Raw genomic sequence first — 56,088 nt, 5'->3', positions numbered from 1 at the left:
ATCGACCTCAAGCTGAGTAGCCCGCAAGAACTTCAGAAATGGACGGTTACTGAGATGGATCGCTGGGCGAAGGTGATCAAGGAAAACGGGATTAAGCCGGATTAATTTGTCATACGCTTGAAATGTATCGGTCGCATGCTATGGAGACATGCAAAAAAAAATCCAACTTATTTACTTCAATGCGGGTGGCGGCCATCGTGCCGCTGCGCTTGCACTTAAAGAAGTCATTGCGACCGAACATTCTGATTGGGAGGTCAGTCTTGTCAATCTCTTTGAGGTGATTGACACAGAACGTTATTTTCAAAAGCTAACGGGCTTTGCACCCGAAGACCTCTACAATTTGAGACTGAAGAAGGGCTGGACGCTTGGCTTGGCAACAGAACTTAAGGTTTTGCAGGCGCTTATTCGCTTGAGTCACGCAAAGCTTAAGCGAAAGTTACAGCAGCACTGGAGAGCGACACGGCCCGATATGGTTGTGTCGCTAGTGCCGAATTTCAATAAAGTGATGTGGGATGCTCTTTATCAAGAGTGTCCGACCGTGCCCTATGTGACCGTGATGACAGATATTGCTGACCATCCTCCCCATTTCTGGATAGAAGCAGGGCAAGAGCAACATTTAGTTTGCGGATCAGCCCGCGCAATGACGCAGGCGAGGGCGGCCGGGTACCAAAGTCATCAGCTTACCCAAACATCAGGCATGATTTTGCGCCCAGGTTTTTATCAAACCGCCAAGTTGGATCGAGCTCAAGAGTGCGCACGGCTTGGTCTGGATTCGACGAAGCCGATAGGTCTGGTGATGTTCGGTGGCAATGGCTCGAATCAGATGGTGCGCATCGCGAAAGATCTTTCGGAGACACAACTCATTTTGGTTTGCGGCCACAATGATCTCTTAGCGAAAAAAATAGAAGCATTGACGCCTTCGGTCAAACATGTCGTGTTAGGTTTCACGAGCGATATGGCTCAGGTCATGCGTTTGAGCGACTTCCTGATCGGTAAGCCTGGTCCAGGTAGTTTGAGCGAGGCCGTTCACATGGGTTTGCCAGTCTTGACCTTTAGAAACTCATTAACCATGCCTCAAGAGCGTTATAACGCAACCTGGATACGTGAGAATCAGTTTGGGATCGTGGTCTCGCAAGTGCGCGAGATAAAGGGTGCGACCCAAGAGCTCTTAGCTAAGCTGCCGGTGTTTCAAGAAGCGGTGGGCCGTGTGCAGAATCGAGCAGTGTTTGAGGTAGTGACTGCGCTTGAAAAAATTATTGATTCAAACCAGAATGCGTAACGCAAACGGATCTTGCGATCTGTAGGAAGTGATCTAGAGCGGGGGTTTGACGATTGGGTGTTTTGGCAAGATCATCCCAGCGCCTCAGTGCCATGGCATCATCGGCATAAGGCATAGCTAAAAATTTCTCGAGCTCACGGGTGCTCAGAGGGCCGCCCTGAAGAGCCATGCTGCGCTTGGAGTCTGGGGATAGTGAGCCGTAGTACTCGACTTCGATTGCACAGAGGGCACGTTTACCCAGCACGTGAAGGTGCACGGGAGCAACAACATCCTGTCGGAATAGCGACTTTAGCTGATGGCTCGCGATGAACTGATGTTGATCATCGATGCCTCGTGCCGAAGGTGTATCGCCTTTGGGGTTAAGCATGTGTCCGATGTCATGTAGGAAGGCTGCCGTAATCAGCGAGGCGCTAGCGCCTGCTTGCTCTGCGAGTTGACCGCACTGCAGCGCGTGTTCGAGTTGATTGATTCCCTCGCCAGCGTAAGCAACGTGACCTGCATCAAGAAATAATTGCTCGATATCTTCAATGGAGTGAATCTTCATTTTCTCTGATTCAGCAGTTGTTGAATTTTCTGCAAGGTCTGGGGTAAGTCAGCCACGGTATCGATCAGGAAATCTGGATGCCCAGCTGCTAGGCGTTTCGCCACGCGCTCCCTTAAGGTTACCTTTTCAGCCTCTGAGAGACTCTTCCATTGAGAATGGGTGAGACCGGCTTCATTGCCGCTTGCAATGACGCCCACTGTCCAGCAGTCACTGTGATAACCCTCAAGTAGGCCAGGTACCGTGTCATCTACTTTCACCACCGACCTGCTCGGCCACACATCAAGATCTAAAAAGCACTTGTACATCCCCATCGGAGTTGGGCGCGACGTCGGGAGATCATCGGCGCAAACTAGATTATCGGGAACAAAGCCTTGGGCTTTCACGAGAGGAAGCACCACGTTCATAATCTGGCGGTTGTAGCCAGTCGTCGTGCCGATTTTGATCCCAGTTGCACGCAAGTCAGAAGCTAGTTCCAAGAAGCCCGGAATGAGCGCTGCATGTTCTACAACCGACGCGGCGTTCATGGGTGTAAAAATATCGTACAAGCGGTCAGTGTCGCGTTCAGAAAACAGACGCCCGAATTTAGCTAGCCATTGCGCCTGAATATGCTCCAGTTGGCCAAGGGTGTGAATATGATCCCACTTTGGCATACCCATCGGACCGCGGGCGTCTTCAATCGAGATGCGAATGCCTTCCTGCTCAAATAATTTAACAAAAGCACCCATCGGTGCGTGACTACCAAAGTCAAAGATGGTGCCTGCCCAGTCAAACACGACTGCTCGAATTGAGTTACTGCCCTCGTCAAACATCAGCACGTTAGATTCCCCAGGATTGCATAACTTCTTCGGCCAGTGCAAAGGAAGTGCTAGCGCCGGTCCCACTTGTGACACTTACGACGCGGACATCAGCGTGTGGTGCCAGGATTAGCGCATCTTGATCGCCGGCTCCAACAGGATAGCGACCGGTCCAGCGATGCGTGACGTCGTAGTTGGTGAGTAAGAGCGCTTCTTCAAGGTGCTTCAAAATTAAGTCATCCACCGATTCGATTGCATAGGGTTCGAATAGATTGGCAGGATGATGTGAGTCGCCAACGACAAGGCTGCCGTCTTCGCTTTGAACAACGATCAGATGGATACCGGCTGCAAGTGAATCAGGTGTCTCTTTCTCAAGTCGCTGCAATAATTCCTGATGACAGCCAAGCCCCGTGTACCCGGCATAGCGCACAAAGCTTAAGTCGCTCATGACGGCGGAGCTAAGTTTGAAGTTGGCCGGAGGCTTGACTCGGAGCATTTGTAACTGCGTCAGGGTGAGTTGATAGTCTTGAAGATAGCGTTTTGCAATGCCATTGAGTTCGGTGCCCGGACACAAGACGATACGCTGGGCCAGCAGAGTGCCTGACGACGTTTGAATTTGCGGCAATGCAAAATCTAGGACTTCGCAGTTATACAAAAACTCAACATTGTGCGTTTTCGCAAGCCACGCGGCAATTTGGGGAATGGCATCGCGTGACTCGACGCGAAGTTCGTGTGGGCTGTACATACCCCCTACACAGGACTCGTTGCGCACAGCGCCGCATGTTTTTGCCAACATGTCTTGTGTGAGTAACGAGCACTCCTCGCCCATTTGTGTGTCTTTGAAGGCTTCTAGCAAGGCTAAGGCCTCTGGCCGCTGCGCCACAAGGGTAAGCCCGTTGTGGCAAATCGGGATCGCTGCGGCTCGTGCAAGTTCTTGCCATAAATCGCGTGAGCGTCTTGCCCGACGCCAAGTGTCGCCGTCTCGTTGCCCTGTCACCGTGATGAAGCCAAAGTTTCGGATGGAGGCGCCTACACAGCGCGGATCCTTGTCCAAGACCACAACGCTTAGGCCTGACTTGGCGGCCATCCAAGCGTGCGCTAGACCGACGATTCCTGCGCCAACAACGGCGAGATCATACTTTTTGAAGTGCATGTTGTGGGGATAATTCAATGAAGTTACGTCCACGCTTTGTGTGTAAAGCGCAGGCAATACGGCGTTCGGTCTCGATGCTGTGATCATCGAGGGAGACAGTCGGGCAACCAAGAGCATTGACCCAAGCCTCCAACTGGTACTCATCAGAAATCACAGGTTGCATTGCCGCGCGTAAGAAGATCTCCATTTCCTCGGAGCTTTGACTGGCTAGTTGGTAGACCTTGGGCAACCAGCGGCCGCAAGCTTGTCCGTGCGACAACCCGAGCCCGGTCGTATCGTCATACGAAAGCGCGTGAACGAGGGCAGTTTCAGTTAGCGCCATCGCCTGACCTGCCCAGAGCGCTGCGCTAGCCATCTCGAAGCGATACGAAACATCCTCGGGGTTATCTATAATCCGCGGCAATACTTTTACGATCTGTTGCGCTGCAGACATCGCGTAAGCGAATGCCTTTGGCACACGGTTACGATTCCAAATCGTTTCAAGCGCATGAGATAGGGCATCGATGCCGCTGTCTCGCGTCACTAGCCAGGGTGAGGTCAAGGCAAGCTCTGGGTCAATGACTGCCCAGTCGGCCACGACGGCAGGACCAAAAAGAGAGTGCTTGGTTCTATTCTCGATATCCCAAATGGTAGCGGTTGAGGATACCTCACTGCCCGTGCCTGCCGTGGTTGGCATCAGGATCATTGAGCAGCTCTCGAATTCACCGACTTCGATTTTGCGATCGAGAACCGAGGTGATCGAGGCTGGGTGGGGTATGTTCAGCCGAAGTGATTTAGCTAGATCGAGCGTACTGCCTCCGCCGATTGCAACGATGATCGGTAAGTCGCGTCTAGTGTGTATGCCCCAAAAGTCTCGTCTCAGGCTATCCGCAAGCTCGACGGTCGGCAGTCCGTCAGGACAACGGATAACCTTCAAGAGGTTTGGTCCAAGAAGGGTTTGTAGCTCATCGACTAGCGTCTCCGAAGCATGATGATAAATCAACGCAACGACAGGATGTTGCTTTACGAGTTGAGGCAACTTATGCCGTGCCCCAGTGGAGATGATGATCTCTGGTTTGGTTAGCATCAAGTAACCTGTTTGCGAAGATACGCCGAGATGACATCGATAACAGTGACCGAGGCGATCAGAATTAATAAGACAGCGCAAGTTTGCGCGTATTGAAAACTACGAATAACCTCATACAAAATGACACCAATACCGCCTGCGCCAACCATACCAACCACCGAGGCTGAACGCACATTGGACTCGAAGCGATAAAGACAGAAGGAAATCCACATTGGCAGAACTTGGGGAACGATGCCAAACACGATTTCCGCTAAGCGAGAGCCCCCAGCCGCCCGGATTCCTTCAACAGGTCGTGGATCAATGGCTTCAACCGCTTCAGAAAAAAGCTTGGTGAGCGTGCCAGTCGTATGAACAAAAAGTGCGAGGACGCCTGCAAACGGGCCGAGCCCAACCGCCACGATAAAGAGGAGGGCGAATACCATCTCATTGACGGCTCGCAACGCATCCATCAGTCTGCGGGTCGGTTGATATATAACAGGGCTGACGACGTTGGAGGCGCACAAAAATCCGAGAGGGATAGATGCAACAATCGCTAAAAGCGTCCCCCATAATGCAATATGGATCGTCACAATCATCTCTTTGATGTAGATGCGCCAATCCATAAAATTCGGTGGGAAAAAGTCACGTCCAAGCGTGACGATGTTTCCCGAATGCTGTACCAAATCCAAGGGGCGAATTTCTGCCCCCTGCCACGCCCAGCCTGCAACAAGGATTGCAATGACCCAGCCGGCATAATACATTGGGCCACGGCGATTAGACTGCGCGTGCGCTCGAATGCGTTCGAGCGCGTCGATTTGGTATGTTGAGGCCATTAGTTAAGCTTTGCGAGCGCCTGATCAATTTCAGCAAGCTTTGCTGCACGCTCGGCGTCACTGAGGCCCTGTGCCGTTTCAAACTTCACGCGATCTTTGAACAGTTCGAGCTGGCGAATTGGCTTGAGTTGGTCATTTGTCGAAGCCCGGAAGCCACCATAGTTATAGATGTTCTTTAAGATCAGTTTTTCCGCCTCGTCTGTCTTGGCGTAGTTCAAAACAAATGTACGAATCTTCTCTTTGATGGCGGGGTCCAGATCCTTGCGCCACACAAACGGATCGCTAGGGATTAATGGGCTCTTCCAGATAATACGCAGCTGATCGTACAAATCAGGGCGGGTAGTCTGTAAGCGACCCATATCTTCTGTGTTGTTTGTAGCAACGTCGAGTTGCTTGGCAAGGATCGCTTGAATGTTGTTGCCATGGCTGCCGTTGCGGACAGTTTTAAAGATGGCACGTGGATCGACCTTGCGTGCTGCGAACACGTAGTAAGTCGGCACCAAGAATCCCGATGTTGAGTTTGGATCACCGATGCCGAAATTCACAGCCTTCGGATTCTTGAACACATCGTCTAAAGTTTTGTAGGGCGAGTCTTTGTGTGTAATTAAAAGTGCCTCGTAGCCAAAGCTTCCGTCGGCGTACATCAGCTGCGCGAAGATTTCACCATTTGCGCGATCTACCGCTTCCATCGCAGCTTTATTGCCGTACCAAGCAACTTGGACCTTATTGAAGCGCATCGCTTCAATCACGCCGGCATAGTCTGTTGCGTAAAAGGACTTGATCTTCAAACCAGTCTTCTTCTCCATATCTTTGAAGAATGGTTCCCATTTTTCACGTTGTGCAGAGGCTGAGTCCGTTGCGATAATACCGAATGACACCTCTTGCGCGAAGGCAATCGCACTGCTGACGGCTAGGCAAGCACCCAGCACCAAATGTTTAAGCTTCATGTAATTCTCCAGTTAAATGATTTAAGCGCTGACAAGTGAATGGCTTTGACTTTCGTTGACGTGCAGTACGGCAGGGGGCTCGTTCATCAAAAGTTCTTGGGCATCAGCCCCGTACAACTGATTCAGACGTTGTTCCGTGAGATCTGCAATGGGTCCGTCAAACACAAGGCGACCACGACTCATCCCTAAGGCCCGCTGGCAATAGGTTCTAGCAATTGAGATTTGATGCAAACTCACTACAAGCGTCATACCCAATTCTTTTGTCAGTCCAAAAAGTACATCCATGACTTTTCGTGCCGACTCTGGATCCAGAGATGCGACAGGCTCATCCGCTAACAGGACTTTCGCTCCCTTGAGCAGTGCTCTGGCCACGGCGACGCGTTGCTGCTGACCGCCTGAAAGTGTTGAGGCGCGCTGATAGGCTTGCGGACCAAGTCCTACCATGTCGAGACATTCAAGCGCCTGGACACGTTCAGCTTCTGTAAATCGACGGAACAACACATCGAAAGTGCTTTTTGTGTGCAGGCAACCAACCAATACGTTGGTTAACACATCAAGTTGACCGACAAGATTGAACTGCTGGAAGATAACTCCAGTTATCTTGCGCGTTTGAGCGATCTCGTCACTAAATCGATTACCTTGAAGCGCAAGCTTTGAGCCGATTGCAATATGACCGCTACCCGCATCCATTCGGGCTAAGCCGCACATCATTCGAATCAGAGTAGATTTACCGGATCCGGATGCGCCCAGAAGTGCGACGCATTCCCCTGCCGCAATCGAGAATGAAATCCTATCGAGCGCTTTGAAGTGACTTTGCTGGCCGTGGGCTAATGCAGGGAATGTTTTAGACACATTCTCTGCAACAATCATTGGGTGCGCAGACTGCGTTGGAATTATGTCGGATGGAATCATGCAAAGAACTGTAAATGCCGATTGTTACAAGTCGATGAATCCCTGAAATAAAATTTGCTCGTCGCTAAACAGCAACGACTGGATCGTGCGACTCGGCCTCTTGCGCAGCGCCGCGATAGGGCCAGTGAATGACTCTTAGCTCGCCGGTGTAGGTTTCTACTATGGCCGAGAGGCTCTCAACCCAATCACCGTCATTGCAGTACAAGATTCCATTGATTTCGCGTATCTCGGGACGATGGATATGCCCGCAAAGCACGCCGTCATAGCCGCGACGTCTGGCTTCGTCTGTTATGACCGTTTCGAACTCAGTAATAAACGAGACTGCGTTCTTGACCTTGTGCTTCAGGTATTGGGATAGTGACCAGTACGAAAGCCCAAGCTTGTGACGTGCGTGGTTGAAGGAATTGTTTAGTCTAAGAACGAGGGAGTAGAGGGAGTCTCCCAGGTAAGCCAGCCATTTGGCGTGCTGGATGATCCCGTCAAAGAGGTCTCCGTGTGTGATCCAGAGACGACGTCCATCCATAAGTTCGTGCGTGGCTTCGTCTAGTATTTCGATATCACCGAAGGCCATACCGAGGAACTGACGAAGCACCTCGTCATGATTTCCAGCAATGTAGGTCACGCGCGTACCTTTTCGAGATTTGCGTAGGATCTTCTGTACAACATCGTTGTGACTTTGACGCCAGTACCACCCCTTTTTTAATTGCCAGCCGTCAATAATGTCGCCGACTAAGTAAAGTTGCTCGGACTCATTCCACTTTAAGAAATCTAGCAGGTACTCTGCCTTACAGCCGGGCGTTCCAAGATGAATATCCGAAATCCAAATCGCGCGATATTTCTCTGGACGCTGCTCTGGGATGAAATACTCGGGAGGAGGCATAGGAATCGATTTCCTCAAACGGCTAGGATTGTTTGGAGTTGTTGAGCGTTACGAGCGAGCGAAAAATTTCTTCAGTGCGAGACAAAATGATGTTCCAGCTATTGTTTTGTGCGGTCTGTCTTGCTTGCAGACGAATTTCGTTACGATGGATCGCATTGTTTGTGACCGCCTGCGTAGCAGCGATAAATCCTTCTTCGTCATTCGGTGTCAAAAGGAGTCCATTCTTCTCTGAGACGATGAGCTGGCCGGCTGCGGCATGATCGTAGGCCACCACGCAAAGGCCGCTGGCCATTGCCTCGAGCGTTACGTTACCGAAGGTCTCTGTCAAACTAGGAAACACAAACAAATCGGCGCTCGCATAGTGCTCCGCTAGTTCCTGCCCACGTCTCGTGCCTGCGAAGATTGCATCTGGGCAGAGTCTTTGCAGTGTGTTTGCTTCTGGACCATCGCCTACGAAGACGAGTTTTGCCTTAGCACCTGCGTGTATTAGTCGAGTGTAGGTGTTGATTACAAGGCTAAGATTCTTCTCAACTGCAAGGCGACCAACCGAGAGTAAAACAGTCGTTTTGGGGTCGGCGCCCCAAGTTTCGCGTAACTGGTTATTTCGGTAATCTGGCGAAAACTTTTCTGTGTCTACGCCTCGTGGCACAACGATAAGCCGCTCAAAGCCACCAATGACTAACTCGTCCTTCAAGCGTTGTGTGGGCACCATTGTGCAACGGGCAGCGTTATGGAACTTGCGCAGATAGGACACGATGGTGCTCTTTAGCCAGCCCAATCCATAAAGCTGGCTGTAAGCGTGAAAATTTGTTCTGAAGTCCGAACTGACAGGGATACCAAGCTTGTGTGCCGCGCGGGCGGCGGACCATCCGAGTGGCCCTTGCGTCGCGATATGTACAAGATCAGGGCGGTTCGCCGTCCAGAGCTTACGTAAGCTGCCTAAGGCGGGCAACCCCATTCTGAGCTGCTTGTACATAGGGATTGGGGCGCCCCGCACGAGCAGTTCATCAGGCATCGCGCTATGTATCGGCTCTTCCTGGCGACGTGGACGAATGAGCGTAATTTCATGCCCACGCTCGCGTAGTCCCTTAACGATAATCGAAATGGTGTGCGCAACGCCGTTAACATCTGGAGGGTATGTCTCTGTCACCACAGCCATGCGTAGGCTGGGCTTGTCTGGAACAATGCGCTCTACTTCTATCGAAAGCGGCTCTTTCATTGCCGACCTATTTTGACAGGATGCACGCAATGTACTGAATCAATATAACGATTCGATGACAGGAAACATTCCTTCTGACATGAAAACTTAATATCACTGTCACACAATATTCATCATTCCGTAGCCGTCATCTGAAATAATCCGCTCACTAGATCAATGACTCTGATCACACAATTTTGAACAAAGGATCAAAGATGAAAGAGCTTCTGAAAACGTTAAGCGTACAGAGATGGGATGACCATCGCTATTACCACCATAGTCGTATCAATCAAAGTCTTCACTTTGTCAGTGCGATTTCATTTTTGGTCTCCTATGTCTTGTTGTTTATCAATCCGGTCGCGGCCTCCTTTGTTGCGTGGTTGATCGCTATGACGACACGACAGTCAGGGCACTTTTTCTTTGAACCCAAGGGTTATGATCATGTAAACCAAGCGACGCATGCGCATAAGGAAGAGATCAAGGTTGGTTACAACTTGCACCGCAAGATTGTGTTGCTTGCTATTTGGGCGATGATTCCGGTTGTCGCGTACTTTGCGCCGCAGTACGTGACTTGGATGGTGCCACAGGCTTATGAAGATACGTTTTTGCGACTTGTTGGGATGTCTTGGTTGATGCTTGGAGTCGCAGGGCTAGTGTTTCGTGTGGGACAGTTGTGCATCATTGATAGCGCCCAAGCCGCCTTCGCCTGGGCGATCAAGATCATTACGGATCCGTTTCATGACATCAAACTGTATTACCGCTCGCCGATATATCTGCTGCGCGGCGAGCTGATTGACCCGATGCCCCACATCCAGCACTCCAAGTAAGCAATCAGTTCGGTGAGAGTCTGTGTGTAATCAGTTCCCTCAATAGTTGACGCTGGATGGTCTGATTTGTTTGCCCATCCGGTGTCCACCACCAAGCGTCTTTATGCATTTTCTGAGCGGCCCGCACAAAGCGCATAGCGAAAGATTCAAAATCATCGTCGCTAAAGTTCAAACTAAAAATCATTCTTCCTGTACCGACCCAGCTCAGCGCGATGCCCTCTTGCCTAAGGTAGAACTGGAGCATCCAGTTATACCGACTCGGGCAGTGATAGAGAACGGTCCACACAGTAGACATTGCTTCGACCCGAACGGGCAGATTCGCTTCAGAAAGTTGCGTGTTGAGTTGGATCGCCCTCGCGCTCCATGTGTCATTCAAACGTTCATACAACTTACGCACGGGCTCGGTTTCGATGCGATGGAGAAAAGCATTCATCGCTCCCATCACGTAGGGGTTTGCGTTGAATGTGCCTCGGGCAAAACAAAGGTCTGCAGGTCTCGCCTCTTTGTATCGCTTCATCAGTGCATGCGAGCCACACACGACGCCAATCGGAAGGCCTCCTCCCAGCGTCTTACCGTAGGTCACAAGGTCTGCTTTTATATCGAAGTACTCTTGCGCACCTCCGTGTGCAAGCCTAAAGCCAAGAAACACCTCGTCCAGAATCAGGACAATCCCACGCTCGGTGCATACGCTTCGCAACTCGTGAAGCCATGTCGTATAGGCGACTCGGTCAAAGTGGGCGCGGCGACTACCACTCAGCAAAGTCGAATCAGTGGGTGCACTCTGATTCGGATGCATCGCCTGGATCGGATTCACCAGCACGCAAGCGATATCCTTTCTGTTGCGCAGTACTCGCAAGGTGTTGGCATGCATCTCATGAAGTGTCAGGGTGTGGGGCGAGGGTGGCATCGGGTTGCCAGGTCCAGGCTGTACATCATCCCACCAGCCGTGGTAGGCAGAGGTGAAGCGCACCAGTTTGGTTTTTCCGGTGCTGTAGCGTGCGACTCGCACGGCCTGCATGACGGCTTCGGTCCCAGACATATGAAAGGAGACTTCGTCCTTGTCGGCTATTTTGCACAGACGCTCTACGTTATCGAGCACGCAGGGATGATACGAGCCCAGCACGGGCCCCAGGTCTCTGACCATGGCAATACCCTCGTCGATGCACGACTTGTAAAAGTCTTGACCGAAAAGATTGACGCCATAGGACCCGGTAACGTCGATGAATGCATTGCCATCAAGATCGGTCAGATGCACCCCTTGGCTTTCACTCCAAAAGCTACCCAGCACGAGATGCTCTTGGAGGAAGGATCGAAACTGAAAGGGAACGCGGTATTGGCTGATCAACTGAAGATCCGAGATCATCGGTTTGACTTGCACAGTGTGCGCGAGGGTTTGGGGCGAGTGGTTCTTGAGGTTGTTGCTGAGTGCAATCAGCGCAGTCGAGCGACGCGCTACGACCTCTGGTGGCGCGTTATCACAGGCAAGCCATTTATCTCGGTTGTAGGAATAGCCGGGTATCAAACGAGTGATGCGTTTTGCCCATCGCAGATGTCCTCCGAGAGAGGGAGATTTCGCAAGAGACAGTTGAAGTCGTTGCCAAAGTTTTTTGGCGATCACCCAGAGCGCGACGAGTATGAGAACGTACTGCGCAATTTGTAATGTATCTAGAGGATATTCGTTCATGGAGCCTCACCGTAAAAGCTCCTTTTTATGAAAATTGGATGACTAAATGATGACTTTTAGTAAACAAGTTAGAAACATTGTCTTGAACGAGGATATCAACTTCCTTCTGACGAACCGGATCCCACGCAAAGCCGTTACGCACTTTATGGGGTGGTTCAGCAAGCTGCGTAATCGGTGGGTCTCCAGGCTGTCGATCTCGGTCTGGCGTGTATTTACCGACCTGGATTTGTCCGACGCAAAAAAGCAACAGTTTGATAGTCTTCACGAGTGCTTCACCCGAGAGCTTCGAGACGGTGCGCGAGTCATTGACCGGAATCCAGAGGTATTCGTCAGCCCCTGTGATGCAATTGTCGGTGAATGCGGCTACGTGGTTGATGGTCAGGTATTTCAGGCTAAGGGATTCCCTTACGCGATAGAAGAGCTCTTTGGTCGATCAGAGGACGTTAGCGCGTGGAGGGATGGTTGCTATGTAACCTTGAGACTGACCTCTGCCATGTATCACCGTTTTCATGCCCCTCACGATGGCGTGTTGCGTCGAGTGGTCTACATGTCAGGGGATACCTGGAACGTCAATCCGATCGCACTTAAACGTGTAGAGAAGCTCTTTTGTAAAAATGAGCGAGCCATGCTCGCTATGAACGTCGGAGCTGGGGAGTATGCCGTCGCACTCGTTCCCGTCGCGGCGATTCTGGTGGCGAGTATTCGTTTGCATGCGCTCGATACGATCTTCGGTGCGAGCTATCAGGGCGAGACGACAATGCTGTGTGAGCATAGGTTCGAGAAGGGACAAGAGCTCGGCTGGTTTGAGCATGGCTCAACGATCATCGTATTTGCGCCAAAGGGTTTCTCGCTGAGCCCTGGGATTATGTCTGGTGCACGACTACGCATGGGGCAGCCGTTAATGAACATGCCGCAAGAGGGTATAGCGCACCACAACGGCGCCATGTCCGCTCAAGGAGGGCTCTGATGACCCGCGGTTTTTATTACGTCATTGGGGCACAAACGTTTTCCGCCCTCGCGGACAATGCGCTTTTTATTGCAGCGATTGCACTGATTCAACAGCTTTCAGGCCCAGACTGGATGGCATCTATTATGAAGTGGTGGGTCGCCGTCGGCTATGTTGTTCTGGCCGCTTACGTCGGTGCATTTGCAGACACCTATCCCAAAGGACGGGTCATGTTGTGGACAAACTCGCTCAAAGTGTGTGGTTGTGTCCTGATGTATTTTCATAGTGCATTCCACTTAAGTGGCGAGGGTCAGATCGCTTTAGTCTGCGCGGCTTTTGCAATTGTCGGTGTCGGTGCAGCGGCGTACTCCCCAGCGAAGTACGGCATTATTACTGAGATGCTTGCGCCGGAAGACCTTGTCAAAGGTAACAGTTGGATAGAAGGAATGACGGTCCTCTCCATCATTCTTGGAGCCGTATTAGGTGGTCTATTGGTATCGCCCACCGTTGCTTCCTGGCTCCTTTTACAGCCAGCCATTGGGGCGCTTGCCACAACGCCAGCAGAGGCCGCAATTGTTGTGATCGCATTTCTCTATGCAATCGCTGCGTGGTTGAATTTTCGCATTCCCGATACGGGCGTGCGCTATCCTCGGCAGTCGAACAACCTTATGACCTTAAACCGTGTTTTTTTTCGGTACGTATCGGTGTTGTGGCGTGACAAGCTCGGGCAGATATCGTTGGCGGTCACAACGCTATTTTGGGGAGCCGGCGCGACATTGCAGCTCGTGGTGATTGAATGGGGACGGGTTCAGCTTAACTACCGCCTAGATCAAGCGAGCATTTTGATGGGTGTTGCAGCACTTGGCACTATATTCGGTGCGATTGCAGCCTCCAAGGTCACTATTCAGCGATCCCTCTCGGTGCTGCCGGTTGGCGTCGGTATGGGGCTAGTTGTACTGGCGATGCCTCTTGTGCAGTCAACGCTGTCTGTGTATGCCTTATTGCTGTTAATTGGCGGATTATCTGGCTATTTTGTGGTGCCGATGAACGCGTTGTTGCAGCATCGAGGGCATGTGTTGCTGTCGGCGGGACACTCAATCGCTGTCCAGAATTTTAACGAGCAACTTAACATTCTGGCAATGGTGTCTCTTTATACAGTCATGCTCTGGTTAGAGATACCGATTAACGTCATCATCGTCGCATTTGGCGTGATGGTTGCAGCACTTATGACGCTAATTATTCGATGGAATAATGTGAATCACAAACAGAACCCTGCGCTGCCTCAACAGATTGGCGATTCAGGGCACGGGCGGTCTTTGTGAGTCTGTTTGCCGAGGGTTATTTTTCGAAGCCAAAGTGACGCCGATACCTCGCGCCCATGTTGGAGATAGATAAGAGCATGGGAAAGTCTGCGGTATTGAAATCTGGATCCCAGGCTGGCTGGCCACAGATCTGCGCGCCAAGCTTTTGGTAGCCGGCCAGCAAGGCTGGCGCTTTGGCAGGAAGGGAGCTGTCGAGACGTTCAACGGGGTAGCGGTTGTGCGGCGTGACACGCAGAGTATCGGGTTGTATGACTGCATCGCGTACGTCACGCCAGACTTTTGCAGCCGTTACGCCGTCATCGCGCAAGCTCACACTCGCGCAACCAAATACATATTGATGGTTGCCTCTCTTCAAAATTTCAGCTAAGCCGGACCAGAGCATCATGAGCGCTCCGCCTTGCCTGTAGGATTCATGTATGCAAGCTCGTCCAAACTCGACAAGCTCGAGGCGGAGATCCCCTAGGCCAGAGAGATCAAATTCGGATTCGGAATAGTAACCACCGGCCCGTGACGCATTTTGTGGAGTGAGTACACGGTAGGTTCCGACGACTTCATCTGTTTCCAGATCCCTCACCATCAAGTGCTCGCACCAGCGATCAAACGCATCGCTATCTAATCCGGGAGTATTGGGGTTGAATTCAGCGCCATACTCGCTTTTAAAAGTGTCGTAACGTAATCGCTGGATGAGGTCTAGTTCTTGAGTGGTTTGAGCGAGACCGACCACCAAGCCACTGCGGGTTGTTGACGTGCTCGGAGGATTGATAAAACTTGGGGCGTTGTGTACAAGTTCAAGCATCTAGACAGTCTCCTGAGATGCCCGTCATTGTGCGAAAGAGATATTTCAAAAAAGTGACGATTTGATGAAATATTTGTGATTCATATCCTTGTATGTTGTGGTTATATTTGTCATTCAGTTGTCATGTGATTTTGCTGCAATCGTGGCTTCAAAAGGGAGCTGCTATGTCACATGATTTAGATGACCAAAATGTAAATCTTTCCGGTAATGCTAGTTTTCAGGACGTGTTGTCCTTGGCGGTACAAAATCGTGGTCGCCGAAATATCATTAAAGGCGGACTCGGTTTGGCGACGCTTGCTGCGTTGCCTGGTCTAGCGCATGCTTCTAGGGCCGTTCCCCAAGCGTTACCATCCTCTCTTACCTTTCCGTCAGTTGCAAAAAGTGTGTTTGACCAGGTGGTGCTACCTCCTGGTTATAGCTTTAGTATTCTGCATGCAGCAGGTGATCCGATTGATACTACCGTTCCCGCGTACACAAACGCCGGCTTGGAAAAGGACGACTGGTCTCATCGCATCGGTGATCATCATGACGGGATGGAACTCTATTACATCGACGATGCTGGACGCTATTCAACGACCGCGACGTCTAGAGCGGTGCTTTGCGTCAATCACGAGAGTTCGGCTGACTCTCATTTCCTGCACCCTGAGGGACAGACTTCAAATGGGCAGTCTCGCAAAAAGTTTGATCAGTTTGGTTTTTGGGACTTAGGCGTGCGTCCTGAGCTCGAGGTGTTGAAAGAAATTAACTTGCATGGCGTGTCAGTGGTTGAATTGCAGCAGACCGGCAGAGAGTTTTCTTATAAAATTGACTCGACATTGAATCGTCGTATCACGCCAGAGACGCCGATGCGGATTGCGGGCCCCCGCGACCAACTAGCCGATATCCAAAAAATGATGCGCACGGCCTTTGATGCCACTGGTGCGACCTCGCGGGGCACACTCAACAATTGCGGACACGGGATGACCCCCTGGGGGACTTACCTGGCATGTGAGGAAAACTGGGCACGGTATTTTCAGATCGCTCCTGGTGCGAATCCTGGCGACGTCAATCACGTGGCTTCGCTTAAGCGCTACGGCGTTGCTTCTGCGCCCTTAGATCCAAAGGCTCCTCGGGCCTCTAGCCAAGGTTGGCATACCGTATCGAGCTCCGACAGCCGTTTTTCTCGATGGAATCTTGCCGTCTTGGCCGCTGAGCCAACGGCCGATTTCCGTAATGAAGCCTATACCTTTGGCTACAACGTAGAAATTGATCCGCTCAATCCCCGCTCTACACCGGTCAAGCGCGTCACCATGGGGCGCTTCGCCCATGAAGCTGCTGTTTGCGGCATTCCGGTGGCAGGCAAGCCTTTGGCTTTCTATATGGGTTGCGATTCAGTCAACGAATATATTTACAAGTTCGTGAGTAAGGAACTTTGGGATCCGAAGGATGTTGGTGGAGGGTTGGCAGCCGGCGATAAATACTTAAACGAGGGCGCTTTGTATGTCGCGCGATTTGATGCCGATGGCACAGGGCGCTGGTTGGAACTGACGTTTAAAAACCCAGCGATCGCAAATTTTGCAACCTATCGTTTCGCTAATCAGGCGGACGTGTGGGTCAACGCCCGTTTGGCTGCTGACGCGGTGGGCGCCACGCCAATGGATCGCCCCGAGTGGGGGGCTGTGAATCATGTGAATGGAGAAATATATTTTGCTCTAACAAATAACAACGTGACACACCGCACACCGGCAAAAGTCAATGCTGTTAATCCACGCAGTTACGCGGATCCGGATGGCCGTAAGTCAATGGGTAATCCCAATGGTCATATCATTCGTTTTCGCGAAGACGGTGGGCTATCCACTGCGGCCAACTTCGCTTGGGATATCTTTCTGTTTGGTGCCGAAGATGATGCTGGACCCGCGAATCTATCTGGGTTGACTGCCGCGAATGACTTCTCTTCGCCCGACGGCCTTTGGTTCAGTAAGGCAACTGGAATTTGCTGGATCCAAACTGACGATGGTGCGATGACGGATGAGACGAATTGCATGATGCTCGCCGCCATTCCCGGTAAAGTCGGGGACGGAGGTAAGCGCACGATCGAGAACAAGCTCACGATCGCCGGTGTCGAGCAAACCGGGACTCAGGAGACCTTTGTGGGTGCGGTTCTCGGCGAGGGGCGTTTGAAGCGGTTTTTGGTGGCGCCCAAGGGCGCCGAGGTAACTGGCGTGACAGAGACGCCGGACGGCAAGACGCTGTTTGTGAATATCCAACATCCTGGGGAGAAAACGCCCGCATTAGGGGTCGCGGAGGGGTTTAAACTGGAAAGCAGTTGGCCGGGGAATATGGGCTATGGAAAGCCGGGCCGTCCGCGATCTGCGACGATCGTCATCACTCGGGACGATGGTGGTTTAATCGGACTGTAGAGAGGATCGGCCCCGCCGTGCCTGGCGGGGTCGTAATCAAAATGAAATATTTGCTAGTTAAGGTAGCGCCTTAGTGTAGATATGATGTTGTATCGTCTACCGATTAAGCTGGTCTATAGGAATTAATATGCCTGATAAACACATCTCGTCGCAGTTCGACCTTGAGTTGAACGCTCTTTGTAGTAGCTTGCTTGAAATGGGTGGGCTCGTAGAGTCGCAGACGCAAGAGGCGATGGCTGCGTTTACCGAAATGGATCTGGAGCGTTGCGAGGCTGTGATCGCTCGAGAAAAAATCATCAACGCAAAAGAGATCGAAATTGACTCGGGCTGCACTGAGATTATTGCAAAGCGGCAGCCCACTGCACGCGATCTGCGTCTGATTATGGCGATCTCCAAAGCCAATACAAACCTAGAGCGTGCGGGCGACGAAGCCGAGAAGGTTGCGAAACGCACGAGAAAGATTATCCGCAAAGGTGTTGAGAACAATATCAACGTTGCAGAGATAATCATCTCGGGACAAATGGCCCTTAAACAGCTGCGTCAAAGCCTAGATGCCTTTGCAAGGCAAGACGCTGCGGCAGCTGCCGCGATCGTTCTGGATGATAAACAGATTGACGAAGAGTTTCGTGCCTTTGTGCGTAAGCTGACGTCCTATCTTGCTGAAGATCCGCACACCATTGCGACTGGCTTGGATATTCTAACCATCGCGAAGTCTGTCGAGCGCATTGGTGATCATGCAAAGAACATTGCGGAGTTCGTTATTTATGTCGTGGGTGGTGATGATCTCAGACACACTCCCAAGAAAGAGTTAATGCAACGCGCGACGGAATAGGGATTGGATCATGAGTCAACGTATTCTGATTGTTGAAGACGAGCCCTCAATATCTGAACTGATTGCGATCAATCTACTTCACGGCGCGTATGTTGTCGATCGCGCTTTTCAGGCCGATGAGGCGACCCAGTTGATACGTCAGACCATGCCAGATCTAATCATTCTTGATTGGATGCTTCCTGGAAAGTCAGGCGTTCAGTTTGCGAAAGAGTTGCGAGCCAACGAAGCTACGGCAATGGTTCCTATTTTGATGCTCACCGCAAAGAGCGAGGAGGCAGACAAGGTGCTGGGTCTGGATTCCGGAGCGGATGACTACATGACCAAGCCCTTCTCAACGAAGGAGCTCATGGCGCGCGTCAAGGCGCTTCTGCGTCGCCATAGTCGGGCGCCATCCCAAGATGAATTGATGGTACTTGGCGCGATGCGGTTAGACCCGGTCACACATCGCGTTACAGCCGAGTGGCCTAATGCTACTCGTCGCGAAATCGTGGTTGGACCTACCGAGTTTCGTTTACTACAGTTCTTAATGAGCGCTCCAGAGCGGGTGCATTCCCGGGCTCAACTGTTAGATCAGGTGTGGGGCAATGAGGTATTCATCGAAGAGCGAACTGTCGATGTACATATTCGCAGATTAAGAGTCGCGCTCGCCGTCGCGAAATGTGATGCCTACATTGAAACCGTGCGAGGAGTCGGTTATCGTGCCACGAGAACACCGAGCCCAAATGCGGACGGTGATAAGTCTTAGATACAGTCGCTCGGAGCTTTTTGATTGATGTCGGCAGCCGCAGGGCGTTTCATGCTAATCGTACTTACCTCACTCGCTTTGGCGATATTGGGGTACGAAGTGATGGGTGTGTGGGGTACTTATCTCTTCGGTGTAGTGCCGCTGATTATCCCCTTGCTATATTCCTACTACAACTTACAACGGTTGCAGAAAAACACTGCTACAGCCGACGATTCGTCGTTACTCGCTGTTGGTCTGTGGGGTGAGGTGTTTACGCAGCGTCAGCGCATGTTGACAGAACTGCGAGCACGGATCCAAGCAATCGAACAACAACACGATCGGTTCATTCAAGGGTTTCAGGCATCGCCAAACGGTGTCATCATGCTTGATGAGAAGAACCAGGTTGAATGGTGTAATGCCAGTGCCGAGCGTTTTTTTGGTTTAGATTTTAAAAGGGATGCAAATCAGAGCATCGCACATCTTGTGCGTAATCCGGAGTTTGTGGGTTATCTGAATGCCGGAGATTTTGATAATCCCATTGTGATTGAACGCCTGGGTGTCGCGGCAAGCCTCACAGTAGTGGTGCAGGTATTTCCCTTTGCGGATGACCAGTCCTTGTTGTTAGCGCAAGATATTACCGAACTGCAGCGTACGGAAGCAATGCGTCGAGACTTTGTAGCAAACGTCTCGCACGAGATACGCACGCCGCTTACGGTGTTGATTGGTTTTTTGGAAACCATGCAATCGATTGAATTGGCTCCGGATCAGCAAAGTCGATATTTAGATTTGATGATGACACAATCGCGTCGAATGAAAAATCTTGTTGAAGATTTATTGACGCTTGCAAAGCTTGAGGCAAATTCTAAGGTCGCACCCTCCACGCCTTTTAGTGTGATGGCGGAAATGGGCGCATTGCGCTCTGACGCCGAGGCGCTTTCTAAAGGTAAACATCGTATTGATTTTTCGGTAGAGTCAGCGCATGCGTTGATGGGAGAGCAGCGTGAGTTGCAGTCTGCTTTTAGTAATCTCATATCGAACGCGATTCGCTACACGCCCGAAGGCGGCTCTATTCAAGTGAAGTGGTCGGTGGCAGAGGACGGTTACGGTGAGTTCGCCGTGACTGACACCGGACCAGGTATTGATGCAGCGCACATCGCACGCTTGACCGAGAGATTTTATCGGGTCGATGGTAGCCGCTCACGCGACACGGGTGGGACTGGCCTTGGGCTTGCCATCGTCAAGCACATTGCAAGTAGGCATCATGCCCAGTTACAAATTGTGAGTACGCTAGGGAAAGGAAGTACGTTCACCTTACGCTTCGCACCGGAGCGCTTGGACGTTGTTGGCACTTAGGTGCGTTTAGATACCGTCATGGCTCAGAAGGCAGTTAATACTTTTTAGCGAACCAGCACAGACGGTGATGCGGGGATGCTGCCGGGAATCTTATTCAACGTAATGAACTGAGACAGCAAGTCAATAACAATCCCAGAGTATCCCGCATGTGTTTTTGGGATTGAATAGCGCTCTCCATCCGCGGTAGCCTGGTATAACGGCTGTTGAGTTGTAGAATTTTTCTGGATGATAAGTAATGAGTAGGGGTTCGGCTGACTCGTATTTAGTTCGGAAAATTTGGAAATAGGAGGGACCGAAACATAATAGGGTGGCTCCTGTGTCTGCACTCTTAGCAGTTGTCCAAGAAAATCAAAAATGTTTCTAGTTGAGCGTAAGCGGATCACCAACTCCTTTTGATTATCTTGTGGCTTGATCGCAGGTAATCTTGAGGAGTCGGTTTCAATATGTTTGGCCAGAGATCCCTTGCAAAATAGCGCCTCTCCACTCACACCGGGCAATTGATAGTTTGAAAAGCGATCTTTGTTAATGCACAAGCGTGTCACTTTCTTGACTTGCGTTAGCTGATACAGATTTTGATCTAGGCTCGACACCTTCTTGGCGCGCAGTTTCAGATTTTTGACGGCGGCTAGATTATGGGTAATGCTTTTTTCAATTTCCTCACGACGCATCGGTATGCCGATTGCGACTTCCTCTTCGATTTGCTCCGTCGTAATGTCCCATCGAATGAGGTGATATAGGTGTTTCTGAAACTCTGCGTAATTTGGTAGCGTGGGGTTATTTAGAAATATCTCTTTGCGTCCCTTAGTGTCTATGATCTCGATGGAGTCAACCACGAGCGTCAGCAATATCTCTTTCGGTATGTGGTCCGCTGAAAAGTAATGGACGGCTTCGACTGGAATTTGACTCAAAAATCCAGACATAAATGATGAATTGTCTAAAGACGCTTGGGTAAAGCTAAAAGAGTTGCCGGTAGACAGACCAGCGGCAAGCCCGCCGTCGGCGAGACCTTTAGACAGTAGTGCGGCGCTAACCGTTACGGATCCAGAGCCAATGACTGTCGGAATATCCAGAAAGCTCAAGGGGCGCTGTTGGGAGGCGCGAACAATATTGACCAGGATATTATTGACTTGATACTTTTCGACTACTTCGCCATACGTTGCCGACATCTCACTAAATTCGGGTCTGAGTAACGAGCATGATGAAAGACTGATGGCTAGCAAGGAGGCAGCAACGCGAGCGGTGAGCCACTTCAGACGATGCCACGCATCTTTTGTCGAGGGCATGCTAGTCCTTGAGTTTTGCTGGCACGAGTTGCAAGCTTTGTAGGTGGTCTAGTTGCGCATAGAGGCCTTCTTTTGTATTCGCAGGCGGGCTTGCGCCGGCCTCGAGCCCCTTGAGCTCCATATACTTGTGCTCCATTTTGCGAATGGTTTCAAGGGCGTCCTTGATGACCTCGTCGTGCGGATTGGCAAGCAAGGGGTAAATGGCATAGACCAAACTGTAGACTGAGGACCCACCCGTATGGCCGGGGTTAGGGTAGCCCGTCCTGAAAAGAGTCTCTAAGGCCTTCGCGCACTCTGCATTCGTATTTGCGTTTCTAAGAAAAAAGCGTAACTCCTCAACCCTGTCTGACACATTGAATTTTGTGCTTTCGATTTGTAGGCGATTTACCGCCTTAGCAACAGACTTTGCATGCTCTCGCTGCAAAAATGTAGCCATGCCGGAAAGGATAACTGAAGACAGTAGCCAAATACCAAGATTGGAATTGAAAAACTTTATAAATCGGCGCCCAACGCTGTCGGCATCTGCAGCAAGCGTACCGATTTTTTTTATAGGTTGTATCTCTGCGCGATAAATTTCCTCTAGCGCGATTTCTGCTTTTCTTGCGTCGGTTAGTTCAGGCATATCTCTCGTCCTTGGCTAGAAACTAACCGAGCCTAGGCCTTGCGCTAAGCAGCCGTGAATTAAAAAAATTTACGTCTTGTACCTGACGGATCCGTTTAGCGCCCGCTAGCAAGCAGACGTCAAGACACGACTCCAACACAATCACACCAGCATAGGCGCTGCCAAAGCTAAGGATACTGGCCATCGTTGGGATACTTAAGCCTTGGCCGTAAACCGACCAGAAGGCCACCCAGGCGACGACTCCACCTTGAAATGCGAGTGACAGTTTAAGGGTTTGGCGATACGTCAGATCGACATACGGCGTAGACGGCGCGATGACACGCTTTGCAATAGCGCCCATCGCAAATAGCGGAAGCAGCAAGGAGGTCAGATTCATACCGAGCTGTGGCAAATCAGTCGGGGCGAAAAATACACCTTGTATGAGTAAACCAAGTGCGAGACCAAGCGCGGTTGGTGCTGCGCCAAACAAAAGAAACAGTGTGCTTCCCATAATCAGGTGCACTTCCGAGACCCCGACCGGGTGGTGCCAGAGCACTTCAAAAGAGCAAAATACCAAAAAGGTCGCAATGATCGAGCGTGTCACGAGTGCAGAAAGGCCATCAGATCGAAGCATTTCGATGGCAGCCTTGGCGGTGAGCGTAAACGCCACGCTAGCTGTACCGATGCTCAGAAGTATTTTTGCGCCGTCTACTACGCCTGGCTCGATATGCATGATGCGGACACCCAAAAGAAGTTGGAACAAGAGGTTGCGAGTTAGCAACTATAAAGTATCGCGAGGGTTGAGTCAGGTCAACTCTGTTTTCTAGACTCTGATGCAAAATCGAACCCGACTAGGTAAATTCTGGTTTAAGCTCAGGGTAAATACCGGTAATGTAACGACCACCGAACCCCTAGCATCCATTGAATTAGTTACTAAGAGTGTATTGAGTGTTAGCAAGCATCGCTCCAATTAGACGTTTTCACCTCGGCAAATGGCTTTTGCGGGCATTTGTATTCTTGGTTTACGCAATTATGTTGTGCCCCTTAGTCTTTGTGATCTGGCTAAGCTTTTTCAAGGATTCGATTCTTTATTTTCCACCCTCGGGGTATACGTTGTCCTGGTACAAGAATGCCTGGGACAATCAGTCTTTTGTTAATGGGTTTATGTTCAGTTTGCAGTTGGCCATTGTTTCGGCACTGATTGGCGTTTCGATGGGCGTTGTAGCGGCGCTAGGCTTGATTCGATATCGCTTCAGAGGTGCAAAATATGTGAATACCCTTTTGTTGTCGCCGTTATTGATGCCTGGAATTGTTGCTGGAATAGCGATTTATTTGTTTTATTTAAGGACGGAAAACTTTTTAGATCGCGATATCGTAGGCACTCTGGGTGGGTTGGTGCTGGCACATATTTGTCTGACTATTCCCTGGACGGTGCGGCTTGTTTCTGCAAGCATGCACGGCTTAGATCCCTCGATAGAGGAGGCCGCGCGCAATTTGGGTGCGAACGGACGTGTTGCTTTCTGGCGCATCACTCTGCCAATGCTACGTCCTGCAATCGTAGCCGCTGCATTGTTTAGTTTTATCGTTTCGTTCGAAAATCTCGAGGTCTCGCTGTCCCTTGTTGGACCTGGGAGCACCACACTACCTATCGCGATCATGCAATATCTCGAATTCAATCTGGACCCGACTATCGCAGCGGTATCGTCGGTTCAAATCCTTTTGCTCGGTATCATCATGTTGGTGACTGACCGTTTCGTCAAACTCAGTCAAGTGGTGTGATCTCATATGGCTAATGTTTCTCTTATTCATCTTAAAAAGCAGTTTGGGCAATCTGTCGCCGTCTCAGACTTTTCTCTCGAAATTGCGGATGGCGAATTAGTGTCATTCTTAGGGCCGAGCGGTTGTGGAAAGACGACGACGCTACGCATGATTGCGGGATTTATTGACCCGACCGCAGGCCGAATTTTGATTGGTGGCACGGATGTCACTGCATTGCCTGTTCATCAACGCAATACGGGGATGGTGTTTCAACGCTACGCGCTCTTTCCGCACATGACCGTTGCGCAAAACGTTTCGTTTGGACTTGAAATGCGGAAGGTCTCGGCCCATGAGCGAGATCGTCGCATTGAGTTGGCCCTTGATATGGTGCGAATGACCGAGTACAAAGATCGTTACCCACGTCAGCTCTCGGGTGGACAGCAACAACGGGTGGCTATTGCGCGTGCGCTAGCGATTGAGCCTAAAGTGTTTCTTCTTGACGAGCCATTGTCTAATTTGGATGCAAAGCTACGACTTGAGGTGCGGGAGGAAATCCGTGCGTTGCAGCAACGGTTGGGTTTGACGACCATCTTCGTCACCCACGACCAGGAAGAGGCTCTCGCAATATCGGATCGAATGGCGATCATGCATGACGGCAAAGTCCAGCAAGTCGGTCGCCCAGATGTTCTGTATGAGCAACCTGAGAATTTTTTCGTTGCCGAGTTTCTTGGAAAAATGAACTTTTTTTCCGGCACGTGTGTGGGGCCAGGTCAGTTTAAGACTACAGACGGATTGCTGCTCAACGTGGATGCTGTGACTCAGAGCACGAAGCGAGTGGGTGTGCGGCCAGAGCGGGTTGAATTGGTGGCTGTCGCCACAAGCGGAAACAATATACCTGTGACGGTACAGTCATCGGCATATTTAGGATCCTTCGTCGACGTGGTGTTGGCCGGTCCGAATCAGCAACGCCTATCGTGCCAAGTGCCTAATACGGCAACAGTGTCTCCCGCTGATGCATTCACGACCGGACGAGGGTTGGTCATGAACTTTAAGGCGTCTGATTGTGTGGTCTTTAATGAGGAGGGGGGCGCGTGAGCGCGGTACCCCAGGGGGGCGCTCGCCAAGCGCGACTCGGCGCCTGTTTGGCCTTCCCATCCTCTTTGGTGGTGTTTTGCATCATCATGGTGCCCATCGTCTTGATGTTTCGTTATAGCTTTAACTTTCATGATCCTGTGCACATCATGCGGGAAGGTTTTACCTTTGAAAACTACGTAAAATTTTTTAGCGATTCGTATTACCGTGGGGTGTTTTTTGACACGATAAAAGTCGCTGCGACCTGCACCTTGCTTGCGCTTCTGTTTGGTTTTCCCGTTGCGTATTTTTTGGCTAAGACACAGTCTCGGCACAAGAGCCTGTTAATTATTCTGCTGGTCTTTCCCCTGATGGTCGGCAACGTTGTCCGAGCCGCGGGGTGGATGGTGGTGCTTGGTAATGCCGGCGCAGTCAATGCCTTGCTGGTCTGGCTCGGTGTGATCGCGCAACCAATTAAGTTGCTGTACACACCCCTGGCAGTGGTAATTGGCACCACAGCCGTTGTATTGCCGTACATGATACTGACGCTCCAGAGTGTATTGGAGGGAATCGATTTCGCCGTAGAAGAGGCAGCACAGAATCTCGGTGCCAACATGTTTACGACCTTTTGGCGCGTTGTGCTGCCAATCGCAGCTCCCGGTGTTGCCGCGGGAACGATGCTGGTATTTATTTTGTGCATGAATGCTTACGCTACCCCTGTTTTGCTTGGTGGGAGCGGAATCACAATGATGGCGCCTTCTTTGTACGGCCAAATAGCCAAAGCGTCTAACTGGACCTTTGGCTCGAGCATGGCACTTATTCTGGTGATTGCCACCATGCTAATTGCGTTGAGTGCAAATTGGTTGATCCATCGCAGGTACGTCAGAACAATGGCGTCGTAAGTTCCTGCTTAACGAAATTTTGAGGTGTCTATGCAAGAAACTGTTCTCTTCAAAAATGGAAATTTGCTCGATCCGCTGCATGATGCACTGCTAGGGCCTCACGACATTTTGATTGAAAATGGGTTGATCAAAGAGGTGTCGGATAACCCGCTGAGTAGCAAAACGGCTCGAGTGATCGATGTGGCTGGCAAGACAATCATGCCTGGCTTGATTGATTTGCATGTGCATGTGACCGCGACTCAGCTAAATTTGAGTACTCAGGGCGCATTGCCGGATGCTTTGGTGATGATGCGCTCGGTACCCATTATCAAGGGCATGCTGCAGCGTGGGTTCACCACCGTACGCGATGCCGCTGGTGCTGGCTGGGGCCTGAAGTGCGCAATCAATGAGGGAACGATCGATGGGCCACGTCTCTTTATCGCTGGCCGTGCACTAAGCCAAACTGGTGGGCATGGCGATCCTCGGCCTCGGTCAGACCATTTGCGTCCGATGAGTTTTTGCGGTTGTTGCTTTCGCGCTGGTGATATCGGGCGAGTTGTGGATGGTGTTGACGCTTTGCGGGAAGCAGTCCGCCAAGAGTTTCAGATGGGTGCAGATCAGATCAAAATTATGGCGTCAGGTGGCGTTGCATCGCCCACCGATCCCATCGCCTCTTGGGGGTACTCCGACGAGGAAATCGCAGCGATCGTTCACGAGGCGAAAGCGCGTCAAACCTATGTTATGGCACATTCCTACACGCCTGAGGCCATCGCGCGTGCGGTTCGCTTAGGCGTGCGCACGATCGAACATGGCAATTTAGTCGACCAAGCGACTGCTAAGCTCATGCAAGCACACAACGCCTATGTGGTCCCCACCTTAATTACCTTCGAAGCACTCGCCAAAGAGGGTGCGCAATACGGACTGCCGGCCGATAGCGTTGCAAAAATTGACGAGGTTCGCACAGCGGGTCTTGCCTCACTTGAGATCTACCGCAACGCGGGAGTCAAGATGGGTTATGGAAGTGATTTGTTGGGCCCATCCCATCGGTTGCAGAGCGAGGAATTCCGGATTCGCGCTGAGGTCCTGCCGATCGCTGAGGTGTTACGCAGCGCGACGACCACCGCCGCGGAAGTATTGAATATGACGGGCAAACTTGGACGGCTGACGCCAGGGGCCTTGGGAGATGTCCTAATTGTTGAGGGTGATCCGTTGCGCGACGTGTCTTGTCTGCTGGGGCAGGGGGACCACATTCCGTTGGTCATGAAAGAAGGTGTTGTGTATGTGAATCGTCTTTAGGACGCGGATCGTTTTTTACTGCATGTGGAGTCGTGATGGCAGATATTAAAGCTGTGGATGTTTTGGCCGGGGAAGAGCCTCGTTTGATGTTTGAGCCTAAGGGCATGCATCCAGCTGTACCTGCGACAGGACGCACGAGTGGTGTCGGCCCTTTTAAGCGGCTCGTGCTGCGTGGTGCGACAGTCATCGATGGCACTGGCGCGCCTCCATCAGGCCCGGTTGATATCGTTGTTGAAAACGGTCGCATTACCGAACTAAAGAACGTGGGTACGCCACTCAAACCTATCAACCCCGGTAATCGTCCCGCCGCGGGCGATCATGAAATCGATTGTCATGGAAAGTTTGTCACACCTGGATTAATTGATTGCCATGCACACGTGGGTACGCCTTGGCACGCGATGAGTGGTGAGGTGCCGACGGCAGACTATGTGTATAAGCTGTGGCTCGCACACGGCGTGACAACCGTGCGCGAAATGGGCTCGATGAATGGTTTGAATTACATGCTGCAACAGCGCGATGCCGCAGAGGCGAATCAAATCGCGGCGCCGCGAATGAGTTTGCATGCTTATTTTCCTGCCGTGAATGAGCGTATTAAGACGATATTTACCCCTGAACAAGCACGTGACTGGGTCAAGCGCGTAAAAGCACGAGGTGCTGATGGCATCAAGTTCTTTGGTGCGCCACCTACCATCATGCAGGCAGCACTTGATGAGGCAAGTAAACAGGGACTGCGTAGTGGCTGCCACCATGCGCAGATGGCCGTCACCCGTGTAAACGCATTGAGTTCCGCGAAATGGGGGCTGACGAGCTCCGAGCATTATTACGGCATTCCTGAGGCGCTCTTTGAAAACCGTACTGTTCAGAATTTCCCGGCGGACTATAACTACGGTGATGAATATTTCCGGTTCTCCGTGTCCGGTCAGATGTTTATGCAGGCGGCTCAGCCCGGTAGTAGAAAGTGGAATGACGTTCTTGAGCAGTTTCTCGAGGTTGGTCATACGTTCGTGCCGACTTTCAATATCTATGACGCGAATCGAGACCTAATGCGCGCACGCAGGGCTGACTGGCATGGCGATTACACGGTCAAAACAATCTGGAAGTACTTCCAGCCCCAGCGCGGTGGCCATGGTGCGTACTGGTATCGTTGGAGTACGACGAATGAAGTCGAGTGGAAGCAGAACTATCAGTTGTGGATGCAGTTTGTAAACGAATACAAGAACCTTGGTGGACGTGTCTGCGCAGGTAGCGATTCAGGCTTTATCTATCAAATCTATGGTTTTGGACTAATCCGTGAGCTGGAGTTGCTTCAAGAAGCTGGCTTCCATCCTCTTGAAGTGTTGCGTGCCGCAACATCGCTTGGTGCCGAGCTATTAGGTCTGGAAGATGATACCGGCTCTATCGATGTTGGTAAACGTGCCGATTTGCTTGTTCACGATCTGAATCCTTTGGAAGATTTCAAACTCATGTATGGTACCGGGGCCATACGCCTGAATGACGAAACATCGAAGGCAGAATGGAAACGTTCGTTGCGTTATACGATCCGCGCTGGTGTGGTGTACGACACCGAGCAATTATTAGCTGAAGTGCGGGATATCGTGAATCAGAGCTGGGTAGGTAGCGAAGATGACAGACCACCAGCCCGTTGAACTCGTTGTTCTGTGTGGCTTTCTAGGCAGCGGAAAGACAACATTGCTGTCAGAGTTTTTGCGTCAAACGCAGCTGCGTGACACCGCTGTCATTGTCAATGAAGCGGGTGAGATTGGCATTGATGGTGTCTTGGTCGCCGAAGATCAGGAAGCGCTGGATTTACGCATGCTTGCTAACGGATGCGTTTGTTGTTCCTTGCGTAGCAGTCTAGTGACGACGGTCGCGGATCTGCTAGATGCTCCCCGTCCAGTGGGTGCTCCTGCCCTGCGTCGTGTCATCCTGGAGACCAGTGGATTGTCTCGTCCGGGGCCCATTTTGGCGTCTTTAGCAGATCCCGAGCTGTCGAGCCGTGGGTTACGCGTCTCGGTAATCTCTACGCTCGATGCGCAATCGGGCGGGCTACGTACCGAGCAGTTTGAAGATGCGGCTGCTCAACTTGCGGCAGCACAAAAAATTGTGCTTACAAAGATTGATCTAGTCGATGATGCGACACTCGCTGAGCGCGTACGACAAGCACAGGCGATCAATCCGCTGGCCGAAATCTTATTTGGACGTGAGCGGGCTGCATTAGTTGATGCAGCATTCGCCCCGGCTAACGAAAACACTCTCCCCATTGCTGAAGTGGCTGCGGCTAATTTGAGCTATTCAGGGTCAGGGTTTGAGCACCATCGCATACATGTGCTGTGCGGTGAGGCAGCTCCTGGCATCTCCTGGGAAAACTTGTCTTGGTGGTTGGATGACCTTGCAGGTTTGGCGGGTGAAAAGCTGTTGCGTGTTAAAGCGCTGGTGACGGTAACGGACTGCGAAGAGCCGATTCTCATTCAAGGGGTAGGTACTACCTATGGCATGCCACGTCGAATGTTGACGCAAAAAAATCGTCCTGATGTGATTATCGTCATTACTCGCGATCTCAGTGCCGCCGAAATTTCCGAGCATTTTGCGCAGTCAGCAGTTAAGCTGTATCCGATGGCCGGTGTGGCATCATCGCGGTTGGGCCATTCCAGTCAAATTTCTTTGTCTTCAAGGAGTTTTTATGCAAGCAACGACCTTTAAACGACGTACGTTTTTAAAATCGTCCTCTGGACTGCTGTTGGCTTCTGCACTGCCGATCTTTGGTCGCGAGGCCTTTGCGCAGGACGCAAACGTTATTGTCGGCACGTGGGGTGGAGACTACCAAAACCTGCTTCAGAAGATTGTGAATCCCCTAGCTGGTGCGCCGGTGGTGTTTGATACGGGTAACGCGGTGGCACGTGCAACAAAAATTCGCGCAGAAACAAAGTCTCGTCGTGGTTCGATGGATGTTGCTTTATTGCAAGATGTTGACATGTACGACCTGTCACTGGTCGATCCGTTTGAAGCCGTCAGCGTAGCTAACACGCCTAATTTTGCGAATACGTACGAGCAGTTCCGCACGCCATACTCGATCCCCCATATCTTTAGTGCGATGGTGTTGGTCTACAACAAGGAAAAAATTCCGACACCTCCGGACTCGTTTGCTGCAGCGACTGACCCGAAGTATCGCGGTCGTGTTGGCTTTTCGGATATTTTGCATGTGGCCAATACGCTGTTCGTAGGCTTAGCGAATGGCGGCAATATGTCGACATTCAAAGCGGGTATGGATATGTTGGCAAACATCAAGAAGAATGATCCTAAGGTCTTCCCCTCCAACGAAGCGGTGGCTGCTGCGCTCAAGTCGGGTGAGATTTGGATGACCTGTATGTGGAAGGCGCGCGCATTACAGTGGCAGGACGCTGGTCTACCTCTGGGTTTTGTTGTGCCCAAAGAGGGTGCTGTTGCCGTGACTTTTGAGGGTGCGGTGCCTAAGAACTCGCGCAACAAGCCAGGTGCTTGGAAATTTTTGAACGCAATGATGGATCCGAAAGGGCAGGTTGAATTTGCTAAAGCGATGGGTTATGCGCCTACAGTTCGTAATGCAGACTTGCCGGCCGATGTTAAGGCGCGAGTCAGTTTTAGCGATAGCGAAATCAAGCGTGTACTACCCTACGACTCCAAGTCTTTGGTCTCTGAAAAAACGCAGGTTCTTGAGTATTGGAATAAGTTTTTTAAGGCAGGCGCTTAATTGTCGAAGTCTGAATCAGCATCTCGATAAGGGGTGCTGATCAGAGATCGCGATTTTCTTGCGGAGTGCGCTGCCACAAATTTGTGCGCAGTGCCGTAAATATCAAGCAGGCCGCGATTAAGCTGGCGGCGCACAAAAAAACATTTTTAAAGCCGCTGATGAAGACTTGCTTGGTTGTCATTGCTTCGACGTAAGAAGAGGACTCTGCCAGTTGTAGTACCCAAAGCCAAAACATTGCTCCGGTGACCACACCCACCGTACGCGTAAAAACAGTGATGCCCCCCGCAACGCCACGCGCTTGGCGAGGAAGACACGCAACAATCCAGTCTGCGTACGCCACTTGAAATAGCCCCAAGCCTAAGCCATGAAGGATCATTGAAAAGAAAATGAGACTCCAGTTTGGAACATCAGACCACAACATCACGCAAATTAAGCCGCTGGTACATATCCAGGCGGCTCCATAGGCAATCAAGTTGGATGGCCAGCGTTTAGAAACAATCCCTGTGAGCATAGAGCCAAGCAGTGTGCCACTCGCCCAACAGCCTAAGACCATTCCAATGCGTTCGGCTGGCCAGGCCGCGACCGTGGAAAGGTAGTAGGGAACTAATAAAGGGATTGCAAAGGTAGAGAGTTGCAAGACGGCGCTCACGATGTTTATCCAAAGGAAGCGTTTGTCTTCACGGCTTGTGTGAAATAACAGCCTCAACGTTGAAGGTTTCGTTTGTGCGGTAGACATCCCGCGGTTTAGCGCGTTGGCCTTGAGTCGTGGCGCTAGTAAGGGCAAAAAGGCAAGCGCAATAATCGCGATCGGGACTCTAAACCAGTAAACGCCTGGCCAGTCCATCCAGGCCACCATGAGGCCACCAATTAGTGGCGCCGCCACGCTGGCTATCGCCGTCATACTTCCGTACAGAGATAATGCTCGGGTGCGTTGTGTCTCGTCGTAGAGAAAGGTGACAATGGCGGGCGCGCAGGACAATGTTAGGGCCATTGCCACCCCTTGCAACACACGTGCGGCGATCAGCCAAGGGTAGGTGGGAGCCAAGGCGCAAAGTGTTAGCGCAATAATTGCGAGTACGAGACCAGCCCTAAACACGCGCAGATGTCCTAGCCGATCGCCCAACGCACCAAACCCGATGACGAGGACGCCGTATGTCAGGACGTAAGAAAACGGAATCCAGAGAATGCTTTGTGTGGGAAGCGAGAAGGCCTCTGAGATCGCAGGAAAGGCGACGTTCACAGAGAAATCCAGCGGGGCAATGGAAGCCCCTAACCCAATGACGAACAAAGCGATGATATTCAAAAGGACGTGTCGCAATAAAAAGTATTCTGTATCATTAAACACCAATACCATCGATACAATTTTTAATCGTCGTTGTGTTGCTAACAGCTAGATAGCCATAGGATTCCTTTGTATGAACGCTGGCCTGAAGGTCGACTCTCTTGTCATGAGCCTCTATCCGGAAGCGCAGTGGCTTTTTGATCAATTGCGTGAAGGCAGCGCTGATGCGGCCCGAGGTGGCGTGACGCGCGATACCTACGGCCCTGGCGAGCAGTTCGCGCATGACTTAGTTGCAAAGTATGCAGCTGATCTTGGTCTGGAAATCCGGCATGACCATATGCGTAACACGTACATGGTGTTGCCAGGCCTAGACCGCGCGGCCCCAGCCGTTGTCATTGGGTCGCACCTTGACTCAGTCGCGGCGGGTGGTAATTATGACGGTGCGGCTGGCGTCGTGGCGGGTTTGATTGCGGTGGAGGCGATACGAGAGTCTGGTCTTCAACCGGAATGCGACATTGTGGTGATGGGTGTGCGTGCGGAGGAAAGCATTTGGTTTCAAGTATCGTATATCGGTAGTCGCGGTGCGCTGGGGTCGTTGCAAGCAACGGCGCTGCAGGCCAAGCGTATTGATACAGGACGCACCCTAGCGGAGCACCTGTTAGAGGCCGGTGGTGACCCCACTGCCGTTGAGCGAAGCGCGGCGTATCTCACACCGCAAAATGTCAAAGCCTTCATGGAAGTGCATATTGAGCAGGCTCCTAGCCTTGCCATAGACGGACATGCGATCGCGATAGGCTCGGGAGTGCCGGGAAACTTTCGTTACCCAAAGATCAAGATCACGGGCGAGTACGGTCATGTTGGTCTAGGTCGTCGTTATCGTCATGATGCCTCGCTTGCGGGTGCCGATATTGCACTCGGACTCGACAAGATCTGGGCGGAGTGGGAGCAAGCAGGTCGTTTGATGGCCTGTACGATTGGCGAGTTTCAGACAAACAGCGCGCGCCATGGACTGACCATCGTGCCTGGAGAGTTTGGCTTAAGCCTGGATGTGCGCGCCTATGACAGTGCAGATCTTGCTGAACTGAAGGAGAAGTTTTTAGCGTTGGTCAAGGACGTGGCTACCAAGCGTCGCGTCAAAATCGAGCTTGGGCCAGAAGCCTCGGCCGGTGTTGCCCCCGCTGATCCACTGATCACCTCCCAGTTGCGTGCATGCGCAAAAGAATTAGGCTTGCGAGCGCCTGACCTGCCGAGTCCTGCTTCGCATGATTCGGCAGCGTTTTATGCTGCCGGTATACCTTTCGGCTTCTTGTTTATCCGTAATCCTAACGGTAGTCACCATCCCGATGAGGAGATGTCGGTAGACGACTTTCTCATGGCAACCTCGGTGCTGACGCAATGGCTAGTTACACATTGTTGCAAAAATTAGTTTGCCTGAGTTGCAGCGCTACAGGATAATTTTGCTTTCAGAATGATTAGGATTGCAAATGCAGGAAAGGCTCGCGCGCTTCGAGAAGTTTGAGATTGATACGCGGGACCGCTTAGCACGCATTGAGACACGCTTGGATATGTTTGCTACAAAATCTGATTTGAACGCGCTCAAGGCTGATTTGTATAAAGAACTGCACAAGGAGCTCCACGGGATGACGTGGAAGCTACTTGGCGGCGCGTCAGCGTTAGTCACTGCGGTTTACTTTATCGCAAAAAACGTGAGTGTCTATTAGCACTCAACGTCCCAAACGACCCCCTGCGTGAGCAAGATAAAACCACTCTTGGCCGGGTTGGGACTTTATGTTTGGAAACACAATGAAGCAGTCTCGCTCTGCAATAATTTGCGTGCCATCGGCACGGGTGCCGATGCATTCGCCCTGTTTGATTTGATCAAAGCTCTTCCAGGGCTTGGCAAACTGATCGTTCATATCAAAGCGATCAAATACGTCATAAAGACCGAGCACTTCAAACTCTTTTGCTGCAGCGGGCGGTGCTCCAGCGATCATGCCGAGATAGGTCAGGGTATTCACAATTGCGTGGTAGGCCACGTCGCGTCCACCGACATCATCATGCTGACTGCACTCTAGCGTGAGCGACCAGCCGCCCGCAGAGCGCATATATTCGGTGGTGCCGATTCCGTAGCGCGTATCGACATCCACATCCTGGGCGTTGAAACGTCCCGCTTTGACTTCTGCAGCGCGTCGCTCGATTCCCTTGGCATAGGTGCTTAACCAGCCATAAACAAATCGCTTGCAACCGAGCCGCGTAATGAGCTCCTCTTCTATCTGTGCATGCGAAAAGGGCTCAAGGGCATTACTGTTGTTTGGCGGGCCAAAGAGTGCGAAGGCCGTATCACCACTCTGAAAAGAGTGAAGATCAAGCAGGCCATCATGTTCTGCCAGAAGTGGACACAACCAGTTGGCGATGTGATCTTCGTACTGCAGTGGCGACTCAGTCGGCATTAAACGACGATTTAGGTTCCGGTCGCCTGCACGTCGTTTAAGTCGATATGCTTTTGGATTCGTAACAGGTACAAAAGTTACGAATCCCTTGAGCAGCTTTAGCTCACCTGACTCAAACTGCTTTACCAATCTCTCGATTGCAAAGGTTCCGCATGTCTCATTGCCATGGACCGCAGCGGTGACAATCAGCTTAGGCCCTGCGATCGGGCTGCGGATTCTGGTTGTCTGAAACGGTCGTTCCTGATCCAGTGGAATCTGCTCTGGGAGATCGGTCAGCAGTGTTGAGGGTAATGCCATGTTTAATCCGCTTTGATGTTTGAGTCTTTTACTGTTTTGCCCCACAGTGCAAAGTCAGACTTGATACGGTCTGCAGTTTGTTGCGGCGTAAAGGGCATCGGCTCATAGCCTTCGCGTTTGATCGCAGCAATCACTTCGGGATCTTTCATGATAGAGGCAAGCGCAGGTACAAGCTTATTCATTACTTCTTTGGGGAGTCCGGCTGGCCCAACAATCCCAAACCAAATTGTTGCATCAAAGCCGGGAAAGCCTGCTTCGGCCATTGTTGGGACATCTGGGAACATGGAGCTACGCTTGCTTGAGGTATCAGCGAGCGCGCGCAGTTTACCCGACTGAATTTGGGTCGCTGCGGCACCTAGAGAAGAGAAGAGTACGGGAACATGACCGCCAAGTAGCTCAGCGAGCGCAGGGTTGCCGCCCTTGTAGGGGATGTGCGCAATATCTAACTTCGCCGCAGCTTTGAACTGTTCCCCAGCCAGGTGACCGACGCCACCAATACCCGAGGTGCCGTAGCTCCAGTTCTTGGGATCTTTTTTGGCCAGCTCTACCAGCGTCTTGATGTCAGTAGCTTTCGAGGTGGGAAGAACGACCACCACGACCCCACCACCACCCACCATGGAGATTGGCGTAAAGCTCGTAAGGGGGTCATAGCCGAGCTTACGCATGTGCGGCAAGATGGTCATAGGACCCGAGTCTGTAATGTGTAGTGTGTAACCGTCAGCGGGAGCTTTGGACGTGAGATCTGCAGCAAGTGAAGCACCTGCACCAGGTTTGTAGTCGATCACAATAGGCTGCTTGAGTATTTTCGACAGACGATCTGTGATCGGGCGAATCAGTTTATCTGCAGCGCCGCCCGGTGCGTAGCCAACCAACATCTTAATTGGCTTGTCTGGATACTCTGCGTGAGCGGTGGTACCGATCGCGGAAAGGGTGATTGCTGCAGCCAACATTGTTTTTATCAAGCGCATGTGAGTCTCCTAGGTGTTAACTTTTAAATAAATCATCAGGGATTAAAACAATGGCACCCTGTGTGGTCCGGCCTTCCAAGAGACGATGTGACTCGCTTGCTTGGCTGAGTGGTAAAAGCTTCTCAATGTCGAGTCGTATGGTTTGGTCTCCAAGAATCTCAAACGCCTCTTTGCTCATGGCGAGCATGTTGTCACGATCTGCCACGTAGGTGCGCAGTGTGGGGCGACAGACCCAAAGCGATTTACTGTGGAGATCCTGCAGAGCAAACCCTTCGACCTGGCCAGACGCCGTCCCATAGTTGACGACGAGGCCTTTGGGCTCGAGGCATTTTAGTGATCCCTCGAAGGTGTCTTTGCCGACGGAGTCGAAGACGACACTCACGCCTTTGCCATTTGTGATGCGATTCACTTCGGTCACAAAGTCTTGGGTACGGTAGTTAATTGCTTCATCAGCACCAAGTTCTAGCGCTGTGCGAATCTTCGCATCACTGCCAGCGGTCGCAATGACGATAAGCCCCAGGCGCTTGGCCCATTGGACAAGAATTTGACCAACACCACCTGCCGCGGCATGCACTAAAACGCGTGTGCCAGGCTTGAGCTCGCGCATTTGCTTGAGCAGGTATTGGGAGGTGAGGGCGCGCACAAGTCCTGCGGCAACGCGTACGTCGTCCAACGATTCCGGAACCGGGATGACACGTTCAGCGGGGAGTGCCACGTGCGTGCAATAGCTTCCGACCCCCGCATTTGTGTAGGTGGCTTTTTGCCCAACAGTGAGGTCCTTGACCTCCGATCCAATCGCGACGATGCGTCCAATGGCACTCACACCTGGAATAAAGGGCGGAGTGGGGTTGTGCGAATGAGGTTGTCCGGCACGTAAATAGATGTCGACAAAATTGACTGCGACGGCCGTATGCGCAATCACTACTTCACTGGGTTTGGGCACGGGCATAGGAATATTTTGAGGCTTAAGCACCTCTGGACCGCCGATTGCGGTGACGTATACGGCGAACGGCGAAGACATATCCCGAATTCCTTTTTTGTGATGCAAAGCATAAAAATTGGATACTACAGACTCTGGTGCGTAGCAGTCAAAAAACGGCTACTCTAGTGTTTACCCTTATTTCAGCGTTGGTGTGTTGTGATCAATGACTTGTCCGCCTACACTCACGAACCAAGTCAGAAGACTTTTAAAGAAAGCCTAGCTCGCTAGGTACCCATTTTCTCGCTCAAGGATCTCCTCATGCGTAAAACCTTATCGGTCGTTGTCGCTGGTTTGCTGGCAACTGTTGGCTTTTCGGCCCAAAGCCAGACGAAGTGGGACTTGCCCACAGCTTACTCACCTTCGATTTTTCACACTGAAAACTTAGTCGAGTTTTCTAAAGACGTAGCGAAAGCGACGGGTGGCAAGCTGAACATTACTGTGCATCCGAACGCTTCGCTCTTCAAAGCGCCTGAGATTAAGCGCGCTGTGCAAGGCAACCAAGCACAGCTCGGTGAGATTCTTTTGGTTAACTTTGCCAACGAAGATCCGATTTATGAGCTGGATGGCGTGCCTTTCCTGGTAAGCAGCTATGCAGGCGCGAAGAAACTGGCTGAAATCCAAAAGCCTTATCTTGAGAAGAAATTGGCATCACAGGGCATGATGCTGTTGTTTGCAGTGCCATGGCCACCACAGGGCATCTTCTCTAACCGTGACCTCAAGAGCGTTGCGGATATGAAGGGTTTGAAGTGGCGTTCATACAGCCCAGCGACTGCCAAAATTGCTGAGCTCGTTGGTGCGCAACCCGTGACGATTCAAGCGGCTGAAGTTTCACAAGCGATGGCAACAGGCGTGATGGATTCGATGATTTCATCGAGCGCGACCGGTGTTGACACCAAGACTTACGAGTACATCAAGAAGTTTTATGACAACCAAGCTTGGATTCCCAAGAACGCGGTCATCATGAACAAGAAGGCCTTCGACGCCTTGGATGAAGCCACACGTAAAGCCTTGTTGGCCGAAGCTGCTAAAGCCGAAGCGCGCGGTTGGAAGACCTCTGAAGCCAAGACGAACGAATATTTGGCTGCATGGACCAAGAACGGTGGACAGGTGATTCAGCCTTCCGCCGAACTGACCAAAGGCTTGAATGAGATCGGTCAAAAAATGCTCGCAGACTACTTGAAGAAAGCGGGCAAAGATGGTCAGGCTATTGTTGATGCACTCAAAAAGTAAATAATGCGTAAATTGCTAAATCAGTTGTACTCCGCCGCCGAAGTTTTGGCGGCGGTTTGTATGGTGGGTGTTTTACTTGCCGTGCTGACTAGTATCCTGAGCCGTCAGCTCGAGTTTCATGTGTCGGGACTCGATGCCTATGCGGGATACTTCATGGCGTCGGCTGGCTTCTTGGCACTGGCTTCGACTTTGCGCCATGGTGAGCACATTCGTGTGACCCTAATTTTGAACGCGCTCGCCCCAGCCGGTAAGCGACGCTTGGATATTGCCGCGTTAGCGGTGGGGGTCGCGATTGCTTTATCACTCGCAGTCTTCAGTACCAAACTGGTGATTGACTCGTATGTTTTTAACGATATTTCCACGAGCAACGATGCAACGCCTCTCTGGATTCCTCAGTTGGGGATGGCAGTTGGCACGATCTTGCTACTGATCGCCTTCATTGATTTATTGGTTAGCCGCATACGTGGCGATGAATCCGGCATGAATGCCGAGGAGCAACAACGCCATGAATGATATTTTGATTGTGACGCTGTTGATTGTCTCCCTCTTCGGTTTCTTGGCGGGTGGAGTTTGGGTCGGTCTGACGCTAGCCGGTACTGCTTGGATTGGAATGGAGTTGTTCTCCTCACGACCCGCAGGCGATGCGATGGCCATCACGATCTGGGGCGCATCCTCGAGCTGGACGCTCACCGCGTTACCTCTCTTTCTGTGGATGGGCGAGATTCTTTTTCGTACTCGCCTCTCGCAAGATTTGTTTAAAGGTTTGGCGCCCTGGTTAAATAAACTGCCTGGGCGCTTGCTGCATACAAATGTCATCGGCTGTGCGATTTTTGCTGCGGTCTCTGGTTCGTCGGCCGCGACATGTGCCACGATCGGCAAGATGACCCTGCCGGAGCTCAAGCGTCGCGGATACCCTGACGATATGGTCATGGGCACTTTGGCTGGAGCGGGCACCTTAGGTTTGCTTATTCCACCATCGATCATCATGATTGTTTATGGGGTGGCAGCTGAAGTATCTATTGCGAAGCTATTCATTGCAGGTGTTCTGCCAGGAATATTTTTGGCTCTGCTCTTCATGGGCTACATCATTTTCTGGGCCGTACGTAATCCAGAAAAAGTACCGTTAGCAGACGCCGAAATGTCGTTCAAGCAGAAAATTTACCAATCAAGGCACTTGATTCCTGTCTTGTTACTCATCACCGCGGTGCTTGGTTCAATATACAGTGGCGTTGCGACTGCAACGGAGGCTGCCGCCATCGGTGTCCTCGGATCGCTTATCGTTTCTGTCGCCCAAGGGTCCTTGACCTGGGAAACATTCAAAGGCTCGTTGTTAGGTGCAACACGTTTGTACTGCATGATCGCGTTGATCCTAGCCGGGGCTCAGTTCCTGACGCTTTCGATGGGATACATTGGTTTGCCACGCGCGCTCGCGGAGTGGATTGGAACGCTCGGCTTGTCCCAGTTTGGACTGATACTAGTTTTAATGGTTTTCTTCATTATCCTAGGCTGCTTCCTTGATGGGATCTCGATGGTTGTATTGACGATGGGGGTTCTCTTGCCTACCGTCACTGCAGCTGGGATTGATTTGATTTGGTTCGGTATCTTTATTGTGTTTGTGGTTGAAATGGCGCAGATTACGCCGCCCGTCGGCTTCAACCTCTTTGTGCTGTCAGGAATGACTGGGCGCGAACTTCCTTACATCGCGCGTGTGTCATTTCCCTTGTTTTTACTGATGGTCGGAGCGGTCATGTTCCTATATTTTGTGCCGGAACTGGCAACCTTCCTACCCAAGCATATGAAGCTCTAGGACTCCAAGTCCCGCGGCGGCGCCCAGGATGGTAAGCGTTTCTCGAGGAACGCTACCATTCCTTCCTGAGCAGGCTCGCTACGCTGCGCATTCAAAGACAGTACGAGCAACTCTTTCGCAGCGGACTGTTGTTCTGCTATGTCGAGACTTTGGATGGTTTTTTTTGTTTGTTGAACGCAAGGTGCTTGCGTAAGTGTCAGCGCGCCAAGAAATGCATTCACATTCCCGTCTAAATCGTAGTCCTCGGATACGTCGTGTAACAGACCTTGGCGCCACGCCTCAGAGGCGGTGAACGTTTCCCCGGCAAGCAGCCAGCGAGTCGCTGCGCGCTGACCGATCGCCCGAATAAGGTAAGGGGCTGATAAGGTGGGAACAAGCCCCATTCTTGTTTCGGCATACGAAAATGTCGAAGTGCGACTCCCAAATGCAACATCCGCGCAAGCGACCAACGTCGCACCAAGACCGACGCATTCGCCATTGACGCGGGCGACAACCGGCTTGGCAGACGCGTGAACCGTCTGGAGCAAACGCTCAATTAAGGATAGCGCGTCGTGTTGTTGGGCTTCGTCTGATTGCGATGCGTGATGCAACCATTCCAAATCCACACCGGAACAAAAGGCAGTCGCTTTGGATGCGAGAACGATCGCATTAACGTCCGGATCGTCTGCTAATCCCTCGAACACCTCAATGAGCTCATTCGCCATGAGCGCATTGATGGCATTTTGCTTTTCTACCCGGTTAAGCCAAACAACAGCGGTACCGGGGCCATAAGCGACTTCAAGTGTTTTGAGCATACGTTGCTACTTGTAGAGAACGCTGGGTAACCAGAGCCCAATTGCTGGGAACATGTAGAGCAAGAAGATCGCAAGGATTTGTATGCCCATGAACGGCAGCATGCCAATGAAAATCTGGTTAAGCGTGACGTGAGGAGGGGAAACCCCTTTGAGATAGAACGCAGCCATCGCGACCGGGGGCGATAGGAAGGCTGTTTGTAAATTCAACGCCACGAGTAACCCAAAGAACAGAGGGTCAATGCCAAACTGTGCGAGTAGCGGCACAAAGATTGGCATGAAGATCACGATGATCTCTGTCCACTCGAGAGGCCAGCCTAGCAAGAAAATTATGATCTGTGCCAGCAGCATGAATTCGACGGGGGTCAGCCCGAGCGATAGCACCCACTTCTCAATGACTTGTTGGCCACCGAGCAGCGCAAAGGCAGCGGAAAAAATCGATGACCCGACAAACAGCCAACACACCATCGCGCTCGTCTTGGCGGTGAGGAACACAGACTCCTTGATGACGGGAAAGGTCAGCCGTCGATAAGCTAGCGCCAGCAGCGCACCGCCAAGGGCACCCATCGCCGCAGCTTCGCTAGGCGTCGCGAGACCAAAGCCAATCGATCCCAGAACGGCTGCAATCAAAATCACAAGTGGGAAAAATGATTGTGCCAGCAACCGAAACACCTCTAGTCTGGCCCAGGTAAGCGTCACGTAAAAAATGGCCATCATTAAGGCAGCGACGGCAACATAGATCCAGAAGCCAGTCGGCGCGCTCAGACGATCGAGTTGTTTGGGCGGCTCCTTTGCGACAGCGTCCGCTGCAGGCGCCGCCGGTGCTGCGGGTGCAAGTTTTGCTGAACCCAGAGGCTCAGGGGCCGATTCTGATGGTGGCTCAGCGAGCCCGCCCCCGGAGTCCGTTGTCGTATTGTTCGAGAGGCTCAGCTCAGCTGGAATGTCGTACACCACCTCTGGTGTTGTCACCACCCGATAAATAATCAATGTGAGCAATACGGTAACGAGGAGCGGCAACATGACTAAAACAACATTTCGATTCATGTATTGACGCGAAACGGCGGGGTCACGCTTACTCTTGAAAAAGTTCGACAACAAGCCGGGCGCGGCTAGTTTGAACCCTTGGGCTTGAAGAGACTTTGAACCCGCCGGCAAGGGAATGATGCGGTCTTTTTCTGGAAGTGGTGGCGCCATTTCTGGCCAGATTTTTGCCACAATCATCACATAGATTGCATAGAGCAACGCTAAGCCGATACCTGGGAAGAGCGCGCCCGCGTAGAGTTGAACAACCGAAGTTCCCGTCGTGGCGCCATAGACGATCAGCAGCACAGATGGCGGAATCAAGATCCCGAGACAACCGCCCGCGGTAATGACACCCGCAGTCAGTCGAACGCTATAGCCTGCCTTGAGCATCGTTGGCATGGCCAGTAAGCCCATCAGTGTGACCACGGCCCCAACAATGCCAGTTGCGGTAGCGAAAATCGCGCAGGTGGCGAGCGTCGCAATCGCAAGTGACCCTGGCAGTCTGGCTAGCGCAAGGTGCAGCGATTGAAAGAGCTTTTCAATCAGGTTTGCACGTTCAACCAAGTAGCCCATGAAGACGAACAAGGGAATGGAAATCAACGCGTCGTTTGTCATCGTCGCGTACGTGCGCTGCACCATGAGGTTGAGCGTCTGCCCAATCGCACGTCCCGCAAAGTCTGGTGCCTGCATGAAGTAGGCAAAAAAGGTGAAGATGACACCCATCCCCATCAGCGTGAACGCCGTGGGAAAGCCAAGCATGATCATCACTACGATGAGTGCAAGCATGATTAGGCCGATATGGCCTGTTGTTAAGGTACCCCAAGGTGTCAAGAAGGCGATCATCGCGATGACGATCCCGATACAAGCAAAGCCGAACCATATTGCCTTGGGTAATTTCATTTTTGCTGCTCCTGGGCGACAACATAGCGGTCTGCCTGAGCGATATCTTCGTCTTTGACATGAACCATTTGTTTCAGTTTTTCAACATCCACCTCTTGCACATCGGCTTCGCGCTCGGGCCACTCGCCTGAGCGAATGCACATGCCACAACGAGCGATTTCAGCAAAGCCTTGGATCAGAAGAAAGAATCCAGCGATCGGGATAAAGGCTTTAAAAGGGTAGATCGGCGGGCCATCTGCCATCAGCGAAGAGTGTTCATTGATGGCGAAAGACTCGGCTGCGTAGGTCCAGCCAGCCCATACCATGGCCGATACGCCAGGGATGAAAAATACTATGTACAACACCAGGTCCAGACTAGCTTGCGCACGGGGAGGCAGAAAACCATACAGAATATCGCCACGAACATGCCCATTTTTTGCAAGCGTATAGGCACCCGCCATCATGAACATGATGCCGTAATACATCAACTGCAGATCAAAGGCCCAGGCGCTGGGGCGATTAAACAAGTAACGCGCGAAGACCTCCCACGATACATGCAACGTCAGGGCGACAATGAGCCACGCAAAGGCCTTGCCGACAAAGGTTGAGGTTGCGTCAATGCGCCAGAGCCATTTGTTCATGATATTACCTACAGTGGTACAGAGCGGATTCATACCGCTTATAAAAATCGGGTGGCTACTTCATCTACAGTAGCCACCCGAGTTTTTGCTACAAGAGCAAGCTGATTAGCCTGCTTTCTTTGGTGCGAAGTAATGGTTGTAAGCCATGCGGAAGTTGACGTTTGTGTCGCCAGCCCAACGGCCTGCTCGCTCGGCAAATGCACGCTGGGAGTCGAGTACTTTTTTGAACAGTGGGTTTTCAGCGGAACGCTTTGCAATCATCTCGTCCCAAATCTGCAGCTGGCGCTGGAGAATTGCGTCGGGTGTCTTATAGAACTTGACGCTACGATCTTTCTGCAGCTTGATGTAATCGGTCGAGTAACGATCGATTGCCTTCCACGACATGTCCGCACTCGCTGCTTGCGAAGCAACGGCCAAGACGCTCTTGAGGTGCTTGGGTAGCGTGTCGTATTTTGCTTTGTTGAACACAATCTCAAATTGCTCGGCGCTCTGGTGGAAGCTTTGCAGCATGCAGACCTTGGATACATCGGCAAAGCCGAGGTTCAGGTCGGACGAAGCGTTGTTAAATTCTGCGCCGTCCAAGAGGCCTTTGTCCAACGCGGGAACGATTTCTCCGCCGGGCAGAGCGTTTACAGCGGCGCCCATGGCGGTGTACATGTCAATTGCGAGGCCGACTGTGCGGAACTTCACGCCTTTCATTTCCTCAACCTTGGTGATCGGCTTCTTGAACCAGCCGAAAGGTTGGGTAGGCATTGGACCGTACACGAGCGACACAACGTTCACGCCCATTGCTTTTTGAATTTCTGTGAGCAGTGCTTTGCCACCACCGTACTCGTGCCAGGCCAACAGCATGTTTGCATCCATACCGAAGGAAGGGCCCGAGCCCCAGAGAGCAACCGCGGTGTTCTTGCCGTACCAGTAAGCCAATACCCCATGGCCACCATCAAGAGTTCCGGCTGATACGGCGTCTAGCAGGTCAAAGGCTTTAACAACAGCGCCCGCAGGCAGAACGTCAATCTTCAGTTGGCCGTCAGCCATTTCATTGACTTTCTTGGCATAATCCAACGCATACTCGTGGAAAATGTCCGTCGCTGGCCAGGTGCTCTGGAAGCGCATAGTGATCGGGGCATTTTGAGCCTTGGCAACCATGGGCACGCCCAAAGCTGTGGCAGTACCTGCGGCTGCGGCAGTCGAGAAAAATTTACGGCGCGATGCAATGACAGACATGTTGTGTCTCCGTGGGATGGAAAAAATGCTGCAGCGCAACAACTTGTCTTGGAGGTCATTAGGATGACACGTCGCAAGTCGTTTGCTCTCGCGCTATTAGACTGCTTGGGCTGATAGAACACAACCTGTCTCGCACTAGTGTTAACCCGATACTAGGGCTTACCAGAGCCAATGTTGAGGTTCATAATGGGGTGAAGCAACGCAAGGACTCTAGTCTGCGGGAGAAGTGCCATGATTTCTTCGAGTTTGATCCAAAACCTACGACAACAAATTATGCAGCGTTTGCCATTTTCAGAAATGGCACCGTCTGAGGTGGATTTTTTTATTGAGTCGTCTTGTGAAGTCTATTACGCACCCACAGAGGTCATCCTCTCGCCCGCAGATGGCCCGCCCGCATTTCTTTATCTAATTCGGCAAGGCCGGGTCTCTGGCAAACGCACCTCACCGGGTCTGACCGAAGCTGCGTTTGAGCTTGAAGCGGGAGAGCTGTTTTCTGTTAGTGCAAGTTTGGCCGCCCGACCTGTTGCTGCAACCTACACAGCAATCGGTGATTGTTTTTGTTTGACGCTTCCCGCGGCGGCCATGCAGGCGCTTGTCGGGCGCTCTAAACCCTTTCGTGATTTCATTAATAACCGCGTTTGGATGTTGTTAGAGCAGTCACGCCAGGCGCTGCGAAATAATTTTGCGTCTAAAGCATTGCTAGAACAGTCGTTAGAGACTCGTCTGGGCGACTTAATTCGTCGGGCGCCTTTGACAACGCTTGAGCAAACACCTCTGCGCGAAGCCTTGACCGTTATGTATGAAAAGCGCATCGGATCGATGTTGGTCGTTTCAGACAGTGGTGCGTTGTTGGGAATTCTCACCCGGTATGACGTGCTTGAGCGCGTGACGTTGGCAGGCATTAGTTTGGACACACCAATAAGTGAAGTCATGACGAAGGGGGTCAAGACGCTCACGGTTGATCACACGGCCGAATCGGCAGCAGTGGTAATGTCGCGGTATGAGATCCGTCACGTGCCTATTGTCGATCTGCGAGAGCGTGTCGTGGGCTTGATTTCAGAACGAGATTTGTTTTCTTTACAGCGGCAGTCACTGGGAACGATCTGTTCGCTGATCCGCCAGGCGGATGATGTAGATGGGCTCAAGGACTGCGCGGCAAATATCCGTAGATTTGCACGCAATTTATTGGGGCAGGGTGTGAGCGCAAGGCAGCTCACCTTTCTTGTCAGTCATCTAAATGATGTGTTGACCGCGCGTCTGATTACCTTGCTTGCGAAGTCGCATGGACTGGAGCTGCATTTATTTGTTTGGATTGCACTTGGTTCCGAGGGACGTAGCGAGCAAACGATCGCGACAGATCAAGACAATGCATTGTTGTATCAACCGACGGGTGCTCCTGAGGAAAAAAATCGCTACTTGGCTTTTGCGCGTGAGGTGAATATAGCGCTGGATACTTGCGGCTATCCGCTCTGCAAAGGCAATATCATGGCCAGTAACCCATCGTTATGTCTGACCATCGATGAGTGGAAAAAACGGTTCATGCACTGGATCGAACATGGTCACCCCGAGGACCTACTTAATGCCGGTATATTTTTTGACTGTCGAGGCTTGGCGGGCAATGTCGATTTACTCAAAGGCCTGAGGGACGAGGTCAAAACCACAGCTGCACGTACGCCGCGCTTTATTAAGCTACTGGCCGATGCAGCGCTGGTGAATCAGGTGCCCCTTAACTGGTTGGGGGGCTTAGAAACAAAGAAATTAGGTGGTAAATCGGTTATCGATTTAAAACTACAAGGCACGGCGATTGTCGTTGAAACGGCACGCGTCTATGCCTTAGCTTTGGGTATCGAAGAACTGAATACGCAAGATCGCTTGGCCGCGATAGGACGAGGTCTCGGTTTGGCGCAAACCGAAACGGATGCCTGGATCGCTGCATTTCAGTTTTTGCAGACGATGCGCTTGGCGATTCAAATTGATGGCGATGCGATCGAGAGTAATCCAAACGCTCTAGATATCGATGGCCTGAACGCGGTTGATCGTAGTATTTTGAAAGAGTCGATGGCCAGAATTCGCTCTTTGCAGCAACGCTTGGAGCTGGACTATGCGCGATAGTTTTTTGAGCACCCTGATGGGTTGGTTGGGTATTGCTAGGCGTAGAGAGCACGCGACTCCCGATCGATGGATCATGGTCGATGTAGAGACTACAGGACTGAATCCTGCTCGCGATCGGCTGTTAGCGATCGCAGCGGTTGCCTTGCGCCAAGATCCGACGACTAAAGCGTTGCAGGTCGTCATCGGCGACAGTTTCGAAGTCGTTTTACGACAGGCTCAGCCGTCGGCGAAAGACAATATTTTGATTCACCACATTGGGGCAGAGGCGCAAACGCTGGGCGAAGCCCCTGAGGCCGCGCTAGAGAACTTTCGTCATTGGGTGGGCACCTCTCCTTTGCTGGCTTATCACGCGGCCTTTGATGCAGGGATGATTCGCCGCGCCTACCGCTCCTATCACTTAGAAGCTTTAAACGTTCAGTGGCTTGATATCGCACCATTGGCACGCATGTTTGGCGGAAATGCGCACGCCAAGGCGCTAGATGACTGGTTAACGCATTTCAATATTGAGTGTGCAGTTCGCCATCAAGCTGCTTCTGACGCTTTTGCCACGGCAGAGTTGTTGCTCAGGCTTTGGCCTGCAATTAGCCGAGAGACCCAAACTTGGAGAGGACTGGTGCGGCTAGCGAAAGAGGCCTCTTGGATTCCTTCTTAATAATCTTGCGTAATATAAAAAAAATAAATCCGTCTTTTGTTCTTCTAGGCTTCTTCGATATGATGCTGAGCTATTAACCTCGTTCAGTTTGATGTCTCTGGAGCCCACAGGCGGATATGTTTTCTTTTCACGCGCGCTTAAAAAATAACTTAGTTTCCTTGGCCGGTCTTGCATCCGCTGCGCTGATCGCTGCGGCGCCTTGGCACGGAGCGCGCGCGCAAGGGGTGCTCGATGTATCGCTTTTGGCGGGTACTTGCCTGAACTGCCACGTCTCTGACCCTAAGCTAGCGACAAGTATCCCGGTCATTGCCGGTAAACCTGAGGCAGTTCTGAAAGCGCAATTACTTGCCTACAAGTCTGATCAGGCTCCCGCTGGCACCACCATCATGAATCGTCTTGCCAAGGGCTACAGCGATAATGAAATCGCGGCGCTTGCGGCATACTTTTCTAAGCTCGATGCTAAGGGCATCGTGCCTGCAGGAGTCAAAAAATAATGAACACCGTACCTAAGTTTTCTCGCCGACGTTGGTTGGCCACAGCAGGACAGGCTGCACTCGCTGCAGGTTGGACCATCAGTGCTCCTGTCTTTTCTCAGCAGTCTGCAGGGCGCGTCGTCGTCATTGGTGGAGGCTTTGGTGGCGCAACCGCAGCAAAATATATCAAACAACGTAATCCTCTCATTGATGTCACCTTAGTAGAGCCAGCGCAGAAGTTTTACACCTGCCCGTTTACGAATCTGTATTTGGGTGGGTTGCGAACCTTTGAGGCGCAAGGTCATAGCTTTGATGAGCTACGCAGTATGGGTGTGAAGGTCCTCCATGATTTCGCACAAAGTGCAGATGGGGCTGCGAAGACGCTTAAGCTCGCTGGTGGTCAAACGCTCGCCTACGACAAGCTGGTGCTGTCTCCCGGCATCGACTTCCTCTGGAATAAGCTTGAAGGGTACGACGAAGCCGCTTCTTTATTAGCACCACACGCGTGGAAGGCGGGTGCACAAACTACTTTACTTAAAAAGCAGCTCGATGCGATGCCCGACGGTGGCACGTTTGTGATGGTTGCCCCCGCTAATCCCTACCGCTGTCCGCCCGGACCCTACGAGCGCATCAGTATGGTGGCGCATTACTTCAAAACACAAAAGCCGAAGTCCAAAATTCTGGTGCTCGATGCCAAAGATGCTTTTTCAAAACAAGGCCTGTTCCTGGATGGGTGGAAGCGTTTTTATGGCGACATGATTGAGTGGGTGCCTGCGGGCAAGGACGGCAATGTAATTCGTGTTGACGCGAAAAACCTATCCGTTGAAACAGATTTCGGCAAGATCCACAAAGCAGCAGTCTTGAATGTGATTCCGCCGCAAAAGGCAGGATTGATTGCTGAACGTGCAGGGGTCGCTGACAAGAGCGGTTGGGTGCCAGTCAAGCCCGACACCTTTGAATCTACGCAAGTCAAAGACATATATGTAGTGGGTGATGCAACCATTGCTGCACCCATGCCCAAGTCCGGCTTTTGTGCAAACGCGCAAGGTAAAGTTGCGGCAGCGGCAATCGTCAATGCCTTGGCTGGAAAGCCTGCTGCCGCTGCCTCCTGGTCGAACACTTGCTACAGTCTGGTTGCACCGGACTATGGCATCTCGGTTGCGGGGGTATACCAAGTCGCGGATGGAAAAATCGTCGAAGTTAAGGGCTCTGGTGGCGTGAGTCCAAGAGAGGCGAGCGATACCGTGCGCAAGCTAGAAGCACTGCACGGTGTGGCTTGGTATAACGCGATTGCACGCGATACCTGGGGGAGTGGTGCCTGATGTCGCCGAACGAAATACTCGCTTGGTCTGGCCTGGCGATTGGTGTCGCGTTCGGTGCGCTCGGCCAATCAACAGGATTTTGTTTGAATCGGGCGGTAAAGGATTATGTTGAATCCAAAAATCTGCTGAAGGCGAGATCGTTTGCCTTGGCGATGCTTGTCGCGATAGTCGGCACACAGTTGCTGGCTATAACGGAGCTGATTGATTTTTCGACTGCTATTTATCGTACGCCGAACTTTTCTTGGTTGCTTCTACCGATCGGTGCGACGATGTTTGGCTACGGCATGATGCTCGCAAACGGTTGTGGCGCGCGTACTGTCGTGCTGTTGGCGCAAGGTAATTTACGCTCCTTGGTTGTATTGCTTTGCCTTGGGATATCGGCCTACGCGACATTGTCAGGAGTGCTTGGTCCATTGAGAACAATGCTAGCGCAGGCAACAAGCGTTCCCCTGGGCGGACTGTATGAGTGGTCGTCGCTTTCGAACCGTTTCCTTGCTGGGCTATTGCTCGTGACCTTAGCTTGGTTTGTTTTTTTTCGCGGCATGATTTTGCGCAGCGCGAAAGACTTCTTCGGTGGGCTTGGTGTGGGTTTGCTGGTGGTGGCCGGCTGGATCGCGACAGGTTGGCTTGCTGCCGATGAGTTCGAGCCCACTCCGTTGGTATCACTGACATTTATCGCACCGATTGGCGAGACCATTCAGTACCTGATGATTGCAACGGGTATGCGATTCGGTTTTCCGGTAGCCGTAATTTGTGGCGTGTTACTCGGATCCTTTGTGATTGCCGCTTTGCGGGGCAGATTGCAGCTTCAGGGGTTTTCTACACCACGCGAGATGGGACGCTACGTGCTCGGTGGCATGTTGATGGGTGTCGGTGGTGCCTTAGGGTTGGGCTGCTCGATTGGCCAAGGCCTAACAGGAATGTCGACCTTGGCGTTTAGCTCAATGATTGCGAGCCTCTGCATTTTGTTTGGAGCAGGGCTCGCGGCGCAACGCAACCGGTAAAGACTAGTTCGGTACCGACCGTTTCTTTTCTTGGGCGTCCTTATGACGCAACCAAAGAAGTGCGACACCCATTAAAACAACCGGGAACAATGAACCAAGGTTCAGGATGTCCCAGCCTGATGTTGTCACAAGTGCGCCTGAGCTAAACGAGGTGACCGCCATCGTTGTGAAGACAAAGAAATTGATCACGCCTTGAGCGCGATCCTTCTCTTCTGGTCGGTAGGCGGTCATCGCGAGGTTTGTTGCGCTCGTGAAGAGGAAGTTCCAACCGACGCCGAGAATGAAGGAGGCCAACATAAAGTGCATCACGTCTACGCCAGACAGCGCGATCAAAATGCAGACGAAATTTAAAAATATGCCAAGCCACATAATTTTGCCTGTGCCATATTTTTTAATTAATGAGCCTGTAAAAAATCCCGGTGCGAACATGCCAATGACATGCCACTCAAGAACAAAGGCAGCGTCTGAGAAGGGTAGGCCACAGACCTTCATCGCAAGAGGTGTTGCGGCCATCAGCAGGTTCATCACGCCGTAGCCGAGAGCGGAGCTCACAGCAGCGACAAGAAAGACCGGTTGTTTGAGTAACTCCCAGGCCGTTCGCCCAGTCCCAGCTGCCTTTTTTTCTGCCGCTGATATCTTTGGGAACTCGATGAAGTGCATGACGAGCAGGCCCAGAAAACCCGCAACAGTCAGAATGAGATAGGCACCTAAAAATGGCGTGTCAAACGAATCTTTGGTGTAGTTCGCCAAGTTAGGGCCAACGACGGCGCCGATAATACCGCCGGCCAGTACCCAAGAAATTGCCTTCTCTCTAAGACTGACATCCGTGAGCTCGGCAGCTGCGAAGCGGTAGAGTTGACCGTTAGCGCTGTAATAGCCTGCGACGAAGGTACCAAACACCAACAACCAGAAATTTTTCGAATATGCCGCATACGCGCAAATCAAAGACGAAACGATCGCCACTAAAAGTCCGAGTTGGAAAGACTTTTGCCTACCGAAGCGTCGCTGTGCTCGGGCAACGATAGAGGTCGATAGGGCGCCCCCCACAACATATCCCATGATAGGGAGCGTCGCCATCCATGCGACCCGGCTCAAACTCAGCCCGACAAGACCATTGATTGCGACAAAGGTGATGTTGTTTACGAGAAAGATGCCTTGACACAAAATCAATAGCACCAAGTTTTTATTAAACAGCTTCGGTGTGTTTTCCATGAGGGGATTAAAGCATAGCGGCGCGCGCGAAGGTGCCGGGATCCAATTGCTGCAGTGCACGATAGTTGGTGAGGTAAACCTGACCGCTAAGATTTTTTAGAAACTGTGTTTTTGTTAGGCGATCCATGACTGGGCCTTTCACCTCGGATAGATGGAGCTTGATACCGGCATCTCTCAGGCGCTTTTCGATATTCTCTAGGCTTTCTAGCGCGCTAGCATCTATGTCGTTTACCGCCGAACACTGCAGCACAACATGTTGTAGCTCACTGCGTCCTGCGACCTCGGCATTTAGGCGATCTTCGATATTCCGTGCGTTGGCAAAATAGAGGCTTTCATCGATGCGAAGGCAAAGTACGATTGGACTCGTCATGACATGGTGGCGCGTCACATTTCTGAAATGCTCGGTGCCAGGGACAAGCCCGACTTCTGCGATATGTGGTTCACTCGTTTTATAGAGATGGAGTCCGATTGATAACAGCACGCCCACAATAAGACCTGCCTCCACACCAAAACCAAGGGTGCCGAGTAGGGTTGCTGCTGCGGCATAAAAGTCGGAGCGGGCAAAGTGCCAGGTGTGTGTAAATATCTTGAAATCTACAAGCGATAGCACTGCAATAATGATCGTTGCTGCTAGCGTGACATGAGGCAAATAAAAAAGAACGGGTGTGAGCAATAACGAGGTGAGTGCGATGCCCAAAGCGGTCATGAGGCCTGCTGCTGGGGTGCGGGCGCCGCTATCTGCGTTCACAACCGAGCGCGCAAAACCTCCGGTAACGGGGAATCCACCGGTGAAGGCCGCCGACAAGTTGCAGGCACCCAGTGCCACCAGTTCTTGATTAGGCTCGATACGCTGGCGCTTACGCGCGGCAAGTGTCTGACCTACCGACACTGATTCTACAAAGCCAACAATGCTAATCAGGAGTGCCGGGACAAAGAGAGTGCTCCAAAGTGAGATATCCCAGAGCGGCGCCGTAACGGGTGGCAGGCTCTGGGGCACAAAGCCCACTACTTTGACGCCAGCCTGATCCCAGGAAAGCCCCCAGGTGAGGCCGGTTGTGAGGCCTATTGCGATGACGGGGCAGGCTTTGCCCACGATATCGGCGATTGTTGGTGGTATGCCGAGCCTGATCAGGTTCGGCTTGAGGTAATGCCGAGTTAGAAACAGGAAGCCCAGTGTCCCAATACCAACTAAAAATGTTAAAGCATGTGTGTGGGGAGCCTGTGCTAGTAAATTCTTTAGGAGTACAAAAAAATTGTCCCCGTCGACGCGTATGCCCATCACGGTTTTGAATTGATTCGCGGCAATAAGCAATGCCGAGGCGGTGATAAATCCGGACACCACCGAGTGACTTAAGAAGTTTGCAAGAAACCCAAGGCGTAGCAAGCCCAACGCCAGCAGTATCAGGCCAGACAAAAAAGCGAGAGTGATTGCGATCTGCCAGTAGGCGTGCGTTCCTGCGCTTGCATGTTCGCCTATGGCAGCTGCGGTCATCAGGGAGATGACAGCGACCGGACCGACAGCGAGGACTCGACTAGTCCCGAAAAACATATACAGGACTAATGGTGCGATGCTCGCGTAAAGCCCCACCTCTGGAGGTAGTCCCGCCAGCATCGCATAAGCGAGACTTTGCGGGATCAGCATGAGGGTGACGATTAGCGCAGCGAGTAGATCGCTGGTGAACGTCTTCTGATCGTAAGTGGGGATCCAGTCAAAAATTGGCAGTCGGGGGGGCGGGAATCTCATCGATTACGTTCGAGCGCCTCGAACGCCAGCATGCCCGCTACCATCGCACAGACGAACCATAAAGCTTGTATTTGACCCGAAGCCATTGACACAAGTGCTGGACCAGGGCAGAAGCCTGCTAAGCCCCACCCGATACCAAAAACTGTGCTTCCGATGACCAAGCGCTTGTCGATATGACTCGCCTTCGGTAAGTGCAGGGCACCACCTAAGATCGTCGTGGTGCGTTTTTTGGCAATCCCAAAAGCAAAAAATCCCACGGCGATTGCGCCCATCATGACGAACGCCAAGGATGGATCCCAGGCGCCAAAGAGGTCCAGAAAGCCCAGGACTTTTCCAGGATCAGTCATGCCTGAAAGAATGAGACCTAGACCAAATAGCAGTCCCACAAGAAACTCAACGAGTCGATGCATCGTGCTTCCTTTATAACCAGTGACGAACAAGGAGGACGGTGCCAAAGCCGGCACCCATAAAACTGACTGTTGCGACTAACGAGCGTGGTGATAATCGGGAGAGACCGCAAACGCCATGGCCGCTTGTGCAACCTGATGCGTAGCGTGTACCAAGGCCGACTAGAAGGCCGGCAATCACTGTCGTAAGCGTATTGGCCTCGATGCGAGGCGTCGAGACGAGGTCTGCCGGAGCGAGTAGCAAAAATACCCAAGGTGCTACGAACATTCCGGCGAGGAAGGCTAATCGCCAACCGGTATCACCTGTTTTAGGTGGAAGCAATCCGCCGAGAATGCCGCTGATGCCAAGTATGCGACCATTCGCGAGTATAAAAAGTGCAGAGGCGACGCCAAGCAACACGCCACCAGAAATGGCGCTCCAAGGGGAAAAATTAGCCCAATCGATCATCATGATTTTTTAGCCTTCGTTTTTTTACAAAACTGGGAATACAACACTTCGATTACGGCAAACGCCTGAGGACTGGCGAAGCGATAGTAGATATTTTTTCCTTCTCGACGCGTAGTGACGAGCTTTTCGGTGCGCAAAACGGTTAGTTGTTGAGATAGGGTTGGCTGCACAATGCCGAGCGACTCTTGCAATTCACTCACGCACTTTTCTTGTTGTGTGAGTTGACACAAGATCATTAAGCGATCTGAATTGGTGAGCACCTTCATTAAGCGGCAGGCCTGATCGGCCGATGCTTGCATTGCCTCTAGCTCAAGCGTTGGGGTTGAAGTGGACATTTGTATTGGATGCTTTGTTGATAATAATCAAGTAAGTATTATATTTACTAATAATGTATTTGTAAATATAATATATTTAACCTTATTGATAGTTGGAGTCAAAGAATGTCTGCCCCAGAAAAGAAGCCAAACGTTCATGGAATTTTCGATCCAGCGACCTGGACCGTCACCTATGTCGTCTACGACGCCCCGGGATCGAGCTGCGCGATTATTGATTCGGTGCTGGATTACGACCCTAAGTCTGGTCGGACTAAACACGTCTCTGCGGACAAGGTGGTGGAGTTTGTACGGGCGAATCAGCTAAAAGTTGAATGGATTCTGGAGACGCATGCGCACGCTGATCATTTGTCTGCCGCACCCTACTTGAAAGAAAAGTTAGGAGGAAAGATATCGATTGGCTCGAAAATTACTGCGGTGCAGAAAGTGTTTGCAGGTATTTTTAATCTAGAACCGAGCTTCAAGCAGGACGGCTCGCAATTCGATCACCTGTTTGCAGAGGACGAGGTAATCCAAGTCGGTTCCCTAACTGGTCATGCGTTGTTTGTTCCGGGTCACACACCTGCATGCATGGCCTACCAGTTTGGTGATGCAGTATTTGTGGGCGACACAATGTTCATGCCTGATGTGGGTTCTGCGCGTTGTGACTTTCCTGGTGGGGATGCCCGCGCGCTTTACGCGTCGAATAGAAAGATTTTGAGTCTGCCGCCAGAGACGCGTTTGTTCATGTGCCATGACTACCCACCAAACAACAGACCTATTCAATTTGAAACGACCGTAGCTGAGCAGCGAGCAAAGAATATCCATTTACATGACGGTGTGACGCAAGAGCAATTCGTTGAAATGAGAACGAAGCGTGACGCAACCCTAGAAATGCCCGTGCTCATTCTGCCAGCAGTGCAAATTAATATTCGTGCGGGTCACTTACCGCCACCTGAGTCCAACGGGACCTCTTACGTCAAGATTCCCTTGAACGCGCTGTAAAACTTTTCAATTAAAAAAGGATGTAAATCATGAAATGCAACGTTGGTGGTATCGATCGCATCCTCCGTATCGTTGTCGGTGTCGTCTTGATTGCTCTGGCAGCCACTGGAACGGTCGGACTGTGGGGATGGATCGGCGTCGTACCTCTCGCAACGGGTTTGTTTCGCTTTTGCCCTTTATACCCGTTGGTTGGTGTGACCTCTTGTGGGACAGGCTCTGGCGGCAGTCGCGGCGGCTGCTGCAAGAAATAAGTGTCTGTTGATTGTTACGGTTGTTTAAAACTGATCGGAACGATCACGGTCGCGCTGATGGCGGTTTGCCCCCGCATGCCTGGAACAAATCGCCATCGCGTGACCGCTTGTATGGCAGCTTGATCAAGTCGCTCATACCCGCTCGACTTATGTAAGGTCACAGCGAGGGCATTGCCCTCTGGATCGACATTGACAAGCAATAACACCGTTCCGCTTTCTCTATTGCGCTTTGATAGTGCTGGGTAATTGGGGGCAGGGTTGTGTAGGTACGCTGGATCTAACCGTGGTGGAGTCGCCTGCAAGTCAGAATCTCTATTTACGCCTGCAGCGGGTTGCTGAGGCGCACTGGTGGTTGCTGAAGACGATGGGGCTGCAATGTTTTTGTTTACTGCGGTTGCGACTGGCTTTGGTGCGGGAGTAGGCGGCTCTGGTCGTACAGGGGATTCGGCGGGTGCGGTAAGTGGCACTTCTTTTGTCACGAGGGG

Annotated in this window: 56 protein-coding genes (2 of these 56 running past the window's edge); 28 read left to right on the top strand and 28 right to left on the bottom strand. The window is 51.7% G+C overall.

Annotated elements, in window-relative coordinates; genetic code table 11:
• Both KZZ10_RS09170 and KZZ10_RS09165 read left to right on the top strand, forming a co-directional pair.
• Nucleotides 1-105, top strand: partial view of a tripartite tricarboxylate transporter substrate binding protein gene (locus KZZ10_RS09170; RefSeq protein WP_259661216.1) — the 3' portion only. It extends 876 nt beyond the left edge of the window; only the last 105 of its 981 coding nucleotides appear in the window; its start codon lies off the left edge, out of view; the stop codon is at nt 103-105.
• Nucleotides 106-148: 43 nt separating this feature from the next.
• Nucleotides 149-1,279 carry a glycosyltransferase gene (locus KZZ10_RS09165; RefSeq protein ID WP_259661215.1) on the top strand — a complete coding sequence of 377 codons (1,131 nt, stop codon included), beginning with the start codon at nt 149-151 and terminating at the stop codon, nt 1,277-1,279.
• On the opposite strand, the gene KZZ10_RS09160 is transcribed toward KZZ10_RS09165, so the two are convergent.
• The 9 genes from KZZ10_RS09160 to KZZ10_RS09120 form a co-directional block, all read right to left on the bottom strand.
• Nucleotides 1,254-1,823, bottom strand: a complete 570-nt coding sequence (locus KZZ10_RS09160; protein WP_259661214.1) for a phosphonate degradation HD-domain oxygenase — start codon at nt 1,821-1,823, stop codon at nt 1,254-1,256. The two genes, KZZ10_RS09165 and KZZ10_RS09160, sit on opposite strands and share 26 nt — an antisense overlap.
• A complete protein-coding gene (gene phnX / locus KZZ10_RS09155) occupies nt 1,820-2,632 on the bottom strand; it encodes a phosphonoacetaldehyde hydrolase (RefSeq protein ID WP_259661503.1) in 813 nt (270 codons plus the stop codon). The genes KZZ10_RS09160 and phnX overlap by 4 nt, the downstream gene beginning before the upstream one ends.
• 7 nt (nt 2,633-2,639) lie before the next feature.
• Complete coding sequence (locus tag KZZ10_RS09150) at nt 2,640-3,770, bottom strand: TIGR03364 family FAD-dependent oxidoreductase (RefSeq protein ID WP_259661213.1); 1,131 nt, start codon at nt 3,768-3,770, stop codon at nt 2,640-2,642.
• The gene (locus KZZ10_RS09145; protein ID WP_259661212.1) at nt 3,751-4,836 is read right to left on the bottom strand and encodes an iron-containing alcohol dehydrogenase; all 1,086 of its coding nucleotides are present in this window, start codon (nt 4,834-4,836) and stop codon (nt 3,751-3,753) included. Before KZZ10_RS09145 ends, KZZ10_RS09150 begins: the two co-directional genes overlap by 20 nt.
• The gene (gene phnE, locus KZZ10_RS09140; protein WP_259661502.1) at nt 4,836-5,576 is read right to left on the bottom strand and encodes a phosphonate ABC transporter, permease protein PhnE; all 741 of its coding nucleotides are present in this window, start codon (nt 5,574-5,576) and stop codon (nt 4,836-4,838) included. Before phnE ends, KZZ10_RS09145 begins: the two co-directional genes overlap by 1 nt.
• Nucleotides 5,577-5,647: 71 nt before the next feature.
• A complete protein-coding gene (phnD, locus tag KZZ10_RS09135; RefSeq protein WP_259661211.1) occupies nt 5,648-6,595 on the bottom strand; it encodes a phosphonate ABC transporter substrate-binding protein in 948 nt (315 codons plus the stop codon).
• A gap of 21 nt (nt 6,596-6,616) precedes the next feature.
• The gene (locus KZZ10_RS09130) at nt 6,617-7,507 is read right to left on the bottom strand and encodes a phosphonate ABC transporter ATP-binding protein (RefSeq protein ID WP_259661210.1); all 891 of its coding nucleotides are present in this window, start codon (nt 7,505-7,507) and stop codon (nt 6,617-6,619) included.
• 64 nt (nt 7,508-7,571) lie between these two features.
• A complete protein-coding gene (locus tag KZZ10_RS09125; protein WP_259661209.1) occupies nt 7,572-8,387 on the bottom strand; it encodes a UDP-2,3-diacylglucosamine diphosphatase in 816 nt (271 codons plus the stop codon).
• A 22-nt stretch (nt 8,388-8,409) separates the two neighbouring features.
• Nucleotides 8,410-9,606, bottom strand: coding sequence for a glycosyltransferase family 4 protein (locus KZZ10_RS09120; protein ID WP_259661208.1), 1,197 nt, complete (start codon nt 9,604-9,606; stop codon nt 8,410-8,412).
• 194 nt (nt 9,607-9,800) lie between these two features.
• Here KZZ10_RS09120 and KZZ10_RS09115 point away from each other — a divergent pair, with 194 nt between their 5' ends.
• On the top strand, nt 9,801-10,412 hold the full coding sequence (locus KZZ10_RS09115) for a hypothetical protein (protein ID WP_259661207.1): 612 nt from the start codon (nt 9,801-9,803) through the stop codon (nt 10,410-10,412).
• A 4-nt stretch (nt 10,413-10,416) separates the two neighbouring features.
• On the opposite strand, the gene KZZ10_RS09110 is transcribed toward KZZ10_RS09115, so the two are convergent.
• On the bottom strand, nt 10,417-12,096 hold the full coding sequence (locus KZZ10_RS09110) for an aminotransferase class III-fold pyridoxal phosphate-dependent enzyme (RefSeq protein WP_259661206.1): 1,680 nt from the start codon (nt 12,094-12,096) through the stop codon (nt 10,417-10,419).
• A 46-nt stretch (nt 12,097-12,142) separates the two neighbouring features.
• Here KZZ10_RS09110 and asd point away from each other — a divergent pair, with 46 nt between their 5' ends.
• A complete protein-coding gene (asd, locus tag KZZ10_RS09105) occupies nt 12,143-13,063 on the top strand; it encodes an archaetidylserine decarboxylase (RefSeq protein WP_259661205.1) in 921 nt (306 codons plus the stop codon).
• Complete coding sequence (gene lplT, locus KZZ10_RS09100; protein WP_259661204.1) at nt 13,063-14,364, top strand: lysophospholipid transporter LplT; 1,302 nt, start codon at nt 13,063-13,065, stop codon at nt 14,362-14,364. The genes asd and lplT overlap by 1 nt, the downstream gene beginning before the upstream one ends.
• Nucleotides 14,365-14,380: 16 nt before the next feature.
• Here the strand turns inward: lplT and KZZ10_RS09095 are convergent, their stop codons facing one another.
• Complete coding sequence (locus KZZ10_RS09095; RefSeq protein WP_259661203.1) at nt 14,381-15,160, bottom strand: GNAT family N-acetyltransferase; 780 nt, start codon at nt 15,158-15,160, stop codon at nt 14,381-14,383.
• A 164-nt stretch (nt 15,161-15,324) separates the two neighbouring features.
• Between KZZ10_RS09095 and KZZ10_RS09090 the strand changes: the two genes are divergently transcribed.
• The 4 genes from KZZ10_RS09090 to phoR all read left to right on the top strand — a co-directional run bounded on the left by KZZ10_RS09090 (nt 15,325) and on the right by phoR (nt 20,468).
• Nucleotides 15,325-17,559: a PhoX family protein gene (locus tag KZZ10_RS09090; protein WP_259661202.1), complete on the top strand. Its 2,235-nt coding sequence runs from the start codon at nt 15,325-15,327 to the stop codon at nt 17,557-17,559.
• A gap of 127 nt (nt 17,560-17,686) precedes the next feature.
• A complete protein-coding gene (gene phoU, locus KZZ10_RS09085) occupies nt 17,687-18,391 on the top strand; it encodes a phosphate signaling complex protein PhoU (RefSeq protein ID WP_259661201.1) in 705 nt (234 codons plus the stop codon).
• A gap of 10 nt (nt 18,392-18,401) precedes the next feature.
• Nucleotides 18,402-19,136: a phosphate regulon transcriptional regulator PhoB gene (gene phoB, locus KZZ10_RS09080; RefSeq protein WP_259661200.1), complete on the top strand. Its 735-nt coding sequence runs from the start codon at nt 18,402-18,404 to the stop codon at nt 19,134-19,136.
• Between the two features lie 27 nt (nt 19,137-19,163).
• Nucleotides 19,164-20,468 carry a phosphate regulon sensor histidine kinase PhoR gene (phoR, locus tag KZZ10_RS09075; protein WP_259661199.1) on the top strand — a complete coding sequence of 435 codons (1,305 nt, stop codon included), beginning with the start codon at nt 19,164-19,166 and terminating at the stop codon, nt 20,466-20,468.
• 44 nt (nt 20,469-20,512) lie between these two features.
• Here phoR and KZZ10_RS09070 read toward each other — a convergent pair whose 3' ends face one another.
• The 3 genes from KZZ10_RS09070 to KZZ10_RS09060 are packed head-to-tail and all read right to left on the bottom strand — an operon-like array spanning nt 20,513 to nt 23,115.
• Nucleotides 20,513-21,751 (bottom strand): hypothetical protein, encoded by a 1,239-nt coding sequence (locus KZZ10_RS09070; protein WP_259661198.1) that lies wholly within the window; start codon nt 21,749-21,751, stop codon nt 20,513-20,515.
• A gap of 1 nt (nt 21,752) precedes the next feature.
• Complete coding sequence (locus KZZ10_RS09065; RefSeq protein WP_259661197.1) at nt 21,753-22,373, bottom strand: hypothetical protein; 621 nt, start codon at nt 22,371-22,373, stop codon at nt 21,753-21,755.
• A gap of 22 nt (nt 22,374-22,395) precedes the next feature.
• The gene (locus tag KZZ10_RS09060) at nt 22,396-23,115 is read right to left on the bottom strand and encodes an energy-coupling factor ABC transporter permease (RefSeq protein ID WP_311133551.1); all 720 of its coding nucleotides are present in this window, start codon (nt 23,113-23,115) and stop codon (nt 22,396-22,398) included.
• Between the two features lie 350 nt (nt 23,116-23,465).
• On the opposite strand from KZZ10_RS09060, the gene KZZ10_RS09055 reads away from it, so the two are divergent.
• From KZZ10_RS09055 to KZZ10_RS09025, 7 genes are read left to right on the top strand one after another with little or no spacing between them, the layout of a single operon-like run.
• On the top strand, nt 23,466-24,131 hold the full coding sequence (locus tag KZZ10_RS09055; protein ID WP_259661196.1) for an ABC transporter permease: 666 nt from the start codon (nt 23,466-23,468) through the stop codon (nt 24,129-24,131).
• A gap of 6 nt (nt 24,132-24,137) precedes the next feature.
• On the top strand, nt 24,138-25,205 hold the full coding sequence (locus KZZ10_RS09050; protein ID WP_259661195.1) for an ABC transporter ATP-binding protein: 1,068 nt from the start codon (nt 24,138-24,140) through the stop codon (nt 25,203-25,205).
• On the top strand, nt 25,202-26,083 hold the full coding sequence (locus tag KZZ10_RS09045; protein WP_259661194.1) for an ABC transporter permease: 882 nt from the start codon (nt 25,202-25,204) through the stop codon (nt 26,081-26,083). The genes KZZ10_RS09050 and KZZ10_RS09045 overlap by 4 nt, the downstream gene beginning before the upstream one ends.
• Nucleotides 26,084-26,113: 30 nt before the next feature.
• A complete protein-coding gene (locus tag KZZ10_RS09040) occupies nt 26,114-27,358 on the top strand; it encodes a metal-dependent hydrolase family protein (protein ID WP_259661193.1) in 1,245 nt (414 codons plus the stop codon).
• A 35-nt stretch (nt 27,359-27,393) separates the two neighbouring features.
• Entirely contained in the window at nt 27,394-29,004 is a 1,611-nt protein-coding gene (locus KZZ10_RS09035) for an amidohydrolase family protein (protein ID WP_259661192.1), read from the top strand.
• Nucleotides 28,982-30,058 (top strand): CobW family GTP-binding protein, encoded by a 1,077-nt coding sequence (locus KZZ10_RS09030; protein WP_259661191.1) that lies wholly within the window; start codon nt 28,982-28,984, stop codon nt 30,056-30,058. The genes KZZ10_RS09035 and KZZ10_RS09030 overlap by 23 nt, the downstream gene beginning before the upstream one ends.
• On the top strand, nt 30,039-31,085 hold the full coding sequence (locus tag KZZ10_RS09025; RefSeq protein ID WP_259661190.1) for an extracellular solute-binding protein: 1,047 nt from the start codon (nt 30,039-30,041) through the stop codon (nt 31,083-31,085). Before KZZ10_RS09030 ends, KZZ10_RS09025 begins: the two co-directional genes overlap by 20 nt.
• A gap of 40 nt (nt 31,086-31,125) precedes the next feature.
• Here the strand turns inward: KZZ10_RS09025 and KZZ10_RS09020 are convergent, their stop codons facing one another.
• Nucleotides 31,126-32,388, bottom strand: coding sequence for an MFS transporter (locus KZZ10_RS09020; protein WP_259661189.1), 1,263 nt, complete (start codon nt 32,386-32,388; stop codon nt 31,126-31,128).
• A gap of 112 nt (nt 32,389-32,500) precedes the next feature.
• Between KZZ10_RS09020 and KZZ10_RS09015 the strand changes: the two genes are divergently transcribed.
• On the top strand, nt 32,501-33,793 hold the full coding sequence (locus KZZ10_RS09015; protein WP_259661188.1) for a Zn-dependent hydrolase: 1,293 nt from the start codon (nt 32,501-32,503) through the stop codon (nt 33,791-33,793).
• Nucleotides 33,794-33,851: 58 nt separating this feature from the next.
• Nucleotides 33,852-34,088: a hypothetical protein gene (locus KZZ10_RS09010; RefSeq protein WP_259661187.1), complete on the top strand. Its 237-nt coding sequence runs from the start codon at nt 33,852-33,854 to the stop codon at nt 34,086-34,088.
• A 3-nt stretch (nt 34,089-34,091) separates the two neighbouring features.
• On the opposite strand, the gene KZZ10_RS09005 is transcribed toward KZZ10_RS09010, so the two are convergent.
• Genes KZZ10_RS09005 through KZZ10_RS08995 form a run of 3 tightly spaced genes read right to left on the bottom strand, consistent with a single transcriptional unit; the run spans nt 34,092 to nt 37,103 of the window.
• On the bottom strand, nt 34,092-35,114 hold the full coding sequence (locus KZZ10_RS09005; protein ID WP_259661186.1) for a M14 family metallopeptidase: 1,023 nt from the start codon (nt 35,112-35,114) through the stop codon (nt 34,092-34,094).
• 2 nt (nt 35,115-35,116) lie between these two features.
• Nucleotides 35,117-36,082, bottom strand: a complete 966-nt coding sequence (locus KZZ10_RS09000) for a Bug family tripartite tricarboxylate transporter substrate binding protein (protein ID WP_259661185.1) — start codon at nt 36,080-36,082, stop codon at nt 35,117-35,119.
• Nucleotides 36,083-36,098: 16 nt separating this feature from the next.
• Entirely contained in the window at nt 36,099-37,103 is a 1,005-nt protein-coding gene (locus KZZ10_RS08995) for a quinone oxidoreductase family protein (RefSeq protein ID WP_259661184.1), read from the bottom strand.
• Nucleotides 37,104-37,322: 219 nt separating this feature from the next.
• Here KZZ10_RS08995 and KZZ10_RS08990 point away from each other — a divergent pair, with 219 nt between their 5' ends.
• From KZZ10_RS08990 to KZZ10_RS08980, 3 genes are read left to right on the top strand one after another with little or no spacing between them, the layout of a single operon-like run.
• Nucleotides 37,323-38,294 carry a TRAP transporter substrate-binding protein gene (locus tag KZZ10_RS08990; protein ID WP_259661183.1) on the top strand — a complete coding sequence of 324 codons (972 nt, stop codon included), beginning with the start codon at nt 37,323-37,325 and terminating at the stop codon, nt 38,292-38,294.
• Between the two features lie 3 nt (nt 38,295-38,297).
• Nucleotides 38,298-38,807: a TRAP transporter small permease gene (locus tag KZZ10_RS08985; protein ID WP_259661182.1), complete on the top strand. Its 510-nt coding sequence runs from the start codon at nt 38,298-38,300 to the stop codon at nt 38,805-38,807.
• Complete coding sequence (locus tag KZZ10_RS08980; protein WP_259661181.1) at nt 38,800-40,101, top strand: TRAP transporter large permease; 1,302 nt, start codon at nt 38,800-38,802, stop codon at nt 40,099-40,101. Before KZZ10_RS08985 ends, KZZ10_RS08980 begins: the two co-directional genes overlap by 8 nt.
• Here KZZ10_RS08980 and KZZ10_RS08975 read toward each other — a convergent pair.
• The 4 genes from KZZ10_RS08975 to KZZ10_RS08960 all read right to left on the bottom strand — a co-directional run bounded on the left by KZZ10_RS08975 (nt 40,098) and on the right by KZZ10_RS08960 (nt 44,662).
• Nucleotides 40,098-40,895, bottom strand: coding sequence for an enoyl-CoA hydratase-related protein (locus KZZ10_RS08975; protein ID WP_259661180.1), 798 nt, complete (start codon nt 40,893-40,895; stop codon nt 40,098-40,100). The two genes, KZZ10_RS08980 and KZZ10_RS08975, sit on opposite strands and share 4 nt — an antisense overlap.
• A gap of 6 nt (nt 40,896-40,901) precedes the next feature.
• Nucleotides 40,902-42,815, bottom strand: coding sequence for a TRAP transporter large permease (locus KZZ10_RS08970; protein WP_259661179.1), 1,914 nt, complete (start codon nt 42,813-42,815; stop codon nt 40,902-40,904).
• Nucleotides 42,812-43,435: a TRAP transporter small permease subunit gene (locus KZZ10_RS08965; RefSeq protein ID WP_259661178.1), complete on the bottom strand. Its 624-nt coding sequence runs from the start codon at nt 43,433-43,435 to the stop codon at nt 42,812-42,814. The genes KZZ10_RS08970 and KZZ10_RS08965 overlap by 4 nt, the downstream gene beginning before the upstream one ends.
• 105 nt (nt 43,436-43,540) lie before the next feature.
• Nucleotides 43,541-44,662 (bottom strand): TRAP transporter substrate-binding protein, encoded by a 1,122-nt coding sequence (locus KZZ10_RS08960; protein WP_259661177.1) that lies wholly within the window; start codon nt 44,660-44,662, stop codon nt 43,541-43,543.
• A 231-nt stretch (nt 44,663-44,893) separates the two neighbouring features.
• On the opposite strand from KZZ10_RS08960, the gene KZZ10_RS08955 reads away from it, so the two are divergent.
• The 5 genes from KZZ10_RS08955 (at nt 44,894) to KZZ10_RS08935 (ending at nt 50,225) form a co-directional block, all read left to right on the top strand.
• Nucleotides 44,894-46,774 carry a DUF294 nucleotidyltransferase-like domain-containing protein gene (locus tag KZZ10_RS08955; RefSeq protein ID WP_259661176.1) on the top strand — a complete coding sequence of 627 codons (1,881 nt, stop codon included), beginning with the start codon at nt 44,894-44,896 and terminating at the stop codon, nt 46,772-46,774.
• Nucleotides 46,764-47,426, top strand: a complete 663-nt coding sequence (locus tag KZZ10_RS08950) for a 3'-5' exonuclease (RefSeq protein ID WP_259661175.1) — start codon at nt 46,764-46,766, stop codon at nt 47,424-47,426. Before KZZ10_RS08955 ends, KZZ10_RS08950 begins: the two co-directional genes overlap by 11 nt.
• Nucleotides 47,427-47,542: 116 nt before the next feature.
• Nucleotides 47,543-47,920 (top strand): c-type cytochrome, encoded by a 378-nt coding sequence (locus KZZ10_RS08945; protein WP_259661174.1) that lies wholly within the window; start codon nt 47,543-47,545, stop codon nt 47,918-47,920.
• Nucleotides 47,920-49,221, top strand: a complete 1,302-nt coding sequence (locus tag KZZ10_RS08940; protein ID WP_259661173.1) for an NAD(P)/FAD-dependent oxidoreductase — start codon at nt 47,920-47,922, stop codon at nt 49,219-49,221. The genes KZZ10_RS08945 and KZZ10_RS08940 overlap by 1 nt, the downstream gene beginning before the upstream one ends.
• Nucleotides 49,221-50,225: a YeeE/YedE family protein gene (locus tag KZZ10_RS08935; protein ID WP_259661172.1), complete on the top strand. Its 1,005-nt coding sequence runs from the start codon at nt 49,221-49,223 to the stop codon at nt 50,223-50,225. Before KZZ10_RS08940 ends, KZZ10_RS08935 begins: the two co-directional genes overlap by 1 nt.
• A gap of 3 nt (nt 50,226-50,228) precedes the next feature.
• Here KZZ10_RS08935 and KZZ10_RS08930 read toward each other — a convergent pair whose 3' ends face one another.
• From KZZ10_RS08930 to KZZ10_RS08910, 5 genes are read right to left on the bottom strand one after another with little or no spacing between them, the layout of a single operon-like run.
• A complete protein-coding gene (locus tag KZZ10_RS08930; protein WP_259661171.1) occupies nt 50,229-51,437 on the bottom strand; it encodes an MFS transporter in 1,209 nt (402 codons plus the stop codon).
• A gap of 7 nt (nt 51,438-51,444) precedes the next feature.
• Nucleotides 51,445-53,181, bottom strand: a complete 1,737-nt coding sequence (locus KZZ10_RS08925; protein WP_259661170.1) for a SulP family inorganic anion transporter — start codon at nt 53,179-53,181, stop codon at nt 51,445-51,447.
• Nucleotides 53,178-53,591, bottom strand: coding sequence for a YeeE/YedE family protein (locus KZZ10_RS08920; protein WP_259661169.1), 414 nt, complete (start codon nt 53,589-53,591; stop codon nt 53,178-53,180). The genes KZZ10_RS08925 and KZZ10_RS08920 overlap by 4 nt, the downstream gene beginning before the upstream one ends.
• Nucleotides 53,592-53,601: 10 nt before the next feature.
• Nucleotides 53,602-54,039 (bottom strand): YeeE/YedE family protein, encoded by a 438-nt coding sequence (locus KZZ10_RS08915; protein ID WP_259661168.1) that lies wholly within the window; start codon nt 54,037-54,039, stop codon nt 53,602-53,604.
• Nucleotides 54,036-54,371: an ArsR/SmtB family transcription factor gene (locus KZZ10_RS08910; protein WP_259661167.1), complete on the bottom strand. Its 336-nt coding sequence runs from the start codon at nt 54,369-54,371 to the stop codon at nt 54,036-54,038. Before KZZ10_RS08910 ends, KZZ10_RS08915 begins: the two co-directional genes overlap by 4 nt.
• Before the next feature lie 105 nt (nt 54,372-54,476).
• On the opposite strand from KZZ10_RS08910, the gene KZZ10_RS08905 reads away from it, so the two are divergent.
• Nucleotides 54,477-55,352, top strand: coding sequence for an MBL fold metallo-hydrolase (locus KZZ10_RS08905; RefSeq protein WP_259661166.1), 876 nt, complete (start codon nt 54,477-54,479; stop codon nt 55,350-55,352).
• Nucleotides 55,353-55,381: 29 nt separating this feature from the next.
• On the top strand, nt 55,382-55,603 hold the full coding sequence (locus KZZ10_RS08900; protein ID WP_259661165.1) for a YgaP family membrane protein: 222 nt from the start codon (nt 55,382-55,384) through the stop codon (nt 55,601-55,603).
• 14 nt (nt 55,604-55,617) lie between these two features.
• Here KZZ10_RS08900 and KZZ10_RS08895 read toward each other — a convergent pair whose 3' ends face one another.
• Nucleotides 55,618-56,088: the 3' portion of an energy transducer TonB gene (locus tag KZZ10_RS08895; protein ID WP_259661164.1), read on the bottom strand. It continues 405 nt past the right edge of the window; only the last 471 of its 876 coding nucleotides appear in the window; the start codon falls outside the window, past its right edge; its stop codon occupies nt 55,618-55,620.

It is taken from the genome of Zwartia hollandica (genome assembly GCF_019923725.1).
Lineage (GTDB): Bacteria > Pseudomonadota > Gammaproteobacteria > Burkholderiales > Burkholderiaceae_B > Zwartia > Zwartia hollandica.
Note: the sequence above shows the minus strand (reverse complement) of the source record. Positions and strands in the feature narration are given on the sequence as shown.

What these genes read in the sequence shown, in the direction of transcription:
- KZZ10_RS09165 (WP_259661215.1), top strand. Translation starts at nt 149, where the DNA reads ATGCAAAAAAAAATCCAACTTATTTACTTCAATGCGGGTGGCGGCCAT.
- KZZ10_RS09160 (WP_259661214.1), bottom strand. Translation starts at nt 1,823, where the DNA reads ATGAAGATTCACTCCATTGAAGATATCGAGCAATTATTTCTTGATGCA.
- phnX (WP_259661503.1), bottom strand. Translation starts at nt 2,632, where the DNA reads ATGTTTGACGAGGGCAGTAACTCAATTCGAGCAGTCGTGTTTGACTGG.
- KZZ10_RS09150 (WP_259661213.1), bottom strand. Translation starts at nt 3,770, where the DNA reads ATGCACTTCAAAAAGTATGATCTCGCCGTTGTTGGCGCAGGAATCGTC.
- KZZ10_RS09145 (WP_259661212.1), bottom strand. Translation starts at nt 4,836, where the DNA reads ATGCTAACCAAACCAGAGATCATCATCTCCACTGGGGCACGGCATAAG.
- phnE (WP_259661502.1), bottom strand. Translation starts at nt 5,576, where the DNA reads ATGTATTATGCCGGCTGGGTCATTGCAATCCTTGTTGCAGGCTGGGCG.
- phnD (WP_259661211.1), bottom strand. Translation starts at nt 6,595, where the DNA reads ATGAAGCTTAAACATTTGGTGCTGGGTGCTTGCCTAGCCGTCAGCAGT.
- KZZ10_RS09130 (WP_259661210.1), bottom strand. Translation starts at nt 7,507, where the DNA reads ATGATTCCATCCGACATAATTCCAACGCAGTCTGCGCACCCAATGATT.
- KZZ10_RS09125 (WP_259661209.1), bottom strand. Translation starts at nt 8,387, where the DNA reads ATGCCTCCTCCCGAGTATTTCATCCCAGAGCAGCGTCCAGAGAAATAT.
- KZZ10_RS09120 (WP_259661208.1), bottom strand. Translation starts at nt 9,606, where the DNA reads ATGAAAGAGCCGCTTTCGATAGAAGTAGAGCGCATTGTTCCAGACAAG.
- KZZ10_RS09115 (WP_259661207.1), top strand. Translation starts at nt 9,801, where the DNA reads ATGAAAGAGCTTCTGAAAACGTTAAGCGTACAGAGATGGGATGACCAT.
- KZZ10_RS09110 (WP_259661206.1), bottom strand. Translation starts at nt 12,096, where the DNA reads ATGAACGAATATCCTCTAGATACATTACAAATTGCGCAGTACGTTCTC.
- asd (WP_259661205.1), top strand. Translation starts at nt 12,143, where the DNA reads ATGATGACTTTTAGTAAACAAGTTAGAAACATTGTCTTGAACGAGGAT.
- lplT (WP_259661204.1), top strand. Translation starts at nt 13,063, where the DNA reads ATGACCCGCGGTTTTTATTACGTCATTGGGGCACAAACGTTTTCCGCC.
- KZZ10_RS09095 (WP_259661203.1), bottom strand. Translation starts at nt 15,160, where the DNA reads ATGCTTGAACTTGTACACAACGCCCCAAGTTTTATCAATCCTCCGAGC.
- KZZ10_RS09090 (WP_259661202.1), top strand. Translation starts at nt 15,325, where the DNA reads ATGTCACATGATTTAGATGACCAAAATGTAAATCTTTCCGGTAATGCT.
- phoU (WP_259661201.1), top strand. Translation starts at nt 17,687, where the DNA reads ATGCCTGATAAACACATCTCGTCGCAGTTCGACCTTGAGTTGAACGCT.
- phoB (WP_259661200.1), top strand. Translation starts at nt 18,402, where the DNA reads ATGAGTCAACGTATTCTGATTGTTGAAGACGAGCCCTCAATATCTGAA.
- phoR (WP_259661199.1), top strand. Translation starts at nt 19,164, where the DNA reads ATGTCGGCAGCCGCAGGGCGTTTCATGCTAATCGTACTTACCTCACTC.
- KZZ10_RS09070 (WP_259661198.1), bottom strand. Translation starts at nt 21,751, where the DNA reads ATGCCCTCGACAAAAGATGCGTGGCATCGTCTGAAGTGGCTCACCGCT.
- KZZ10_RS09065 (WP_259661197.1), bottom strand. Translation starts at nt 22,373, where the DNA reads ATGCCTGAACTAACCGACGCAAGAAAAGCAGAAATCGCGCTAGAGGAA.
- KZZ10_RS09050 (WP_259661195.1), top strand. Translation starts at nt 24,138, where the DNA reads ATGGCTAATGTTTCTCTTATTCATCTTAAAAAGCAGTTTGGGCAATCT.
- KZZ10_RS09040 (WP_259661193.1), top strand. Translation starts at nt 26,114, where the DNA reads ATGCAAGAAACTGTTCTCTTCAAAAATGGAAATTTGCTCGATCCGCTG.
- KZZ10_RS09035 (WP_259661192.1), top strand. Translation starts at nt 27,394, where the DNA reads ATGGCAGATATTAAAGCTGTGGATGTTTTGGCCGGGGAAGAGCCTCGT.
- KZZ10_RS09030 (WP_259661191.1), top strand. Translation starts at nt 28,982, where the DNA reads ATGACAGACCACCAGCCCGTTGAACTCGTTGTTCTGTGTGGCTTTCTA.
- KZZ10_RS09025 (WP_259661190.1), top strand. Translation starts at nt 30,039, where the DNA reads ATGCAAGCAACGACCTTTAAACGACGTACGTTTTTAAAATCGTCCTCT.
- KZZ10_RS09015 (WP_259661188.1), top strand. Translation starts at nt 32,501, where the DNA reads ATGAACGCTGGCCTGAAGGTCGACTCTCTTGTCATGAGCCTCTATCCG.
- KZZ10_RS09010 (WP_259661187.1), top strand. Translation starts at nt 33,852, where the DNA reads ATGCAGGAAAGGCTCGCGCGCTTCGAGAAGTTTGAGATTGATACGCGG.
- KZZ10_RS09005 (WP_259661186.1), bottom strand. Translation starts at nt 35,114, where the DNA reads ATGGCATTACCCTCAACACTGCTGACCGATCTCCCAGAGCAGATTCCA.
- KZZ10_RS09000 (WP_259661185.1), bottom strand. Translation starts at nt 36,082, where the DNA reads ATGCGCTTGATAAAAACAATGTTGGCTGCAGCAATCACCCTTTCCGCG.
- KZZ10_RS08995 (WP_259661184.1), bottom strand. Translation starts at nt 37,103, where the DNA reads ATGTCTTCGCCGTTCGCCGTATACGTCACCGCAATCGGCGGTCCAGAG.
- KZZ10_RS08990 (WP_259661183.1), top strand. Translation starts at nt 37,323, where the DNA reads ATGCGTAAAACCTTATCGGTCGTTGTCGCTGGTTTGCTGGCAACTGTT.
- KZZ10_RS08985 (WP_259661182.1), top strand. Translation starts at nt 38,298, where the DNA reads ATGCGTAAATTGCTAAATCAGTTGTACTCCGCCGCCGAAGTTTTGGCG.
- KZZ10_RS08980 (WP_259661181.1), top strand. Translation starts at nt 38,800, where the DNA reads ATGAATGATATTTTGATTGTGACGCTGTTGATTGTCTCCCTCTTCGGT.
- KZZ10_RS08975 (WP_259661180.1), bottom strand. Translation starts at nt 40,895, where the DNA reads ATGCTCAAAACACTTGAAGTCGCTTATGGCCCCGGTACCGCTGTTGTT.
- KZZ10_RS08970 (WP_259661179.1), bottom strand. Translation starts at nt 42,815, where the DNA reads ATGAAATTACCCAAGGCAATATGGTTCGGCTTTGCTTGTATCGGGATC.
- KZZ10_RS08965 (WP_259661178.1), bottom strand. Translation starts at nt 43,435, where the DNA reads ATGAACAAATGGCTCTGGCGCATTGACGCAACCTCAACCTTTGTCGGC.
- KZZ10_RS08960 (WP_259661177.1), bottom strand. Translation starts at nt 44,662, where the DNA reads ATGTCTGTCATTGCATCGCGCCGTAAATTTTTCTCGACTGCCGCAGCC.
- KZZ10_RS08955 (WP_259661176.1), top strand. Translation starts at nt 44,894, where the DNA reads ATGATTTCTTCGAGTTTGATCCAAAACCTACGACAACAAATTATGCAG.
- KZZ10_RS08950 (WP_259661175.1), top strand. Translation starts at nt 46,764, where the DNA reads ATGCGCGATAGTTTTTTGAGCACCCTGATGGGTTGGTTGGGTATTGCT.
- KZZ10_RS08945 (WP_259661174.1), top strand. Translation starts at nt 47,543, where the DNA reads ATGTTTTCTTTTCACGCGCGCTTAAAAAATAACTTAGTTTCCTTGGCC.
- KZZ10_RS08940 (WP_259661173.1), top strand. Translation starts at nt 47,920, where the DNA reads ATGAACACCGTACCTAAGTTTTCTCGCCGACGTTGGTTGGCCACAGCA.
- KZZ10_RS08935 (WP_259661172.1), top strand. Translation starts at nt 49,221, where the DNA reads ATGTCGCCGAACGAAATACTCGCTTGGTCTGGCCTGGCGATTGGTGTC.
- KZZ10_RS08930 (WP_259661171.1), bottom strand. Translation starts at nt 51,437, where the DNA reads ATGGAAAACACACCGAAGCTGTTTAATAAAAACTTGGTGCTATTGATT.
- KZZ10_RS08925 (WP_259661170.1), bottom strand. Translation starts at nt 53,181, where the DNA reads ATGAGATTCCCGCCCCCCCGACTGCCAATTTTTGACTGGATCCCCACT.
- KZZ10_RS08920 (WP_259661169.1), bottom strand. Translation starts at nt 53,591, where the DNA reads ATGCATCGACTCGTTGAGTTTCTTGTGGGACTGCTATTTGGTCTAGGT.
- KZZ10_RS08915 (WP_259661168.1), bottom strand. Translation starts at nt 54,039, where the DNA reads ATGATGATCGATTGGGCTAATTTTTCCCCTTGGAGCGCCATTTCTGGT.
- KZZ10_RS08910 (WP_259661167.1), bottom strand. Translation starts at nt 54,371, where the DNA reads ATGTCCACTTCAACCCCAACGCTTGAGCTAGAGGCAATGCAAGCATCG.
- KZZ10_RS08905 (WP_259661166.1), top strand. Translation starts at nt 54,477, where the DNA reads ATGTCTGCCCCAGAAAAGAAGCCAAACGTTCATGGAATTTTCGATCCA.
- KZZ10_RS08900 (WP_259661165.1), top strand. Translation starts at nt 55,382, where the DNA reads ATGAAATGCAACGTTGGTGGTATCGATCGCATCCTCCGTATCGTTGTC.